Annotated in this window: 38 protein-coding genes, 1 tRNA gene and 1 pseudogene (1 of these 40 running past the window's edge); 26 read left to right on the top strand and 14 right to left on the bottom strand. The window is 74.4% G+C overall.

Features of this window, described 5'->3' with window-relative positions:
• Positions 1-43 carry the 5' end (the start) of a potassium/proton antiporter gene (locus AC3ET3_RS24030; RefSeq protein WP_432138471.1) on the bottom strand. Its footprint begins 1,484 nt before the window's first position, so 43 of the gene's 1,527 nt are visible here — the first part of the coding sequence; it begins with the start codon at positions 41-43; its stop codon lies off the left edge, out of view.
• A 244-nt stretch (positions 44-287) separates the two neighbouring features.
• Between AC3ET3_RS24030 and AC3ET3_RS24025 the strand changes: the two genes are divergently transcribed.
• A complete protein-coding gene (locus AC3ET3_RS24025) occupies positions 288-3,059 on the top strand; it encodes a penicillin acylase family protein (protein WP_435612853.1) in 2,772 nt (923 codons plus the stop codon).
• Positions 3,060-3,136: 77 nt separating this feature from the next.
• Here the strand turns inward: AC3ET3_RS24025 and AC3ET3_RS24020 are convergent, their stop codons facing one another.
• Entirely contained in the window at positions 3,137-3,718 is a 582-nt protein-coding gene (locus AC3ET3_RS24020) for a 5-formyltetrahydrofolate cyclo-ligase (protein ID WP_432156395.1), read from the bottom strand.
• A gap of 127 nt (positions 3,719-3,845) precedes the next feature.
• On the opposite strand from AC3ET3_RS24020, the gene galU reads away from it, so the two are divergent.
• The 10 genes and pseudogenes from galU to AC3ET3_RS23970 all read left to right on the top strand — a co-directional run bounded on the left by galU (position 3,846) and on the right by AC3ET3_RS23970 (position 14,292).
• Entirely contained in the window at positions 3,846-4,748 is a 903-nt protein-coding gene (gene galU / locus AC3ET3_RS24015; protein WP_432138469.1) for a UTP--glucose-1-phosphate uridylyltransferase GalU, read from the top strand.
• 5 nt (positions 4,749-4,753) lie between these two features.
• Positions 4,754-6,076 (top strand): molybdotransferase-like divisome protein Glp, encoded by a 1,323-nt coding sequence (gene glp / locus AC3ET3_RS24010; RefSeq protein WP_432138468.1) that lies wholly within the window; start codon positions 4,754-4,756, stop codon positions 6,074-6,076.
• 142 nt (positions 6,077-6,218) lie between these two features.
• Positions 6,219-6,698, top strand: coding sequence for a cyclic pyranopterin monophosphate synthase MoaC (gene moaC, locus AC3ET3_RS24005; RefSeq protein WP_432138467.1), 480 nt, complete (start codon positions 6,219-6,221; stop codon positions 6,696-6,698).
• A complete protein-coding gene (locus AC3ET3_RS24000) occupies positions 6,695-7,303 on the top strand; it encodes a MogA/MoaB family molybdenum cofactor biosynthesis protein (RefSeq protein WP_432138466.1) in 609 nt (202 codons plus the stop codon). The genes moaC and AC3ET3_RS24000 overlap by 4 nt, the downstream gene beginning before the upstream one ends.
• A 17-nt stretch (positions 7,304-7,320) precedes the next feature.
• Entirely contained in the window at positions 7,321-7,968 is a 648-nt protein-coding gene (locus tag AC3ET3_RS23995) for a GNAT family N-acetyltransferase (RefSeq protein WP_432138465.1), read from the top strand.
• A gap of 172 nt (positions 7,969-8,140) precedes the next feature.
• Entirely contained in the window at positions 8,141-9,508 is a 1,368-nt protein-coding gene (locus AC3ET3_RS23990; RefSeq protein ID WP_432138464.1) for a hypothetical protein, read from the top strand.
• 533 nt (positions 9,509-10,041) lie between these two features.
• A tRNA-Ala gene (locus AC3ET3_RS23985) sits at positions 10,042-10,115 on the top strand.
• A 420-nt stretch (positions 10,116-10,535) separates the two neighbouring features.
• Positions 10,536-11,264: pseudogene (locus tag AC3ET3_RS23980) on the top strand (AfsR/SARP family transcriptional regulator); the annotation flags it as partial.
• A 1,044-nt stretch (positions 11,265-12,308) separates the two neighbouring features.
• Positions 12,309-13,514, top strand: coding sequence for a tetratricopeptide repeat protein (locus AC3ET3_RS23975; RefSeq protein ID WP_435612872.1), 1,206 nt, complete (start codon positions 12,309-12,311; stop codon positions 13,512-13,514).
• Positions 13,515-14,067: 553 nt separating this feature from the next.
• On the top strand, positions 14,068-14,292 hold the full coding sequence (locus AC3ET3_RS23970; RefSeq protein WP_432138463.1) for a hypothetical protein: 225 nt from the start codon (positions 14,068-14,070) through the stop codon (positions 14,290-14,292).
• Positions 14,293-14,361: 69 nt separating this feature from the next.
• Here the strand turns inward: AC3ET3_RS23970 and AC3ET3_RS23965 are convergent, their stop codons facing one another.
• The 6 genes from AC3ET3_RS23965 to AC3ET3_RS23940 form a co-directional block, all read right to left on the bottom strand.
• The gene (locus AC3ET3_RS23965; RefSeq protein WP_432138462.1) at positions 14,362-15,093 is read right to left on the bottom strand and encodes a GNAT family N-acetyltransferase; all 732 of its coding nucleotides are present in this window, start codon (positions 15,091-15,093) and stop codon (positions 14,362-14,364) included.
• A gap of 837 nt (positions 15,094-15,930) precedes the next feature.
• Positions 15,931-16,758: an ABC transporter permease gene (locus AC3ET3_RS23960; protein ID WP_435612852.1), complete on the bottom strand. Its 828-nt coding sequence runs from the start codon at positions 16,756-16,758 to the stop codon at positions 15,931-15,933.
• Entirely contained in the window at positions 16,755-17,738 is a 984-nt protein-coding gene (locus AC3ET3_RS23955) for an ABC transporter ATP-binding protein (RefSeq protein WP_435612851.1), read from the bottom strand. The genes AC3ET3_RS23960 and AC3ET3_RS23955 overlap by 4 nt, the downstream gene beginning before the upstream one ends.
• A 1-nt stretch (position 17,739) precedes the next feature.
• Positions 17,740-18,543, bottom strand: coding sequence for a thioesterase II family protein (locus tag AC3ET3_RS23950; RefSeq protein ID WP_432138459.1), 804 nt, complete (start codon positions 18,541-18,543; stop codon positions 17,740-17,742).
• 5 nt (positions 18,544-18,548) lie between these two features.
• Positions 18,549-19,343 (bottom strand): ABC transporter permease, encoded by a 795-nt coding sequence (locus tag AC3ET3_RS23945; protein ID WP_435612850.1) that lies wholly within the window; start codon positions 19,341-19,343, stop codon positions 18,549-18,551.
• Complete coding sequence (locus AC3ET3_RS23940) at positions 19,340-20,344, bottom strand: ATP-binding cassette domain-containing protein (protein WP_432138457.1); 1,005 nt, start codon at positions 20,342-20,344, stop codon at positions 19,340-19,342. Before AC3ET3_RS23940 ends, AC3ET3_RS23945 begins: the two co-directional genes overlap by 4 nt.
• Before the next feature lie 182 nt (positions 20,345-20,526).
• Here AC3ET3_RS23940 and AC3ET3_RS23935 point away from each other — a divergent pair, with 182 nt between their 5' ends.
• The 13 genes from AC3ET3_RS23935 to AC3ET3_RS23875 all read left to right on the top strand — a co-directional run bounded on the left by AC3ET3_RS23935 (position 20,527) and on the right by AC3ET3_RS23875 (position 50,039).
• A complete protein-coding gene (locus AC3ET3_RS23935; protein WP_435612849.1) occupies positions 20,527-28,692 on the top strand; it encodes an amino acid adenylation domain-containing protein in 8,166 nt (2,721 codons plus the stop codon).
• Positions 28,689-33,275 (top strand): amino acid adenylation domain-containing protein, encoded by a 4,587-nt coding sequence (locus AC3ET3_RS23930; RefSeq protein ID WP_435612848.1) that lies wholly within the window; start codon positions 28,689-28,691, stop codon positions 33,273-33,275. Before AC3ET3_RS23935 ends, AC3ET3_RS23930 begins: the two co-directional genes overlap by 4 nt.
• The gene (locus AC3ET3_RS23925; protein ID WP_435612847.1) at positions 33,272-38,845 is read left to right on the top strand and encodes an amino acid adenylation domain-containing protein; all 5,574 of its coding nucleotides are present in this window, start codon (positions 33,272-33,274) and stop codon (positions 38,843-38,845) included. The genes AC3ET3_RS23930 and AC3ET3_RS23925 overlap by 4 nt, the downstream gene beginning before the upstream one ends.
• Positions 38,846-39,020: 175 nt before the next feature.
• The gene (locus AC3ET3_RS23920; RefSeq protein ID WP_435612846.1) at positions 39,021-41,504 is read left to right on the top strand and encodes a non-ribosomal peptide synthetase; all 2,484 of its coding nucleotides are present in this window, start codon (positions 39,021-39,023) and stop codon (positions 41,502-41,504) included.
• Positions 41,505-41,530: 26 nt separating this feature from the next.
• On the top strand, positions 41,531-42,520 hold the full coding sequence (locus AC3ET3_RS23915) for a TauD/TfdA family dioxygenase (RefSeq protein WP_435612845.1): 990 nt from the start codon (positions 41,531-41,533) through the stop codon (positions 42,518-42,520).
• Between the two features lie 663 nt (positions 42,521-43,183).
• The gene (sbnB, locus tag AC3ET3_RS23910) at positions 43,184-44,224 is read left to right on the top strand and encodes a 2,3-diaminopropionate biosynthesis protein SbnB (RefSeq protein ID WP_435612844.1); all 1,041 of its coding nucleotides are present in this window, start codon (positions 43,184-43,186) and stop codon (positions 44,222-44,224) included.
• 38 nt (positions 44,225-44,262) lie between these two features.
• Positions 44,263-45,246: a 2,3-diaminopropionate biosynthesis protein SbnA gene (gene sbnA, locus AC3ET3_RS23905; RefSeq protein ID WP_432139876.1), complete on the top strand. Its 984-nt coding sequence runs from the start codon at positions 44,263-44,265 to the stop codon at positions 45,244-45,246.
• Between the two features lie 13 nt (positions 45,247-45,259).
• Positions 45,260-45,484 (top strand): MbtH family protein, encoded by a 225-nt coding sequence (locus tag AC3ET3_RS23900; RefSeq protein WP_432156966.1) that lies wholly within the window; start codon positions 45,260-45,262, stop codon positions 45,482-45,484.
• Positions 45,474-46,004: a YbaK/EbsC family protein gene (locus tag AC3ET3_RS23895; protein ID WP_432156965.1), complete on the top strand. Its 531-nt coding sequence runs from the start codon at positions 45,474-45,476 to the stop codon at positions 46,002-46,004. The genes AC3ET3_RS23900 and AC3ET3_RS23895 overlap by 11 nt, the downstream gene beginning before the upstream one ends.
• Positions 46,001-46,990, top strand: a complete 990-nt coding sequence (locus AC3ET3_RS23890) for a TauD/TfdA family dioxygenase (RefSeq protein WP_435612843.1) — start codon at positions 46,001-46,003, stop codon at positions 46,988-46,990. Before AC3ET3_RS23895 ends, AC3ET3_RS23890 begins: the two co-directional genes overlap by 4 nt.
• Positions 46,991-47,029: 39 nt before the next feature.
• Positions 47,030-48,547, top strand: a complete 1,518-nt coding sequence (locus tag AC3ET3_RS23885; RefSeq protein WP_435612842.1) for an anthranilate synthase component I family protein — start codon at positions 47,030-47,032, stop codon at positions 48,545-48,547.
• Positions 48,544-49,134: an anthranilate synthase component II gene (locus tag AC3ET3_RS23880; RefSeq protein WP_432139881.1), complete on the top strand. Its 591-nt coding sequence runs from the start codon at positions 48,544-48,546 to the stop codon at positions 49,132-49,134. Before AC3ET3_RS23885 ends, AC3ET3_RS23880 begins: the two co-directional genes overlap by 4 nt.
• Positions 49,135-49,151: 17 nt before the next feature.
• The gene (locus AC3ET3_RS23875; RefSeq protein ID WP_435612841.1) at positions 49,152-50,039 is read left to right on the top strand and encodes a response regulator transcription factor; all 888 of its coding nucleotides are present in this window, start codon (positions 49,152-49,154) and stop codon (positions 50,037-50,039) included.
• 13 nt (positions 50,040-50,052) lie between these two features.
• On the opposite strand, the gene AC3ET3_RS23870 is transcribed toward AC3ET3_RS23875, so the two are convergent.
• From AC3ET3_RS23870 to AC3ET3_RS23845, 6 genes are all read right to left on the bottom strand, one after another.
• The gene (locus AC3ET3_RS23870) at positions 50,053-50,634 is read right to left on the bottom strand and encodes a hypothetical protein (RefSeq protein WP_432139883.1); all 582 of its coding nucleotides are present in this window, start codon (positions 50,632-50,634) and stop codon (positions 50,053-50,055) included.
• Positions 50,635-50,770: 136 nt separating this feature from the next.
• Positions 50,771-51,055, bottom strand: coding sequence for a chorismate mutase family protein (locus AC3ET3_RS23865; RefSeq protein ID WP_432139884.1), 285 nt, complete (start codon positions 51,053-51,055; stop codon positions 50,771-50,773).
• A 2-nt stretch (positions 51,056-51,057) separates the two neighbouring features.
• Positions 51,058-52,563 carry a cation:proton antiporter domain-containing protein gene (locus AC3ET3_RS23860; protein WP_435612840.1) on the bottom strand — a complete coding sequence of 502 codons (1,506 nt, stop codon included), beginning with the start codon at positions 52,561-52,563 and terminating at the stop codon, positions 51,058-51,060.
• Complete coding sequence (locus AC3ET3_RS23855) at positions 52,560-53,168, bottom strand: flavin reductase family protein (protein ID WP_435612839.1); 609 nt, start codon at positions 53,166-53,168, stop codon at positions 52,560-52,562. The genes AC3ET3_RS23860 and AC3ET3_RS23855 overlap by 4 nt, the downstream gene beginning before the upstream one ends.
• Before the next feature lie 260 nt (positions 53,169-53,428).
• Positions 53,429-54,973 (bottom strand): tryptophan halogenase family protein, encoded by a 1,545-nt coding sequence (locus tag AC3ET3_RS23850; protein ID WP_432139887.1) that lies wholly within the window; start codon positions 54,971-54,973, stop codon positions 53,429-53,431.
• 72 nt (positions 54,974-55,045) lie between these two features.
• Entirely contained in the window at positions 55,046-55,816 is a 771-nt protein-coding gene (locus AC3ET3_RS23845) for a 4'-phosphopantetheinyl transferase family protein (RefSeq protein WP_435612838.1), read from the bottom strand.
• A 302-nt stretch (positions 55,817-56,118) separates the two neighbouring features.
• On the opposite strand from AC3ET3_RS23845, the gene AC3ET3_RS23840 reads away from it, so the two are divergent.
• Positions 56,119-56,469, top strand: coding sequence for a hypothetical protein (locus tag AC3ET3_RS23840; RefSeq protein WP_435612837.1), 351 nt, complete (start codon positions 56,119-56,121; stop codon positions 56,467-56,469).
• A gap of 2 nt (positions 56,470-56,471) precedes the next feature.
• Positions 56,472-57,620 (top strand): anthranilate phosphoribosyltransferase, encoded by a 1,149-nt coding sequence (gene trpD, locus AC3ET3_RS23835; RefSeq protein ID WP_432156958.1) that lies wholly within the window; start codon positions 56,472-56,474, stop codon positions 57,618-57,620.
• The last annotated feature ends 51 nt before the right edge of the window (positions 57,621-57,671 follow it).

Raw genomic sequence — 57,671 nt, 5'->3', positions numbered from 1 at the left:
TGAGGTGGTGAACAGTCAGCGGCGGTTCCCTTCCCTGGCGCACGCGCCTTGCGCGAGGGCGCACACATACACCGGGCGCGACAGCCGTGCGCCCCGGATAACTACTTCGTTACCTTACCTAACTCTTGACGTTTTCTTGACGCTGGTCCGGGCAGGATCGAACGTCCTTGCGTGCTGGTTCCCCACTCCGAGTCAAGTGGCGCCGGGCCCTGCGCCTATGGTTGCTCCAGCGCTCATTCAAAAGGACAGCCCGCTTTGCCGCTCGCGTTAGGACAGCAAGGACAGCGATGCCCCCCAACACCACCGCCACAACGGGTGACAAGCCCGGCAAGTCAGGCAGGAAAAAGGGGCGCAAAGCCCGTCTTTTCGTGCTCGTACTGGTGCTGGCCCTCATCGGCGGTATCGCCTTCGGCGCCTACTGGTCCGTCAGCACCGTCCGCGCCTCCTTCCCGCAGACGACCGGGTCGATCACGCTGCAGGGCCTGTCCGGACCTGTCGACGTGAAGCGGGACGGCCACGGCATCCCGCAGATCTACGCCTCCTCGGACGAGGACCTGTTCATGGCGCAGGGCTACGTCCAGGCGCAGGACCGGTTCTACGAGATGGACGTGCGCCGGCACCTGACGTCCGGGCGCCTGTCGGAGATGTTCGGCAAGAGCCAGATCGACAACGACGAGTTCCTGCGCACCCTGGGCTGGGACCGGATCGCCAAGGAGGAGTACGACAAGGTCCTGTCGGCCTCCACCAAGAAATACCTCCAGGCGTACGCCAAGGGAGTCAACGCCTACCTCGACGGCAAGGACGGCGAGGAGATCTCGCTGGAGTACGCGGCGCTCGGCTTCAGCAACGACTACAAGCCGGCCCAGTGGACCCCCGTCGACTCGGTCTCGTGGCTCAAGGCGATGGCCTGGGACCTGCGCGGCAACATGCAGGACGAGATCGACCGCGCGCTGATGACCAGCCGTCTCGGCCCCCAGCAGATCGCCGACCTGTACCCGAAGTACCCGTACAGCCGTAACCAGGCGATCGTGCAGGAGGGCCAGTACGACGAGCTGACCGAGACCTACGAGCAGGGCAGCGGGGCGGGCGACTCCGAGGGCTCCGCCACGGGGTCCGGGACGAGCGGCACGGCTCTGTCCACGGAGACCGAGGGGTCGGCCCTCCAGAGCCAGCTCGGGGGCCTTTACGACGTCCTGGACGACCTGCCCACCGCCGTCGGCGTGAACGGTAACGGCATCGGCTCCAACTCATGGGTCGTCGGGGGGCAGCACACCATCACCGGGAAGCCGCTACTGGCCAACGACCCTCACCTGTCGCCCGCGCTGCCCTCCGTCTGGTACCAGATGGGCCTGCACTGCCGCAGCCTCACCGGCAAGTGCCAGTTCGACGTCGCCGGCTACACCTTCGCCGGCGTGCCCGGTGTGATCATCGGTCACAACCAGAAGATCTCCTGGGGCATGACCAACTCCGGTGTCGACGTCACCGACCTCTACCTGGAGAAGCTCACCGGCGACGGCTACCTGTACGACGGCAAGGTGCGGCCGTTCACCACCCGCGAGGAGACGATCCGGGTTGCCGGCGGGGCGTCGAAGAAGATCGTCGTCCGGCAGACCGAGGACGGGATGCCCCTGCTCTCCGACCGCAGCGACGAACTCGTGGACGTCGGCAAGCGGGCCGGCGTCGACACGGCCGCCCCCGACCGCGGCGACGGCTACGGTGTCGCCCTGCGCTGGACCGCCCTCCAGCCGGGCACCACCATGGACGCCGTCTTCGTGATGGACAAGGCGACCGACTGGGAGGACTTCCGCGGGGCGGCCAAGCTGTTCGACGTCCCCTCGCAGAACCTGGTCTACGCGGACACCGACAACCACATCGGCTACACCCTGCCGGGCAAGATCCCCACGCGCGCGAAGGGCCACGACGGCTCGATCCCGGCCCCGGGCTGGGACCGCAAGTACAAGTGGACCGGCTACATCAAGTTCGACGAGCTGCCCTACGAGTACGACCCGGAGCGCGGCTACATCGTGACCGCCAACCAGGCCGTCGTCGACAAGGACAAGTACCCCTACACCCTCACCACGGACTGGGGGTACGGCGCCCGCAGCCAGCGGATCACCGACCTCATCAAGCAGAAGATCAAGGGCGGCGGCAAGGTCTCGACCGACGACATGCGCCAGATGCAGCTGGACAACAGCAGCGAAATGGCCAAGCTGCTCGTGCCCAAGCTGCTGGACATCGACCTCGACGACCCGGACGTGCGCGACGCCCAGAAGCTGCTCCAGGGCTGGGACTACACGCAGGACGCCGACTCCGCGGCCGCCGCCTACTTCAACGCGGTCTGGCGCAACATCCTCAAGCTCGCTTTCGGCCACAAGCTGCCCAAGGAACTGCGCGTCGAGGGCCAGTGCCTGTGGGTCGACCCGGTCAACACCACCGGCCCGGTCGACGACACCCGCAAGGTGCGCGAGTGCGGCGAACGCGACGCGGACCAGGCCCAGCCGGACGGTGGCGACCGCTGGTTCGAGGTCGTCCGCACCCTCATGGAGAAGCCGGACAGCCCGTGGTGGACGACGCCCAAGTCGGGCACCCGTCCCGGCGCGACCAACCGTGACCAGCTGTTCGAGCGAGCCATGATCGACGCCCGGTGGGAGCTGACCGCCAAGCTCGGCAAGGACATCGACACCTGGAGCTGGGGACGCCTGCACCGCCTGTTCCTGAAGAACCAGACGCTCGGCACCAGCGGACCCGGCTTCCTGCAGTACATCCTCAACCGCGGGCCGTGGAAGCTCAGCGGTGGCGAGGCGGCGGTCGACGCCACCGGCTGGAACGCCGCCGGTGGCTACGAGGTCGTCTGGGTCCCCTCGATGCGGATGGTGATCAACCTCGACGACTTCGACAAGTCCAAGTGGATCAACCTCACCGGTGCCTCGGGGCATGCCTTCAGCGCCCACTACACCGACCAGACGGGCAAGTGGGCCAAGGGCGAACTCCTCGACTGGTCCTTCTCCCGGAAGGCCGTCGACGAGGACACCGGCGACAAGCTCGTCCTGAAGCCGTGAGCCGGCCGGACCACTAGCGCGAGGGGGCTTCCACGTGCCCGTGGAAGCCCCCTCGAGCCGTCCGGCTCGCTCGTCCGTCAGCCGCGCCCGAAGCGGCGCACCGCGGAGGGCGTCACCACGGCGTGCACCGGCCGGTCGTGCGCCTCGGCCGGAACACGATCCACGATTTCCGCGTCGTACAGGAGCACCACCAGGGCGGGGTGTGCTCCCGCGTGCTCAAGACGCGAGAGCACACGGTCGTACGAGCCGCCACCACGCCCCAGCCGCATACCGTGCGCGTCGACGGCGAGCCCCGGCAGCAGCACCACGTCGGCTTGCGTCACGGCGCCCGGTCCGAGCCGCGCGCCGGTCGGTTCGAAGAGCGCCATCCCGCCCCCGTGCTGCACCCGCGCGAGTGACCCCTCGCCGGCGTACGCCCCCCAGTCCAGGTCGTTGTCGGGCAGCAGCGCGGGCAGCAGGACGCGTACGCCCCGCGCGCGCAGCGCGTCGAGCAGTGTGAGGGTGCCGGGTTCGCTCCCCACGGAGACGTACGCCGCCACCGTGCGCGCCCGCGCCAGCTCGGGCAGCTCCAGGGCGCGCCGGGCAAGGGACGCGGCGGCTTCCCGTACGTCATCCGACGTCAATGTGTTCCTCACCGTGATGAGCTCTCGGCGCAACATACGCTTGTCAGACTCGGCGGTGCCTTTGGCGTGCATGACGCTCCCGTTCTGTTCGAATTCGTTCATATGAACACCTATTGACCGGGGCGGCAGATTCCTCTCAAAGGCAGCCGATATGGTGACGGGCATGACTCAGTCGCACCCCAGGATCACCAAGGCTGTCATCCCCGCAGCCGGGCTCGGCACCCGGTTCCTGCCGGCCACCAAGGCCACTCCCAAGGAGATGCTGCCGGTCGTGGACAAGCCGGCGATCCAGTACGTGGTCGAGGAGGCCGTCTCCGCAGGTCTCGATGACGTTCTCATGGTCACGGGCCGCAACAAGCGCCCCCTGGAGGACCATTTCGACCGCAATTACGAGCTTGAGTCGGCTCTGGAGAAGAAGGGCGACGCCAATCGGCTCGCGAAGGTCCAGGAGTCCAGCGACCTCGCGACCATGCACTACGTGCGGCAGGGCGACCCCCGGGGTCTCGGGCACGCCGTGCTCTGCGCCGCGCCGCACGTCGGGCAGGACCCGTTCGCCGTCCTGCTGGGTGACGACCTGATCGACCCGCGCGATCCGCTGCTCAAGCGGATGATCGAGGTGCAGGAACAGCGCGGCGGCAGTGTCGTCGCGTTGATGGAGGTGGCGCCCGAGCAGATTCACCTCTATGGGTGCGCGGCGGTGGAGGCCACCACCGACGGCGACGTCGTCAAGGTGACCGGGCTGGTGGAGAAGCCCGACCAGGCTGACGCCCCTTCCAGCTACGCCATCATCGGCCGGTACGTCCTCGACGCGAGCATCTTCGACGTCCTGCGCAAGACCGAGCCGGGACGCGGCGGCGAGATCCAGCTCACCGACGCCCTGCAGCAACTCGCCCAGGACGAGAAGGTCGGCGGCCCCGTCCACGGAGTCGTCTTCAAGGGCCGCCGCTATGACACCGGCGACCGCGGCGACTACCTGCGGGCCATTGTCAGACTCGCGTGCGAACGTGAAGATCTGGGTCCGGACTTCCGATCCTGGCTTCGCAGTTACGTCACCGAGGAGTTGTAACCACGTTGAGCACCGCCGCGCCCCGCTCCACCGGCCAGGACCACCTGTGGTCGGTCGACGAGCACCTGGACGACATCCTCGCCACCGTCCGCCCCCTGGAACCGATCGAGCTGCAACTGCTCGACGCCCAGGGCTGTGTTCTGGTCGAGGAGGTCACGGTGCCGGTCTCGCTGCCGCCGTTCGACAACAGCTCCATGGACGGGTACGCGGTGCGGGTCGCGGACGTGGCGGGTGCCGGTGAGGAGTTCCCCGCGGTCCTGGAGGTCGTCGGGGACGTCGCGGCCGGCCAGGCCGAACTGCTCCACGTGGGCCCCGGGCAGGCCGCCCGGATCATGACCGGCGCCCCGCTGCCGCCGGGAGCCGAGACCGTCGTCCCCGTGGAGTGGACCGACGGCGGGCTCGGCGAGGGCCCGGTCGGCGGTATGCGTGCGCGCAGCCTCGCCCCCGAGGGCGCCACCGGGCATGTACGCGTGTACCGGTCGGCCGAGGCACGCGCGCACGTGCGCGCGCAGGGCAGCGACGTGAAGGCCGGCGACCGGGCCCTGGAGGCCGGCACCGTTCTGGGCCCTCCGCAGATCGCTCTCCTGGCCGCGATCGGCCGGGGCACCGTCCGGGTGCGCCCGCGCCCGCGCGTGGTCATCGTGTCCACCGGCAGCGAACTCGTCCAGCCCGGCGAGGACCTCGGCAACGGTCAGATCTACGACTCCAACAGTTTCGCCCTCACTGCGGCGGCCCGTGACGCGGGCGCCATCGCCTACCGGGTGGGCGCGGTCACCGACGACGCGGAGACGCTCCGCTCGACCATCGAGGACCAGCTCGTCCGTGCCGACCTCTTGGTCACCACGGGCGGTGTCAGCGTCGGGGCGTACGACGTCGTCAAGGAAGCGCTGTCCCACGTCGGGGACGAGGACGAGGCGGGCAGCGGCATCGAGTTCCGCAAGCTCGCCATGCAGCCGGGCAAGCCGCAGGGGTTCGGGTCCATCGGTCCGGAGCACATCCCGCTGCTGGCTCTGCCCGGCAACCCGGTGTCGTCGTACGTGTCCTTCGAGTTGTTCGCCCGACCGGCCATCCGTGCCCTGATGGGCCTCGCTGATGTCCACCGGCCCACCACGCGTGCGAAGCTGGCCGCGGACCGGGCTCTTGCCTCCCCGAAGGGACGGCGGCAGTTCCTGCGCGGCACCTACGCCCACGGCACGGTCCGTCCGGTCGGCGGTGCCGGATCCCATCTGGTCGCCGCCCTCGCGCACGCCGACGCACTGATCGTCGTCCCCGAGGACGCCGAGACCGTCGAGCCGGGCGCCGAGGTCGAGGTCGTCCTGCTCGGCTGAACCGGCGCGCGAACCCGCCTCCGCGCCCGCCCGCACTCCGGTCCTGGACGTCTGAGCGCCCGGTCGTGGGGGTAGCGTGTCGCGCACAGCAGGCCCGCGCGCCGCACCGCGGACGGGCCCGGACCGGGAGCGCCGAACGAGCATGAGTACGCAGGACCGACTGACGCACATCGACGAGGCGGGGGCCGCCCGCATGGTCGACGTCTCCGGCAAGGACGTGACGGCGCGCACGGCGCGCGCCAGCGGGCGGGTTGTCGTCTCGCCCCGCGTGGTCGAGCTGCTGCGCGGAGAAGGCGTGCCCAAGGGTGACGCGCTGGCCACCGCGCGCATCGCGGGCATCATGGGTGCCAAGCGCACCCCGGACCTGATCCCGTTGTGTCATCCCCTGGCGCTCTCCGGTGTGAAACTGGACTTGTCGGTCGCGGACGACGCCGTGGAGATCGTCGCGACAGTGAGGACGACGGACCGTACCGGTGTCGAGATGGAAGCGCTCACCGCAGTCTCCGTCGCCGCACTCACCGTGATCGACATGGTCAAGGCGGTCGACAAGGGAGCGGTCATCACGGACGTGCGCGTGGAGGAGAAGACGGGCGGAAAGTCGGGCGACTGGAGCCGGTCGTGAGCGGCGCGCCGTCCGCCGGTGACGCGCGGCGCGCGCCGTATCGCGCGCTGGTGGTGACCGCCTCCAACCGCGCCGCCGCAGGCGTGTACGAGGACAAGGGCGGCCCCTTGGTCGCCGAGGGGCTCCAGCGTTTCGGCTTCACCGTCGACGGACCGCGGGTGGTCCCCGACGGGGCTCCGGTGGAAACCGCCCTGCGTGCCGGTGTGGCCGCCGGGTACGACGTGATCGTCACGACCGGTGGAACCGGTGTCTCGCCCACCGACCGTACTCCCGAGGCCACCCGCGCGGTGCTCGACCACGAGGTGCCGGGCATCCCGGAGGCCATCCGCGCGTTCGGCCGGGAGAAGGTGCCGACCGCGGCGCTCTCGCGGGGCCTGGCCGGAGTGGCGCAGCGGACACTGATCGTCAACCTGCCCGGCTCCTCGGGCGGGGTGAAGGACGGGCTGGCCGTCCTGGAACACCTGCTGGTCCACGCCGTCGAGCAGATCCGAGGGGGTGACCATCCCCGGCCCGACGCTCAGGCGGCGCCGACCGGTGACGACGGTTCCAGACGTTCCCCCAGCGCTGCTCAGGGCGGGGCGGGAACTCCGGGGGGTGCGCGCTGAACAGTCCATCCTGGCCCGTGCGACTGGTGGAGGGCGATGTCGTCCTGCGGCCGATAAAGCTGCGCGACCAGCGCGCGTGGCGTGAGGTGAACCGGCGCAACCGGGACTGGCTGCGCCCCTGGGAGGCGACCATCCCGCCGCCCGCTCCGAGCGGACCCATCGCGCACCGGCCGACCTACCGCCAGATGGTCCGGCACCTGAGGTCGGAGGCGGGCGCGGGCCGGATGCTGCCCTTCGTCATCGAGTACGAGGGGCGGCTCGTCGGGCAGCTGACGGTGGCCGGGATCACCTGGGGCTCGATGTGCTCCGGGCACATCGGCTACTGGGTCGACGAGGCGGTCGCCGGCCGCGGGGTGATGCCGACGGCCGTGGCGCTGGTGGTCGACCACTGTTTCCGCGGTGTCGGACTGCACCGCGTCGAGGTCTGCATTCGCCCCGAGAACGGGCCCAGCCGCCGCGTGGTGGAGAAACTTGGATTCCGGGACGAGGGGCTGCGGCCCCGTTATCTCCACATCGACGGAGCCTGGCGGGACCACCTCGTCTACGCACTCACCGCAGAGGAAGTGCCCGAGGGACTGCTGACCCGCTGGCGGCGCTCACGAGCCCAGCGCGCGCCCCGCGACCACGAGGACGCGCCGGGGAATCGGACCACCCCCGGAAATTGAATAAATGTTCGAAATTGATCGCCGCGTGACCAGCTGCGGGCATTGAATTCCCCTCCGTGGCGGCCTGGTGATCGCATCGATCACAAAAAAAGCTCGAAATATCAGCCAGATCGTGCGACACACCGGCCCAATTGGCGGATGGCCTCGCGCAAACCCCTCTACGGTGTGAGGCGTGAGCAGCAGCGGCCTCATCTACGCAGTCATTGTCGGGGCCTGGGCCGCCTACTTGGTGCCGATGTGGCTCCGTAGGCAGGACGAGCTGAACGAGGCCCGTCCGACGGAACGCTTCAGCACAGCCATCCGGTTGCTGTCCGGACGGGCGGGGATGGAGCGCCGGTACGCCAAGGACCTGCGGGCGCGCTCCGCCGACGAGGCGGAGCCGGATGTCGACCCGGACGCCGTCACCGACGCGGTGGACGTCCGGGCCTTCGCCATGCCTCCCACGCGCCCCCAGGTGTACGTGGCGCTCCACGAGCGGGAGCACGGCCAGGGCCTGGAACCGGGGCGTGAGTCCGCGCATGAGCCGCGTGGCCAGGCCGGTCACGCGGACCATCCCGCGCGTACGGCCGGTGGGGCGACCGCGCGGGAAGCCGGTCACGTGCCGGGCCGCGAGGGAAGTGCCGGCGTGTCGTCGCGGCGCGAGCCCGCGCGCGCCGCGGAGCCCGCATCGGCGCGTAAGCGGATGCCCGGAGCCCGGCGCACGGCCCGCCCTGCCGCGCCCACCGGGCCGGCCGCGCAGGCGGCTGCCGCGCGCGCACGGCGCATGAAGGTTCTCGCGCGCCGCCGGCGCACGACGGTGATGCTGTTCCTCGCATTCACGCTGGGTGCGATCGTCGCCGCCGTCGGGGGGCTCGCGTTCCTGTGGGCGCCCGGTGTGCCCGCCGTCCTGCTCAGCGCGTACATCGCGTATCTGCGCTCCCAGGAGCGTCGGCGCTTCGCGTTTCAGATGGACCGGCAGCGCGCCGAGGCGGCCGCACAACGACTGAAGGAGCGCGAGCGCCACCCGCGCCGGCGCGCGTCCGCGTCCGTGCCCCTCGACTCCGAGGCGGAACCCGGCGCAGAGGAGCCTGATCAGGCGCCCGAGCCGGAGACCGACCCTGGACTGCTCGCGCGCGCCGCCGACCGGCGTGCGCTGGTCGAGCAGACGGACCACGCCGAGTGGGTGGACCAGCAGCGTGAGCGGCGACGGCCGGGGCCGGGGGAGAGCTGGGAGCCCGTGCCGGTTCCGCTGCCGACGTACGTCACCGCGCCGGTCGCGCCGCGGGCCACGGCGGATGTGGATCTTGGGGCACCCGACACCTGGAGTTCGGCGCGTTCGAGCGCGGTCACGCCGGCGTACGAGGAGCACGAGGAGCGCGAGGAGCGCGAGACCGGCGCCGAGATGGGCGAGAGCGCCGCTCCCGCGGAGGAGGAGGCGGACGGAGGCGAGCGCAGTGACGCGCGACGGGCCGCGTCCGCTCGGCGGTCCCGGGAGCGGGTGCGTACGCCGCTGTTCGACCAGTACGAGGACGGTGACCGGCCCAAGGCCGCCAACGAGTGAAACGGGCCGGGGCGGGGGCGCGCGCCGGCCCGCGCCCGGCTCCTCGTGCGCGTCGGCGCGTGCCGGGCCCCCCACGCCCACGCCGTGCCCGCCCCCTGCAGCCTTGCCTGTGTCGCGGTCCTTCCGCCCGACGTGCACCCGCGCTTCCTCTCCCTGCACGCCCTGTCCGCGTCGGCTGCGCCCCTCTTCCACACACACCGCCCCCGCCCACTCCCTTGCACGCCCACTCCCTTGCACGCCCACTCCCTTGCGCGCCCACTCCCTTGCGCGCCTCCGCCACCTCCCTTGTGAGCCCCCGCCCCTCGCAATCCGTTCCCCGTTCCGCCAGCCCCGTCTAGGGCACCCCACTCCCACCTGCCCTAACCCCGCCTCACCCCGCCATGCGCCCCACCCCGGCCTCGCCCGCGCGCCCACGCCCTCACGCCCTTGAGGCTCACCGAGGCCCTCCGACGGCCTCCGACGCCCCCGCCTCCACCCCCCGGAACGGATTTTTGAGCAGGCCGATGGGGGTGCTAGAGTTTCACTCGTTGCAAGGGCCTGTGGCGCAGTCCGGTAGCGCACCTCGTTCGCATCGAGGGGGCCAGGGGTTCAAATCCCCTCAGGTCCACGCAATGACCGTTCCGGCTTCGGTCGGGAGTGGTTCGGGAGATCCCGTTCAGTTCATCGAACTGAACGGGATCTCGTCGTTTCGGAGGTCGCGCGGCTTCTGGTCGGCGCCCGGCAGCGGCAGTTGTCCGTGTTGGAGCCTGGAGCCTGGCGGCTGGGGGCTGGGGCTCACAGGTTGGCGCGGTAGTTTCGGCGCTGTTCCGGCCGGGTGAGGTCGAGGGCCGGGTGAGGGTGACGGCCGGGTCCCGCGGGCCAGTTGGCGCGGTGGGTGGCGGCCTGTGCGACCGCCGCTGTATGGGCGCAAATGGAAGGAAATATTTCGATTTTTCCTGACCGGGATTTGGCTTGCGATGCCTGGCGCTCGGCGGAAACATGCAGCATGATCCTTGTCGGATGATGATGACTGTGCTGGGGGGCGCACATGGGGGCAGATCTCCGATTCACCGTGCTCGGCCCCTTAGCGGTCGAGGCCGACGGGGTGCCGGTGTCGGTGGGCGGCGCGCGGCAGCGGGCCATTCTGGCGCTGCTCGTCATCAACCCGGGGCGCGTCGTGCCGGTGGACACTCTCATCGACGTCGTGTGGAACGGCAGGCCCCCTTCCACGGCCCGCACCCAGGTCGCGATCTGCGTGGCCGCGCTGCGCAAGGCGTTCAAGGGTGCCGGCGTGGCGGACGACGTGATCGTCACCCAGCATCCGGGCTATCTGCTGGACGCGTCGCGGCACGAGATCGACTGGCTGGTCTTCACCGGTCTGGTGAGCCGGGCCGAGCAGGCCGTGGCCGAGAACCGGCTGCCCGAGGCGGCGCAGCACTATGCGCAGGCCCTCGGATTGTGGCGCGGTCCCGCGCTCAGCGGGGTGATGGGGCGTCCGGTCGAGGACGAGGCGTCCCGGCTGGAGGAGCGCCGGCTCAATGCCTTCGACGATGCCAGCGCCGTGCACCTGGCGCTCGACCACCACCAGGAGATCATCCCGGAACTGTCCGCCGTCGTACGGGAACACCCGCTGCGGGAGCGGACGTTGGGGCATCTCATGCTGGCGCTGTACCGGGCCGGGCGGCGTGCGGAGGCGATGGACGCGTTCCGGGCGGCGCGCAAGCAGTTCGTCGAGGAGCTGGGGCTGGAGCCCGGCCCCGATGTGCAGAGCCTGCACGACGCGATCCTCAACGACGATCCCTCGCTCGCCGCGCCCGACAGCCCGGTCGGCCAGGCCGCCGGAGCCTCGGGCCGTCCCGGCCCGGTGCCCTCCGAACTTCCGCCCGGCATACCGGGCTTCATCGGCCGGGAGGCCGAACTCGCCGATCTGGACGCGCTGCTGACGGAGCCAGGGAACGCGCCGGGGCCCCGGGTGGGGCTGATCACCGGGGTGGCCGGAGTGGGGAAGACGGGGATCGCGGTCCACTGGGGCCACCGGGTCCACGAGCACTTCCCGGACGGCAGCCTGTACGCGGACATGCGCGGCTACGACGGCCTGCACACACCCACCGAGGCCGGGGACGTGCTCGGGCGCTTCCTGCGCTCGCTGGGCGTGGCCGCGGACCACGTGCCGACGGCGCACGAGGAGCGGATCGCGCTGTACCGGTCGCTGCTCGCCGGACGCCGCATGCTGGTCGTCCTGGACAACGTCCGTCACTACGCGCAGGTGCGCGACCTGCTGCCGGGTGTCGGCGAGTGCTGTGTGGTCGTCACGAGCAGGGAGACGCTGGAGGACCTGGTCACCTGGCCGCCGCAGGCGCGGATCCAGCTGCGGCTGCTGGCCGAGCGGGAGGCGGTCGGGCTGCTCGCCGCGATCGCCGGCGAGTCGCGGATCGCCGCCGGTCCGGCGGACGCGGCGGCCCTCGCCCACCTGTGCGACGGGCTGCCGCTGGCGCTGCGTATCGCGGCCGCCCGGCTGGCCTCCCGGCCGCACTGGACGGTACGGCACATGGTGACCCGGCTGCGGGACGAGCAACGGCGGCTGGACGAGCTGAGCCAGGGCGATTCGCAGGTGCGGGTCGGCCTGGAGCTGAGCTACCGCTACCTCTCCGGGGACGCGGCCTGCCTCTACCGCAGGCTCGGCCTGCTGACCTCGCCGGACTTCGCCGCCTGGACCGCCGCCGCGTTGCTGGACTGCCCGGTACCGGACGCCGAACTGCTGATCGAGCAGCTGGTCGACGCCCAGTTCCTGGAGCCCGTCGGGCTCGACGCCACGGGGCACATGCGCTACCGGCTGCAGAACCTGCTGCGGCTGTACGCCGCCGAGTGCGCCGCGCAGGAGGAGGACGAGGAGCAGCGCCGAACCGCCCGGGAGCGTGTGCTGCGGACGTACCTCACGCTGGCCGAGGAGGCTCACCGTCGGGAGTACGGCGGCGACTTCAGCGTGCTGCACGGCACCGCGCCGCGACGGCCGCTGGGCGACGAACTCACCGACGAACTGCTCGTGGCGCCGCTGGAGTGGTTCGAGGTGGAGCGGCTGTCGCTGCGGGCGCTCATCGACCAGGCGGCCGACCTGGGCCTGGCCGAGCCCGCCTGGGACCTGGTGACGTCCATGGTGGTGCTGTTCGAGACCCGCAACTACGTGGAGGACTGGCGGCACTGCGCCCAGCGGGCGCTGGAGGCCGCGCGGGCGGCCGGAGACCTGCGCGGGCAGGCCGTCATGCTGTCCGACCTCGGCGCCGCCGAACTTCGGCTGCGCGACCTCGAACGGACCGGTGCCCTGCTGGAGGAGGCGCTGGAACTGCACCGCCGGTGCGGAGAGCCGTACGGCGAGGCCCTGGTGCTGCGGAACCTGGCGATCCGGGACCGGATGCGGGGCGACCTGGACACGGCCATGCGCCGGCTGGAGGAGGCCCGGGAGATCTTCCGCTCGGTGGGCGACCGGTCCTCGCTGGCACACGTCGTGAACAACATGGCCCAGATCCAGCTCGACCTCGGCCGCGCGGACGTGGCGGTCGAGCTCGGCCAGGAGGCGGTCCGGCTGTCGCAGACGATCGACGGGGCGGGCGGCGGGCGCGGCCTGGCGCAGAGCATGCACCGGCTGGCGCGGGTGTATCTCGCGACCGACGAGGTCAAGCTCGCCGAGGAAGCGTTTCTCCGGGTGGTGCACATCGTCAAGGAGAAGTCCGACATGGTCGGGCTGGTCTACGCCCTGCACGGCCTCGGTGAGACCCGGCTCGCGTCGGGCGACGGACAGAAGGCGCTGGACACCCTCACCGACGCGCTGGACATCGCCGCCCGGGTGGACAGTCCGCTGGTGGAGGGGCAGATCAATCTGGCCATCGGGCGGGCCCTGCGCGCCCTGGACCGGCCCGGCGCCGAGACCTATCTGCGGGCGGCGCGGGAGATCTTCCAGCGGATCGGCGCCCGGCCCTGGCAGGAACGCACCGAGCGGGCGGGGGCCCCGCTGTCGCCGCACGAGTACTGACGGGTGGCGGGGCGCTGCCGCCGTCGCGTGGGTGCTGAGGGGTGGTGGCGGCGCTGCCTCCGTCGCGGGGGTACTGACGGGTGGCGGGGCGCTGCCACCCCGCGGGTACTGACACGAGGGGTGGGGCGGGGGTGCGTTGCTGCCGCCGTACGAGGGGTGACGGCCACGCGCCGAGCGGGTGGATGTGCCGCCGCCGTGGCCGCCCGGGGCCGACCAGGCGGGGCGAACCGTCAGGCCCGATGGTGCTGAGGCGCGCCGTGCGTCCGACGGGGCTGAGGCGAGACGCCCGGGCGACGGGGCTGAGGCGAGACGCCCGGGAGCGACGCCGTCGGGGCGTGGCGTCCGGGAGGTGGGCGTGCGGGCCGGAAGGGCGGATCGGCGTGCGTGGGCCTGCGGGCTTTCGGGTGGCTGGGCGAACGGACCCGGCCACCCTGGAAAGACTTCGGACATGCGGTGCGGGGCTATGGTTTTCCCACATGGTGACGGGACGGTCCGTGCCGTTAGCCTTCCTCTGAGTGACCACATCGCACGGGGGGACAGGGAGGGCTCTTCTATGGACGCCACGGCCGGGGCCGTCATCGCCGCCGCGATCATGCTCAGCTGCACCATGATCGTCGTGGCGGCCCTGTTCTGGTTCTCCACGGGCCACAACCGCAGGAGGTACGCGGCCGTGGAGCGGCTGGCGGCGGACCAGCAGAGCCTGCGCTCGGAGATGACCGAGGTCGCCGGGCGGGTGCGGGCCATCCAGCACCTGCTGGAGGACCCGGCCGAATCATGAGCCCGTGGAGGGACGACGGGGGCGGCACCATCGGTGGCCGCCCCCGCGCGCGTTCGTGTGCGGGCGGTGTCACCACACGTCGAGGGTGACGCTCGTGAACTGCTGCGCGGTGCCGTACCCGAGGCGTTCGTAGAGGCGGTGGGCGGCGCGGGCCGAGTCCAGGCGGGCCAGGCTGCAGCCGGGGGCGCGTTCCAGGGCCCGGCGGGTGAGCCAGGCCGTGACGGCGGCGGCGAGGCCCCGGCCGCGGTGAGCGGGGGCGGTGGCGATCGACGCGAGGTGCGGCGCGCCGGTGCCGGGGCGGGTCAGCAGCGCGCCCACGCACACCGGGGTGCCGTCCGGGCCGGGGACGCCGGCCCACACGGCGACCTGGGGATCGCCGGGGCGCACCAGATGACCGGGGCTCGCCTCCGCCAGCAGAGCGGCCACCTCGGGACCGGGCGGAACCGGGACGACCTTTTCCTCGCCGGGCTGCGCGGGCGGGGCGGCGGCCGTGGTCATCAGCGCCCACTCCTCTCGTTCGCCGTCGGGCAGTGAGCCGGTGCCGCGCGGCACGGTCAGGACGTACGGCGGTTCCGGCAGGGTGCTCAGCACCTGGGCGGTGAGTTCGGTGGCGGCCTCCGCGGTGCCGGTGACCGTGACGGTCGCGGTCGGCTCGTCCGGCGTTCCGAGGCCGTAGGCGACCGCGCCCTGGACGGCCCAGGCCGGGCCGGTCCACTCGGGCGTGATCCACTCTCGGGTCCACGGGTCGTCGGCCGCGGCCAGCAGGTCGGCGCCGCCGCGCGGGCGGGTGACGGTGAGCATGGGCGCTTCCTCTCGGTTGGCGGGGCGGGCCGCCGCCCGAGGGCGGGTACGGGCGGCCGGCCCGTCGGTGGGTGGGGGCTGCCGATCCGCCGTGGTGGGGTGGCCGGTAGCCGGGGCCGGTACCGGTACCGGCCAGCGGTGTCGCCGGCCCGTGACGGCAGGCGGCCGGGGGAGGAGGGGGGACGGCCTGCGAGTGTGGTGGTGCGGGTGCGGGTGCGGGTGCGGTGCGGTGCGAGGGGGAGGGCGAGGCGTCGGGCCGACGTGAGCCTTGGCCAAGGGTCTCCGGCCGGACGTCGCACCGGGGCGTACACCGACGGGTCGGACGGGTCGGGCCGGTCGGCCGGTCGGCGGACCTGGGTCACCGACTCGCACGGCCCTGCCGACGCGAACGCAGAAGAGCTGTGGTCGGTCGAGCGGGCGGTGAGGCCGACGGCCTGGGCGTGGCTCGGTTGCCGTCGGGAGACGAACCCTGAGACCGGTCGTGACGCGCCGTCGGGCGGACGGCCCGGGCCCTCGACGCCAACCGGGGCGGGTCGCCACCGAGGGGCGTGCGGGTTGTGGGATGAGCCGTGTCGAGGGACGTGCGGGTTGTGCGAGGAGCCATGTCGAGGGGCGTGCGAGCCGTGGGATGAGCCGTGTCGAGGGGCGTGCGGGTTGTGCGAGGAGCCATGTCGAGGGGCGTGCGAGCCGTGGAAGGAGCCGTGTCGAGGGGCGTGCGAGCCGTGGAAGGAGCCGTACGAGCGACGGGCCGATAGAGCCGTACGAGCGACGGACCGACAGAGGAGAGGACCCGCGCCGGTCGAGGGGGGATCGGGCCGGCGCGGGTGGACCGTGGGGTCAGACGTCGCGGCGCCGGAGGAGCAGCGCGGCCACGGTGATCAGGGCCGCGCCCCACAGGGCGCACACCCCGAGGCCCTGCCAGGGGGTGAGCACGCTGTCCGGGGCGGGGTGGGTGAAGACGATCTGCTGGCCGGCGTTGGCGGGGAGGAAGGCCGCGGCCTTCTCGCCGGCGGCGCCGGGCAGGCTGCCCGCCAGGGGCGCCAGGACCAGCAGGAAGCCGATCACCGCGGCGATGGCGCCCGCCGTGTGGCGGACCAGGGCGCCGACGCCGAGCGCGAACAGGCTCATCGCGGCGAGGAAGAGACCGCTGCCGACGACCACGCGCAGGACGCCCGGATCGCCGAGGGCGACGGGGGCGTGCTCGCGCAGCAGCGCCGCGCCGGCGAAGAACGAGGCGAAAGAGGTCAGTTCACCGGCCGCCAGCGTCACCAGGGCGAACACCGCGGCCTTCGCCGCCAGCAGCGGGCTGCGCCGCGGCACGGCCAGGATGCTGGCCCGGATGGTGCCACTGGAGTACTCGCCGGTCACCACCAGCACACCGAGCACGCACACGATCAGCTCGCCGACCCCGAACGCGCTGAAGATCACCGACAGGGGGTCGTCCACGACCTTCGCGCGGTCGGCGGCCGACGCCGAGTCCCACTGCGCGGCGGTGACCGCGGACGCCGCGACGGCCACGCCGACGGACGCCACCAGCATCATCAGCAGCACCCAGCCGGTCGACCGCACCGAGCTGATCTTCACCCACTCCGCCCGCAGCAGACCGGTGAAGCCGGGGGACTTCGCCGTCGGGTACCGGGCGGGGGCGAGGGCTTCCGCGGTCATGCCGCGCTCCTTTCGGTGAGGGAGGACACCGGCGCCGCCGGTTCCCCGGCGGTCCCCGCGGGGCCGCCGTACTCGACGCTCGTCTCCGTCATCCGCAGGAACGCCTCCTCCAGCGAGGCGCGCTGCCGGGTCAGTTCGTGCAGCACGATCCCCTCGGCGGCGGCCAGTTCGGCGATCCGTGCCGCCTCCAGACCGGTCACCGCGAGCTGATCCGGGCCCTCGGCGCGGACCGCGCCGCCCGCGGCGGCCAGCAGCGGGGTGAGCCGGGCGGCGGCGGGCGTGCGGACCAGGACGGCCTCGGAGCGGGAGTTGCGCTCGATGAACTCCTCGACGGGGCAGTCGGCGAGCAGCCGGCCCCGGCCGATGACGATCAGGTGGTCGGCGGTGACGGCCATCTCGTTCATCAGATGGCTGGAGACGAAGACCGAACGGCCTTCGCCGGCCAGGGACTTCATCAGGTTGCGGATCCACAGCACGCCTTCGGGGTCGAGCCCGTTGACGGGCTCGTCCAGCACCAGGACGCGCGGGTCGCCGATGAGCGCGGCCGCGATGCCCAGCCGCTGGGCCATGCCGAGGGAGAAGCCGCCGGCCCGGGCCTTGCGGACCTCGCTCAGCCCGACCCGCTCCAGCACCTCGTCGGCGCGGGTGGCGGGCAGCCCCTGGGTGTGGGCGAGGAAGCGCAGATGGGCGTAGGCGCTGCGGCCCTTGTGGAAGGCGCGGGCCTCCAGCAGTGCGCCGACGGTCCGCAGCGGGTCGCGCAGTTCGGCGTAGGGCCGGCCGCCGATGAGCGCGCTGCCGGCGGTGGGCCGGTCGAGGCCGAGCAGCAGCCGCATGGTGGTCGACTTGCCGGCGCCGTTGGGGCCGAGGAAGCCGGTGACCTTTCCGGGCTGGACGGTGAACGTGAGGTCGTCGACCGCGGTCCTGCGGCCGTACCGTTTGGTCAGCCGGCGGGCCACCACCTCTGGGGCCGAGATCTGCATGTCAGGCATTCCTTCGCGCAGGGGGGAGGGACAGGGGGACCAGGTGCGCGGTGAGGTCGCCGACCAGGTCGGCGGCGTGCGGCACGAGGTAGAAGTGGTCGCCCGGGAAGGCGCGGGCGGTGAACGTGCCGGGGGCGGCGACGTCGGCCCAGGCGACCACGTCGGCCGCGGGGACGTCGGTGTCGGCGTCGCCGTAGTAGGCGATGACGGGGATGTCCAGCCGTTCGGCGCGCGCCTCGGCCGTGTACCGCCGCAGCAGCCCGTAGTCGGCGCGCAGGGCGGGCAGGACGAGTTCGGTCAGGTCGGGGTCGTCCAGCGCGGGGGCCAGCGGGCCGCCGCGGCGGCGTACGTCGGCGAGCAGCGCGGCGTCGTCGTCGAAACCGAAGACCGGCAGCCGGTGCGGGGCGGCCCGGCCGGACACCGCGAGCAGCCGGGGCCCGGCCTGGGAGCCCTGGCGCAGTGCGGTCTCGTAGGCCACGGAGGCGCCCATGCTGTGGCCGAAGTACGCGGTGGGGAGCGCGGGCAGGGCGGCCAGGGCGTCGGCGACGGGGCCGGCCAGCTCGGCCATGGAGGTGACGGGCTCCTCCAGGATGCGGTCCTCGCGGCCGGGGTAGCGCACGGCGAGCACCTCGGTGTCCGCGGGCAGCAGGGCGGGCCAGCCGCGGAAGAAGCTGGCCGCGCCGCCCGCGTGCGGGAAGCAGACCAGGCGGGTCCCCGGTCGCGGCGGTGCGTGCAGGGTCCGCAGCCAGGAGGCGGCGGAACCGGCGGCGCGGGTGGGGTCGGGCGAGGTGGTGGGTGTGGGCACGGTGGTCAGCTCCGCTTGGCGAAACGGTGTGCGGCGAGGGGCGCGGTGACGGCGATCAGGGCGAGGCTCCAGGCCAGTGCCGCGATGACGTCGGTGGCGGTGGCGCCGCCGGTCAGCAGGGCGCGGGCGGCGTCGACCACCGAGCTCATCGGGTTGTGCTCGACCAGGACGCCCAGCCAGCCCGGCATGGTGTCGGGGGCGACGAAGATGGAACTGCCGAACTGCAGCGGCACCATGGCGAGCATGCCGACGCTCTGCACGGTCTCCGGGGAGCGCGCCGCCAGGCCGATCAGGGCGTGCAGCCAGGCCAGCGCGACCCCGTACAGCAGGATGACGCCGATCGCGGCGGCGGCCTGGAGCGGGCCGGTGTGCACCCGGAAGCCGATCAGCACGGCGAACGCGAACACCACCAGCAGGCTGACCAGCATCCGCGCGGTGTCGGCGACGATCCGCCCGGCGAGCACCGCCCACGCGGTCATCGGCAGGGTCCGGAACCGGTCCATCACACCGTTGTGGAAGTCCGCGTTGAGGCTGATGCCGGCGGTGCGGGAGGCGATGGTGGTGGTCAGCGCCATGATGCCGGGCATCACGTACTGCCGGTAGGCGGCGTTGCTGCCGGAGATGGCGCCGCCGAAGACGTAGACGAAGATCAGGGCGAAGACCAGCGGCATCAGGGTGGCGTCCAGGATCTGCCCCGGACTGCTGAGCACCTTGCGCAGGTTGCGGCGGGTGACGGCCAGGGTGTGGCCGACGGCCTGCCGGGTGCCGGGCAGGCCGCCGACGGCGGCGGTGACGCTCATGCGGCGCTCCTGGCGGTGTCGGCGCCGGGGAGCCCGGCGGTGGCGAGAGGGGTGACCGGCGCGTTGCCGGTGAGGGTGAGGAACACGTCGTCGAAGCTGGGTGTGAGGGTGTCGACGCGGGCCAGTTCGATGCCGGACGCGCCGAGGACGCGTACCGCCTCGGTGACGGTGCGGCCCGCCCGGTCCAGGGGCAGCCGCACCAGCCCGTCGGTGTCGTCCACGGCGAGCGGGCCGAGGCCCGCGCCCTCCAGGGCCCGCCGGACGGCGGGCAGGTCGGCGCGGTCGCGGGGCGTGAGGTGGAGCACCGGGCCGCCGATGCGCTCGCGCAGGTCGCCGACGGTGCCGGAGGCGATGACCTCGCCGCGGTCGATCACCACGACGGAGTCGGCGAGGGCCTCGGCCTCCTCCATGTACTGGGTGGTGAGCAGCACGCTGGTGCCCTGGCCGGCCAGGGAACGGACCTCGTCCCACAGCTCGTTGCGGCTGTGCGGGTCGAGTCCGGTGGTCGGTTCGTCGAGGAACAGCACCTTCGGCTCGCCCAGCAGACTCGCGGCGAGATCGAGCCGTCGGCGCATTCCGCCGGAGTACGTCTTCACCGGCCGGTTGCCGGCCTCGGTGAGCCGGAAGCGCTCCAGCATGGAGTCGGCTCCCGAACGGGCGGCGGATCGGCCCATGTTGAGGAGCCGGCCGATCAGGTACAGGTTCTCCCAGCCGGAGATGTCCTCGTCGACGGCCGCGTACTGGCCGGTCATGCCGATCAGGTTGCGGACCTCGCGGGACTGGCGTGCCACGTCGTAGCCGTGGATGAACGCCTGCCCGGAGTCCGGCCTGACCAGCGTGCACAGCATGCGCACGGTGGTGGTCTTGCCGGCGCCGTTGGGTCCCAGCAGGCCGAGGACCGTGCCCTCGGGCACCTCGAAGGACACGCCCCGCACCGCGCGGGTGTCACCGAACTGCTTGGCCAGGTCTGTTGCGCGTATCGCCGGGGTCGTGTGGGTCATGGGGTCCTCTCAAGGTCCGCGGAAACAGCGGCGAGCCGGACGCTACGGCGGCCCTGTATCGATGGCTTATCGAATTGCTTCGCGCCGGCTCCCGCCTGGCCGAAACGCGCGCGATAACGCGGCGAAAGAGCGGGTTCCTAGCCTCCACCGGCATGTGGACTGCGAACTGAGGAGTCGGATCCATGTCAGGTGAGGCGATACGGGACCCGGGACGGTCCGAGGCGGCCGGACCGGCCGGTCTGCTGGGGCGGCTCGCGGAGCACGCGGCCCGCACGCCCGACGCCCTCGCGGTGTCGGGGACGGGGGCGGGGACGGGAACGGGGGCGGGAACAGGGGCGCGGTGGAGCTACCGGTCCTTCGACGCGGCGACGGCACGGCTCGCCCGGCGGCTGTCCGCGGCCGGCGTCGGCGCCGGGGACACCGTCGCGATCCACGCGCTGCGCACCCCCGCCCTCGCGCTGGCCCTGGTGGCCGTGGCGCGCAGCGGCGCCGCCTTCCTGGTGTGCGACGCCGCGTACCCGGTGCGCGCGTCGCGGCGGCGTGCCGAGCGGTCCGCGGTGAAGGCATGGCTGACCTGCGACCCGGCGGGCCTCCCGGAGGGGCTCGCGGACGCGGGCGTGCCGGCGTTCATCGCGGGTGCCGATGCGGAGGGTGCCGATGGTGCCTATGCCGATGGTGCCGACGCGGCGGGTGCCGACGCGGCGGGTGCCTGTGCGGAGGGTGCCGACGCGGCCGGGGCTCACGTTCAGGGGGCCGTCGCGTACGTCGCCCACACCTCCGGTACCACCGGTGAGGCCCGGCGGATCCTCGGTGGGTGGGAGCCGGTGGAGCACTTCCTGCGCTGGTACACCGCCGCCGAGCGCATCGGGCCCGGAGTGCGCGGAGCCGTGCTGTCCGGGCTCGGCCACGACCCGCTGCTGCGGGACGTGTTCGTGCCGCTGTGGGCGGGCGGCACCGTCGTCTTCCCGGAGGCCGACGTGCGCGACGCCGCCGCGATCGCCCGCTGGCTGTCGGACGAGCGGATCGACCTGGTCCACCTGACGCCCGGCCTCGGTGACGCGCTCGCCGACAGCGCCCCCGGCGACGGCTGGCCCGGACTGCGGCTCGTCGGCTTCGGCGGGGAACCGCTGACCTGGCGCACGGTGGACGCCTGGACCGCGCTCGCCCCCGGGGCCCGCGTCCTGAACCTGTACGGCACCACGGAGACCCCGCAGGTCGTCTCCCGGTTCGTCGCCGCCGGCCCCGCACGCCCCCCGGCCGCCCGGCACGGCGCCCGGGTGCCGATCGGGCCGGGCGTGGAGGGCGTGCGGCTGACCGTCGAGGACGGCGAACTCGTCGTCGTCACCCCCCACCTGGCCCGGTACGCCGACGCGCCGGAGGGCTTCGGCGGCCGCTACCGCACCGGCGACCTGGTCCGCGAACTCGGTGACGGCTGCCACGAGTTCACCGGCCGCCGGGACGACCAGCTGAAGATCCGCGGCCACCGGGTCGAGCCCGCCGGGACCGAGGCCGTGCTGCTGACGGCGCCCGGCGTCGGCCGGGCCGCGGTCGTCGCCCACGGCGACACCCTCGTCGCGCACGTCGTGGCCGCGCCGGGACACCGCCCGGACCCGGACCGGGTCAAGGAGTTCGCCGCGGGGCTGCTGCCCGAGCACGCCGCACCGGCCGCCGTCGTCGTGCACGACGCGCTGCCGCTGACCGCCCACGGCAAGGTGGACCGGGCCGCGCTGGCCGAGCACCGTCCCGCCGCCGTCCGCCGGGCCGCGCGCGATCCCCGCGAGGAGATCCTGTGCGGGCTGTTCGCCGAGGTGCTGGGCACGCCGGGGTTCGGGCCCGACGACGACTTCTTCGCGCACGGTGGCCACTCCCTGCGCGCCAACCGCCTGGTCAACCGGGTGCGCCGGCTGCTCGGCGTGTCCGTACCGGTCAACGCCCTGTTCGACGCTCCCACCCCGGCCGCGTTCGCCCGCGCGCTGGACACCGCCGCCGGCGCGGACCGGCCCGAACTGGCTCCCGCCGGGCGGCCGGAGCGGCTGCCGCTGTCCAGCGCGCAGCGCCGCCTGTGGTTCGTGCGGCAGATGGACGCCGACGACACCTCGTACAACATGGCGCTCACGCTGCGGCTGACCGGACCGCTGGACCGGCGGGCGCTGGCCGACGCGCTCGGCGACCTCACCGACCGGCACGAGGTGCTGCGCACCGTCTACCGCGTCACGGACGGCGAACCCGCGCAGGTCGTCCTGGCCGAGGCCCGGCCCGCGCTGCACGTCGTGGACGTGGCCGAGGAGGACCTGCCCGGCGAGCTGACCCGGCAGGCCCGGCACCGCTTCGACCTCGCGGCGGCACCGCCGCTGCGCACGGTGCTGCTGCGCACCGGCCCCGACCGCCACACCTTGCTCGTCCTGCTGCACCACATCGCCGCCGACGGCGCCTCCACCGGCCCCCTGGCCCGGGACCTGTCCGCCGCCTACACCGCACGCCTCGCCGGGCACGCCCCGCGCTGGGACCGGCTGCCCGTGCAGTACGCCGACTACACGCTGTGGCAGCGCGCGGCCGAACGGCCCGAGGCGGACCTGGCGTACTGGGAGGAACGGCTCGCGGGTCTCCCCGACGTGCTGGAGCTGCCCACCGACCGGCCCCGGCCGGCCGTCGCCTCCGGGCGGGGCGGCCGGGTCCGGTTCACCGTGCCCGGCGAGCTGCACGGGCGGCTGGCCGCCCTGGCCCGGCGTACCGGCAGCACCGTCTTCATGACCGTGCAGGCCGGTCTCGCCGCGCTGCTCACCCGGCTCGGCGCCGGCCAGGACATCCCCGTCGGCACCGCCGTCGCGGGCCGCGCCGACGAACTCCTCGACCCGCTGGTCGGCTGCTTCGCCAACACGGTGTGCCTGCGCACGGACACCTCAGGCGACCCCGCCTTCACCGAGCTGCTCGGCCGGGTCCGCGACGGCGACCTCGCCGACTTCGCCCACCAGGACCTGCCGCTGGACCGGCTGGTGGAGCACCTCAACCCCACTCGGTCTCTGGCGCACCACCCTCTGTTCCAGACGATGCTGACCTTCCAGGGCACCGAGCACGTCCACTACGACCTGCCCGGCCTGCGGGTCGCCGTGGGCACCGCCGACCGCGCCGCCGCCAACGTCGACCTGTCGTTCCTGTTCGCGGAGGACGGCGAGGCGCTCGCGGGCACCCTGGAGTACGCCGTCGACCTGTTCGACCGGGAGAGCGCCGAACTGCTCGCCGCCCGGCTGGTCCGGGTGCTGGCCGCGGCCGCCGCCGCGCCCGACACCCGGATCGGCGACCTGGACCTCCTCGACGACGCCGAGCGGGAGCTGCTGCTCCACGGCTGGCAGGGCGCCCCGGCGCCGGCCGCCGGCCCCGCCACCCTGCCCGAGCTGTTCGAGGCGCAGGTCCGCCGCACCCCGGACGCGCCGGCCGTCGAGCACGCCGGCACCGTCCTGACGTACCGGGAGCTGAACGCGTACGCCAACCGGCTGGCACGCCGGCTGATCGCGCTCGGCGCCGGCCCCGAGACGCATGTCGCGGTCGCCCTGGACCGCTCCGTCGACCAGATCGCCGCGCTGCTCGGCATCGTCAAGACGGGCGCCGCCTACCTGCCGCTGGACCTGACGCACCCCGCCGACCGCATCGCCTTCGTCCTGGACGACGTACGACCGGTGGCGACCCTCACCACCTCCCGGGACGGCGCGAAGCTGCCGGACGGGCATCGGCTGGTGACGCTCGACCCGGACGCGGAACGACAGCTGCCGCTGGACACCGGCCCCACCGACTGCGCCGGTCTCGCCGGTCCGGCCGGATCCACCGACGTCACCAACGGCAGCGACGTCACCGACGCCGAGCGCACCGCCCCGCTCACCCCGGCCCACCCGGCGTACGTCATCTTCACCTCCGGCTCCACCGGCCGGCCCAAGGGCGTCGTCGTCGAGCACCGCTCGCTGGCCGCGTACCTCGCCTGGGCGCGGGAGGCGTACGACAGCGTGGGCGGCCGGGCGCTGGTGCACTCGCCGGTCGCCTTCGACCTGACCGTCACCGGTGTCTTCGCCCCGCTCACCGCGGGCGGCACGGTGGAACTCCTCGGTCTCGACGGCCGGGACGGCCGGCCGCCCGCCGCCCGCCCGGACTTCGTCAAGGCCACCCCCAGCCACCTGCCGCTGCTGCTGGAGAACGACGACCGTCTCTCCCCCGCCCGCCAGCTGGTGCTGGGCGGCGAGTCCCTGATGGGCGAGGTGCTGGAGCAGTGGCGGGCCCGCCACCCGGAGGCCACCGTCGTCAACGAGTACGGGCCCACCGAGACGACCGTCGGCTGCACCGAGTTCCGCATCGAGCCGGGCGAGCCGGTGCCCGCCGGCGTCGTCACCATCGGCCGGCCCGTGCACGGCACCCGGATGTACGTGCTCGACGGGCGGCTGCGCCCGGTGCCCGCCGGAGTGAGCGGCGAGCTGTACATCGCGGGCGACCTGGTCACCCGCGGCTACCACGGCCGTCGCGCGCTGACCGCCGCCCGGTTCGTCGCCGACCCGTTCGGCCCGCCCGGCGCGCGCATGTACCGCTCGGGCGACCTGGGCCGCTGGAACCGGCGCGGGCTGCTGGAGTTCGTCGGCCGCGTCGACCACCAGGTCAAGGTGCGCGGTTTCCGGATCGAGCTCGGCGAGATCGAGGGGGTGCTCGGCGCCCACCCGCAGGTGCGGCAGGCGGCCGCGGTGGTCCGCGAGGACCGGCCCGGCGACCGGCGCGTCGTCGCCTACGCGGTGCCCGCCGGGCCCGGCGCGGACGAGGCCGGGCTGCGGCGCTGGGCGGCCGAACGGCTGCCCGAGTACATGGTCCCCGCGGACGTCGTGCTGCTGGACGCGTTCCCCGCCACCGCCAACGGCAAGCTGGACCGGGCCGCGCTGCCCGCGCCCGAACGGCGGCCCGCCGCCGACCCGGCGGGCGCCGCGCCGCGCACCGCCCGTGAGGAGATCCTGCGCGGCCTGTTCGCCGAGGTCCTCGGGGTACCCGAGGTGCCGGTGGACACCGGCTTCTTCGACCTGGGCGGGCACTCCCTGCTCGCCACCCGGCTGGTCGGCCGGGTACGGACCGTGTTCGGCGCCGACCTCTCGCTGCGCACCCTCTTCGAGGCGCCCACCGTGCGCGACCTCGCCGCCCGCCTCGACGGCACCGGCGAGGCCCGCCCCCGGCCGGTCCGCCGGGAGCGCCCCGAGCGGCTGCCGCTGTCGCACGCCCAGCGCCGGCTGTGGTTCCTGAACCGGCTGGAGGGCCCGAGCCCCACCTACAACATCCCGCTCGCGCTGCGCCTGTCCGGCCCCCTGGACGTCCCGGCGCTGCGCGCCGCGCTCGGCGACGTGGCCGCCCGCCACGAGAGCCTGCGCACGGTGTTCACCGAGGAGGACGGCGTGCCCCGGCAGCACGTCCTGCCCGCGGACACCGTGCCCGCGCTCGACGTCCGTACCACGGCGCCCGGCGAGACGGCGGCGGCACTGGCCGAGGCGGCCCGGCACACCTTCGCCCTCGACTCCGAACCGCCCCTGCGGTTCACCCTGTTCGGGGACGGCGGTGAGCAGCACGTGCTGTTGCTGCTGATGCACCACATCGTGGCCGACGGCTGGTCGGCGGGCCCCCTGCTGCGCGACCTGTCCGCCGCCTACACCGCCCGCCTCGGCGGTGGCGCCCCCGGCTGGGAGCCGCTGCCGGTGCAGTACGCCGACTACGCGCTGTGGCAGCAGGACGTCCTCGGTGACGAGAGCGACGCCGGCAGCCCGCTGAGCCGTCAGCTCGCCTACTGGCGGCAGCAGTTGTCCGGCGCCCCCGAGCTGCTGGAGCTGCCGCTGGACCACCCGCGTCCGGCGGTCGCCGCCCACCGCGGCGGCCTGGTGCCCTTCCGGCTCGGCCCCGACAGCCACCGGGCGCTCAAGGAACTGGCCCGGTCGACGGGTGCCACCGTGTTCATGGTGCTGCACGCGGCGCTCGCCGCCCTGCTGTCGCGGCTCGGCGCGGGCGCCGACGTCCCCGTGGGGACGGTGGTCGCCGGCCGTTCCGACGAGGCGCTGGACGACCTGGTCGGGTTCTTCGTCAACACGCTGGTGCTGCGCACGGACACCTCGGGCGACCCCGCCTTCCGCGAGCTGCTGGAGCGGGTCCGGGAGACCGACCTGTCGGCGTTCGCGCACCAGGACGTGCCCTTCGAGCGGGTCGTGGAGGCGGTCAACCCGGCCCGGTCCCTGGCCCACCACCCCCTCTTCCAGGTCATGCTCGTCCTGCAGAACACCACGGACGGCCGGGCCGAACTCCCCGGCCTCGACGTGGACGTGGAGGACCTGAGCGCGGGCGCGGCCAAGTTCGACCTGATCCTCAACGTGCGCGAGGACCGGGACGGCGTCACCGGCACGCTCGGCTACGCCACGGACCTGTTCGAACGGGACACCGCGGCCGCCCTCGCCGACCGGCTGGCGCGCTTCCTCGACGCCGCCGCCGCCGACCCCGGGCTGCCGATCGGCGCCCTCCCGGTGATCACCGACGCCGAGCGCCGCACGGTGCTGGACACCTGGAACGACACCGGCCGGGAGGTCCCCGAGGGCTCCCTGCCCGCGCTGTTCGCCGCCCAGGCCGCCCGCACCCCCGACGCCGTCGCCCTGCGCCGCGGCGACGACACGCTCACCTACGCCGAACTCGACCGCCGGGCCAACCGGTTCGCGCACCGGCTGATCGCCGAGGGCGTCCGGGCCGAGACCCCGGTCGCGCTCCACCTGGACCGTTCCTTCGAGGCCGTCGTGGCGATCCTCGGCGTCCTCAAGGCCGGCGGCACGTACGTCCCGCTGGACGTGCGCTCGCCCGCCGCCCGGCTGCGGCTCGTCCTCGACCAGGCCGGCGCACCCCTCCTCGTCACCGACCGCGACGACCTCGTCCCGCCGCCCGGGGTGCGGGTCCTCCGCCCCGGCGCCCCGGACCACCCCGGGCACGACCCGGCGGTGCCGGTCCCGCCGGGGCAGCTCGCCTACGCCATGTTCACCTCCGGCTCGACGGGCACCCCCAAGGGCGTCGTCGTCACCCACCGGAACATCGCCGCGCTGGCCGCCGACCACCGCTTCGCCGGTGACGCCCACCGGCGGGTCCTGCTGCACTCCCCGCTGGCCTTCGACGCCTCCACCTACGAACTGTGGGTACCGCTGCTGTCCGGCGGCGAGGTCGTCGTGGCACCCCCGGGCGAGACCGACCTGGCGTTCCTGCGCACCCAGCTCACCGGGGGCGGGGTGACCGCCGTGTTCCTCACCACCGCCCTGTTCAACCTGCTCGCCGAGGAGCCCGGCGATCCGCTGTCCGGGGTGCGCGAGGTGTGGACCGGCGGCGAGGCGGGATCGGCGGCCGCGATGCGCGGCGTCGCACAACGCTGCCCCGGCACCCGGGTGGTGCACGTGTACGGCCCCACGGAGACCACCACGTTCGCCACCTGCCACCCGGTCCGCCGCCCCTACGACTACCCCGGCACCCCGCCGATCGGCGGCCCCATGGACAACACCACGGCGTACGTCCTGGACGCCCGGCTGCGGCCGGTCCCGGCCGGCGTCCCCGGCGAGCTGTACCTCGGCGGCGCCGGACTCGCCCGCGGCTACCTCCACCGCCCCGCCCTCACCGCCGCCCGCTTCGTCGCCGACCCGTTCGGCACGCCCGGAGCCCGGCTGTACCGGACGGGGGATGTGGTGCGGTGGTGGGCCGACGGGCAACTGGAGTTCGTCGGGCGCGTCGACCACCAGGTGAAGATCCGCGGTTTCCGGATCGAGCCGGGCGAGATCGAGGGCGTGCTCGGCGCCGACCCGCGGGTGCGCCAGGTGACGGTCGTGGTCCGCGAGGACCGCCCCGGCGACAAGCGCGTCGTCGCCTACGCCGTCACCACCGCGCCGGTCGAGGAGCTGAGGACCCTGGCCGCCGAAAAGCTGCCGGAGTACATGGTGCCGTCCGCGATCGTGCCGCTGGAGGCACTGCCCCTGAACGCGAACGGCAAGGTCGACCAGAAGGCCCTGCCGGTGCCGTCGTACGGCGGCCAGGGCACCGGACGTGCCGCCCGTACCGCCCAGGAGGAGATCCTGTGCGGCCTGTTCGCCGAGGTGCTCGGCCTGGACGCCGTCGACCCGGCGGCCAACTTCTTCGAGCTGGGCGGCCACTCGCTGCTCGCCACCCGGCTCATCAGCCGTATCCGCTCGGTCTTCGAGGCCGAGACCAGTCTGCGCACCCTGTTCGAGAACCCCACGGCGGAGACCCTCGTCACCCGCCTGGCGCGTGCCGAGAAGGCCCGGCCCAAGCTGCGGCCGATGAAGAGGTCCGAGGAGATGTCATGATTCCGCTCTCTCACGCCCAGCAGAGGCTGTGGTTCCTGTACCACCTGGAGGGCCCGAGCCCCACCTACAACGTGCCGCTCGCCCTGCGCGTCGACGGCCCGCTGGACCCGGACGCCCTGCGCGACGCCGTACGGGACGTCGTCGCCCGGCACGAGAGCCTGCGCACCGTGTTCCCGGCCGTGGACGGCGTGCCCCGGCAGCGCATCCTGCCGGCCGAGGACACCGACGTCTTCCGCATCGAGCGGGTGACGTCCGACGAGCTGGAGCCCGCCCTGGCCGCCGAGTCCCGGCACGTGTTCGTGCTGGAGGGTGAGGTGCCGTTCCGGGTGACGTTGTTCGCGGTGGGTGAGGGTGGGTTCGTGGTGTTGTTGTTGATGCATCACATCGTGGCGGACGGGTGGTCGGCGGGTCCGTTGGTGCGGGATCTGTCGGTGGCGTACGCGGCTCGGGTGAGTGGGGATGTGCCTGGTTGGGAGCCGTTGCCGGTGCAGTACGCGGATTTCGCGTTGTGGCAGCGGGAGGTGCTGGGGGAGGAGTCGGATCCGGGGAGTGTGCTGGCGCGGCAGTTGGGGTTTTGGCGCAAGGAGCTGGCGGGGCTTCCGGAGTTGGTCGGGTTGCCGTTGGATCGTGCGCGGCCTGTGGTTGCGGGGCATGCGGGTGCGTTGGTGGATGTGCGGGTGCCGGCGGGGGCGCATCGGGCGTTGAAGGAGCTGGCCCGGTCGACGGGTGCGACCGTGTTCATGGTGGTGCATGCGGCGCTTGCCGCGTTGCTGTCGCGGCTCGGGGCGGGTTCGGACGTTCCTGTGGGGACGGTGGTGGCCGGTCGTTCGGACGAGGCGTTGGACGATCTGGTCGGGTTCTTCGTGAACACGTTGGTGCTGCGGGCGGATGTGTCGGGTGATCCGACGTTCCGTGAGCTGGTGGAGCGGGTGCGGGAGACGGATCTGTCGGCGTTCGCGCACCAGGACGTGCCGTTCGAGCGGGTCGTGGAGGCGGTCAACCCGGTCCGGTCACTGGCCCACCACCCCCTCTTCCAGGTCATGCTCGTCCTGCAGAACAACGCGGAGGGACAGGTCCGTTTCCCGGGGGCCACCGCACGCCTCGACGACCTGTCCGTCGGGACCGCCAAGTTCGACCTCGCGCTCACCCTGCACGAGCGGCACACCGCCGACGGCGCCCCCGACGGCCTGGCCGGTGCCGTCACCTTCGCGACGGAGGTGTTCGACCGGGGGTCGGTCGAGGCGCTGGTGGGGCGGTTGGTGCGGCTGCTGGAGTGGGCGGGGGAGTGCCCGGACCGGGCGCTCGGCGAGTGGGACGTCCTGGCGCCGGAGGAGCGTCGGCGGATTGTGGGTGAGTGGAACGAGTCGGGTGAGCCGGTCGGGGCGGCCACGTTCGTCGAGTTGTTCGAGGAGCGGGTGCGGCGGGACCCGGACGCGGTCGCCGTCGAGTTCGGCTCCGAGGCCCTGGGCTACGGGGAGTTGAACCGTCGTGCCAATCGGCTGGCGCACTGGCTGATCGGTCGTGGGGTGGGGCCGGAGAAGCGGGTCGCGGTGGCGTTGCCGCGGTCGGTGGAGTGGCTGGTGGCCGTCCTCGGGGTGATGAAGGCGGGCGGCGCGTACGTGCCCGTCGACCCGGAGTACCCGGCCGACCGCATCGCCTACATGCTGGACGACTCCCGGCCCGTCTGTGTCCTCACCGACGCGGGTACGGCTCCGAGGCTTCCCGAGGGGGTCGAGCCGGTGCTGGTGGAGCAGGTGCCGTTCGGTGCCTGCGACCCGGCCGACGTCACCGACGCGGACCGTACGGCCGCGCTGACCCTGGGCTCACCCGCGTACGTCATCTACACGTCGGGGTCGACCGGCCGCCCCAAGGGGGTGGTCGTCACCCACTCCGGGATCGCCGGCCTGTCGTACTCCCAGACCCGTGCCTTCGACGTCACTCCGGACAGCAGGGTGCTGCAGTTCGCCTCGCCCAGCTTCGACGCGGCGGCGTGGGAGGTCTGCATGGCGCTGCTGGCGGGAGCGCGGCTGGTGATGGCCCCGGCGGCGGAACTGCTGCCGGGCGAGCCCCTGGCCGGGGTGCTGGCCCGCCACGGGGTCACGCACGCCACCCTGCCGCCCGCCGCTCTGCCGGTGATGCCGGAGGGTGGTCTGCCGGACGGGATGACGCTCGTGGTCGCCGGTGAGGCGTGCCCGCCCGCTCTGGTCGGGGTGTGGTCCGAGGGCCGGCGGATGATCAACGCGTACGGGCCCACCGAGACGACCGTGTGCGCCACGATGAGCCGCCCGCTCTCCGGCGCCGTCACCCCGCCCATCGGCTCCCCGCTCAACGGCTTCGACGTGTACGTCCTGGACGCGCGGCTGCGGCCGGTGCCGGTGGGGGTGCCGGGTGAGTTGTATGTGTCGGGGTCCGGTCTGGCGCGTGGTTATCTGGGGCGTCCGGCGTTGACGTCGGGGCGTTTCGTGGCCGATCCGTTCGGGGCTCCTGGGAGCCGGCTGTACCGGACGGGGGATGTGGTGCGGTGGCGCGCCGACGGGCAGCTGGAGTTCGTCGGGCGCGTCGACCACCAGGTGAAGATCCGCGGTTTCCGGATCGAGCTCGGCGAGATCGAGGGCGTCCTCGGCACCCACCCGGGTGTGCGGCAGGCGGCCGTGGTGGTCCGCGAGGACCGGCCCGGCGACAAGCGCGTGGTGGCGTACACCGTGGGCGACGCGACCCGCGACGAGGTGCGGGCCCTCGCGGCCGAGCACCTGCCCGAGTACATGGTCCCTGCGGCGATCGTGCCGCTGGACGCCCTGCCGCTCACCCCGAACGGCAAGCTCGACCACAAGGCCCTGCCGGTGCCGTCGTACGGCGGTCAGGGCACCGGACGTGCCGCCCGTACCGCCCAGGAGGAGATCCTGTGCGGCCTGTTCGCCGAGGTGCTCGGCCTGGACGCCGTCGACCCGGAAGCCGGGTTCTTCGAGCTGGGCGGGGACAGCATCCTCGCCATCCAGCTGGTCGGCCGGGCCCGCCGGGCCGGGCTGGAGTTCACCGCCCGGGACGTCTTCGCGCACCGCTCGGCCGCACGGCTCGCGGTCGTGGCCCGGGCCGTGACCGACGAGGCGCCCACCGCGGCGGACGACGGCGCCGGCACCGTCCTCGCCACGCCGATCATGCACTGGCTGCGCGAACTCGGCGGCTCCTGGACCGGCTTCAACCAGTCGATGACCGTGCGGGTGCCGGCCGGGGCCGACCCCGAGCGGCTCACCGAGGCACTGCAGGCGCTCCTGGACCGGCACGAGGTCCTGCGGCTGCGGGCCGAACCCGACCCCGGCGCCGGCTGGCGGCTGGACGTGCCGGAGGCCGGCCGGGTGCGCGCCGCCGACCTGCTGCACCACGTCGACGCGCGCGGGCTGGACGGGCCGCGGCTGGCCGCCGTACTGGCGGCGGAGGGCGAGGCGGCCCGGCAGCGGCTCGCGCCGCGCGACGGGTCGGTCGTCCGCTTCGTCCGGTACGACCGCGGCCCGGACCGGCCCGGACTGCTGCTCCTGCTCGCCCACCACCTGGTGGTCGACGGGGTGTCCTGGCGGATCCTGCTCGCCGACCTGGCGGCGGCCTGGCGCGGCGAGGAACTCGCGCCGGTGCCCACCTCCTTCCGCCGCTGGGCCCGCACCCTCGCCGAGAGCGCACCGGACCGGCGCGGCGAACTCGCCCTGTGGCAGGACATCGCCGCCACTCCCGACCCGCCGCTCGGCACCCGGGCCCTCGACCCCGCGCGGGACACGGCGCTCACCGCACGGCAGATCACCCTGACGCTGCCCGCCGAGGACACCGAGCCGCTGCTGACGAGCGTCCCGGCGGCCGTGCACGGAGGAGTCAACGACGTGCTGCTGACGGCCCTCGCCCTCGCGGTCCGCGCACACCGGCGCGGACGCGGCCAGGACACCCCCGCCCTCCTGGTCGACCTGGAGGGGCACGGCCGCGAGGAGATCACCGAGGGCATCGACCTGTCCCGGACCGTGGGCTGGTTCACCGTGCTGCACCCGGTGCGGATCGAACCCGGCGACGACCCCGGGCCGGACGCCCTGAAACGGGTCAAGGAGCAGCTGCGCGCCCTGCCCGACCACGGACTCGGACACGGCGTCCTGCGCCACCTCGACCCGCGGTCCGCGGCGGCGCTGGCCGGCCGGCCGGCCCCGCAGATCGGCTTCAACTACCTGGGCCGGATGCCCGCGGGCGAGGCGTCCGCCGCTCCCGGCGCGTACTCCGCACCGGCGGACTGGGCGGCCGTGTCCGGCGCGCCCGCCCCGGCACCCCGCGACCCCGACATGCCCGTCGGCCACGCCCTGGAGATCAACTCCGTGACGCTGGACCGGCCGGGCGGACCCGAGCTGGCGGCCACCTGGACCTGGCCCGGCGAACTGTTCGAGGAGGCGGAGGTGCGCACCCTCGCGGCCGGCTGGTTCGACGCGCTGCGCGCCCTCACCCACGGGGTGCGGGCGCCCGAGGCCGGCGGGTTCACCCCGTCCGACCTGGACCTGGTCTCCCTGAGTCAGGGCGAGATCGACGACCTGGAAGCAGAATTGAGGGACCTCGCATGAAGACATCCGGGCTCGAGGACGTCCTGCCGCTCTCGCCGCTGCAGGAGGGACTGCTCTTCCACGCCCTGGAAGGCGCCGCGCAGGACACCGGCGGGGACGTGTACACCACCCAGCTGGTGCTGGACCTGACCGGACCGCTGGACGCCCCCCGGCTGCGCACCGCCGCCGAGGCGCTGCTGCGCCGCCACGCCAACCTGCGGGCCGGGTTCCGGCAGCGCGCCAACGGCCAGGCCATCCAGGTCGTGCACCGGCAGGTGGAGCTGCCCTGGCAGGAGACCGACCTGACCGGCATACCCGCCGACGGCCGCGAGGCCGCCCTCGCGCGGATCCTGGACGAGGAGCGCGCCCGCCCCTTCGACCTGGCCGCGCCGCCCGCGCTGCGGTTCCGCCTGGTGCGCCGCGACAGCCGGCGGCACGCCCTGGTGCTGACCAACCACCACATCCTGTGGGACGGCTGGTCCGCGCCGGTCCTCCAGCGGGAACTGCTCACCCTGTACGCCGGGCACGGCGACGCCGCCGCCCTGCCGCCCGTCACGCCGTACCGCGACTACCTCGCCTGGCTGGCCGCGCAGGACCGGCCGGCCGCCGAGGAGGCGTGGCGGCGGGCGCTGGCCGGCCTGGCCGGGCCCACCCTGGTCGCGCCCGGCCGGGACCTGCCCCCCGTCCCGCCCCGCCTGCACACCGTGGAGCTGTCCGAGTACGCCACGGCCGCGCTGCTCGGCGCCGCCCGCGCCGCCGGGCTGACCCTCAACACCGTGCTGCAGGGCGCCTGGGCGCTGACCCTGCGCGAGCTGACCGGACGCGACGACGTGGTCTTCGGCTCGGTGGTCTCGGGCCGGCCGCCGCAGCTGCCCGGCGTGGAGACCATGGTCGGCCTGTTCATCAACACCGTGCCGGTCCGGGTCCGGCTCGACGCGCGGCGACCGCTCACCGAGGCGCTGGGACGGCTGCAGGAGGAACAGGCGCTGCTCCTGGACCACCAGCAACTGCGGCTCGGCGACGTCCAGCGGCTCGCCGGGCACGGGGACCTGTTCGACACCGTGCTGACGGTCGAGAACTACCCCGGCGGCGGCGGGCCCCGGCAGGACTACGACGGGCTGCGGGTCGGCCGGGTCACCGGCCAGGACGCCGCGCACTACCCGCTGCGGCTCGTCGCCGGCCTCGCCGGGCAGCGCCTGGTCGTCCGCCTGGAGTACCGGCCCGACCTGTACGACGAGGACACCTCCGGGACGGTGCTGCGGCACGTGGTGCGCCTGCTGGAAGCCGCCGCCGGCGCCCCGGCCACCCCGGTCGGCGCCCTGCCGGGCCTGCTGCCCGAGGAGCGCGCCCAGCTGCCCGCGCCGCCCGGACCCGCCCGGGACGCGAACGGCGCGCCCGCCGAGGCGGCCGCGGCCCGCGAAGGGGATGCGGAGCGGCCCGGGCCCGGCGCGGCGGCCGGCCCCGAGGAGGAGATCCTGTGCGGCCTGTTCGCCGAGGTCCTCGGGCACCCCCGGATCGGACCCCGGGAGAGCTTCTTCGCCCGGGGCGGGCACTCCCTGTCGGCGCTGAAGCTCCTGGGCCGCGTCCGCGCCGTCCTCGGGGTGTCCCTGCCCGTGCGCGAGCTGTTCGCCGCCCCCACCCCGGCCCGGTTCGCCGAACGGATCCGGCAGGCCGCCGGCCGGCCCGCGCCGCCCGAGCCGGCCGCCCGGCCGCGCCCCGCCCGCGTCCCCCTGTCCTTCGCCCAGGCCCGCCTGTGGTTCCTGTACCGGGCGGAAGGGCCGAGCCCCGCCTACAACGTGCCGATGCCGCTGCGCCTGACCGGCGACCTGGACCTGCCGGCGCTCACCGCCGCGCTCGGCGACCTGACCCGGCGCCACGAGAGCCTGCGCACCGTGTTCCCCGCCGAGCGGGGCGTGCCCCACCAGCGCGTGCTGGCGGACGCGGAGCCGCCCGTCGACGTGGTCGACGCCGCGCCGGGCGACGCCGCCCGGCTGCTCGCCGAGGCCGCCCGCCACCCGTTCGACCTGGCCGGCGAGATCCCGCTGCGGGCCACCGTGCTGCGGCTCGGCCCCCGGGAGCACGTCCTGCTGCTGCTGGTCCACCACATCGCCGCCGACGGCGGCTCCGTCGCCCCGCTCCTCGGCGACCTCGCCGAGGCGTACACCGCGCGCTGCCGCGGCACCGCCCCCGGCTGGGAACCGCTGCCGCTGCAGTACGCCGACTACGCGCTGTGGCAGCGCGAACTGCTCGGCGCCGACGACGACCCGGACAGCCTGCTCGCCCGGCAGCTGGCGTTCTGGCGCACCGCCCTGGACGGCGCCCCCGGCAGCCTGGACCTGCCCGCCGACCGGCCCCGTCCCGCGGTGGCCGACCACCGCGGCGGCACCGTCGCGTTCGAGGTGGGCGAGGAGACCCACCGGCGCCTCACCGCCCTCGCCCGCAGCGCCGGCGCCACCGCGTTCATGGTGGTGCAGACCGCCGTCGCCGCGCTGCTCAGCCGGATGGGCGCCGGTGACGACATCCCGCTCGGCACCGCCGTCGGCGGCCGCGGCGCGCCCGCCCTGGAACGGCTGGCCGGGTTCTTCGTCAACACGCTGGTGCTGCGCACCGACACCTCGGGCGACCCGTCCTTCCGGGAACTGCTGGAACGGGTCCGCGAGGCCGACCTCGCCGCCTACGCCCACCAGGAGCTGCCGTTCGAGCGGCTGGTGGAGGCGCTCAACCCGGTGCGGTCGGCCGCCGCGCACCCGCTGTTCCAGGTGATGCTCGCCTTCCAGAACAACGCCGAGCCCGTCATGCGGATGCCCGGCCTCACCGTCGGCTTCGAAGGCCTGGCCACCGGAACCGCGCGCTGCGACCTGTCGTTCAGCGTCGCCGAGACCCGGGACGGCGGCCTGCGCGGCATGCTGGAGTACGCCACCGCGCTGTTCGACCCGGAGACCGCGCGGGACCTCGCCGACCGGCTGGTCCGCCTCCTCGACCGGGCCGCCGAGGACCCGGCGCGCGCACTGAGCGCCCTCGACCTGCTCTCCGCCGAGGAGCGCCGGCTGCTGGCCGCCGATACCGAACGGGCCGCGCCCGCCGTGGCGCCCGACACCCTGCCCGCGCTGTTCGCCCGGCAGGCCGCCCGCACCCCCGACGCGCCCGCCGTCCGCCACGGCACCACCACCCTCACCTACGCCGAACTCGACGCCCGCGCCAACCGGCTGGCCCACCGCCTGGCCGAACTCGGCGCCGGCCCCGAGAAGTTCGTCGCCGTCGCCCTGCCCGCCTCGGCCGACCTGGTCGTCGCCGCCCTCGCCGTCACCAAGGCTGGCGCCGCCTACGTGCCGCTCGACCCCGACTACCCCGACAGCCGCCTGGAGCTGATGCTCGCCGAGACCGCCCCGCTCGCCGTGTTCGCCACCGAGCGCACCGCCGCCCGGCTGCGCACCGACGCACCCGTACTGACCGGCTGCGACGCCCCCGGCCGGCCCGACGGCCCACCGCGCCCGGCCCTGCTCCCCGAGCACCCGGCGTACGTCATCTACACCTCCGGCTCCACCGGCACACCCAAGGGCGTCGTCGTCACCCACGCCGGGCTCGCCGGGCTCGGCCACGGCAGCCGGCACGACCACGGCGCCGGCCCCGGCAGCCGCGTCCTGCAGTTCGTCTCGCCGAGCTTCGACGTGTCGGTGGCCGAACTGTGCATGGCGCTGCTCACCGGCGCCTGCCTGGTCGTCCCGGAGCGGCGGCCGGTCGGCGCGGAACTGGCCGCGTTCCTGGCCGAGGAGCGCATCAGCCACGCCCACCTGCCGCCCGCCGTCCTCGCCGGGCTGCCGCCCGCCGACCTGCCCGACCTCGCCACCCTGATGACCGGCGGCGAGGCCTGCACCCCGCAGCTGGTCGCCCGGTGGGCGCCCGGCCGGCGCATGGTCAACGCGTACGGTCCCACGGAGGCCACCTGCGAGGTCACCTACGCCCTCCAGGACCCGGCCGCGCCCGGGCCGCGCTCCATCGGCCGGGCCGTGCCCGGGGTCCGCGTCCACGTCCTCGACGCCGCGCTGCGCCCCACCCCGCCCGGCGCGCCCGGCGAGCTGTACATCTCCGGCCCGGGGGTGGCCCGCGGCTACCTCGGCCGGCCGGCGCAGACCGCGGGCCGGTTCGTCGCCGACCCGTACGGGGCGCCCGGCGCCCGCATGTACCGCACCGGCGACCTGGTGCGCCGCCGCCGTGACGGGCGCCTGGAGTTCGTCGGCCGGGCGGACGGCCAGGTCAAGCTGCGCGGGTTCCGCATCGAGACCGGCGAGATCGAGGCGGCCCTGCTCGACGTGCCCGGCGTCGCCCGGGCGGCGGTCGTCGTCCGCGAGGACCGCCCGGGCGACCCCCGCCTCGTCGCCTACGCGGTGCCCGCCGGCCCCGGCCCGGACACCGCCGGGGCACTCGCCGCGCTGCGCGAGAAGCTGCCCGACTACATGGTGCCCGGCGCGCTCGTCGTCCTCGACGAACTGCCCATGACCCCCAACGGCAAGCTCGACACCCGCGCCCTGCCCGCCCCGCCCGAGCGCACCGGCACCGGCCGGCCCCCGCGCACCCCGCGCGAGGAACTGATGTGCCGGCTGTTCGCCGAGGTGCTGGGCGTCGCCGAGGTCGGCAGGGACGACAGCTTCTTCGCCCGCGGCGGCCACTCGCTGCTCGCCTCCCGCCTCGCCGGCCTCGTCGGCCGCACCCTCGGCAGGGAGCCGAGCGTGCGCGAGGTGTTCGCCGCGCCCACCCCGGCGGACCTGCTGCGGCTCGTCGACGGCGACGACCGGGACGCCTCGGGCGGCTTCGGACCCCTGCTGCCGCTGCGCCCGGCGGGCCGCGGGACACCGCTGTTCTGCGTGCACCCCGTCGGCGGCCTGAGCTGGTGCTACTCCGGCCTGCTGCGCACCCTCGACCCCGAACGGCCCGTGTACGGGCTGCAGTCGGCGGGGCTCGACGACTCCGCGCCGCCCGCCGCGACCCTGGCCGAGATGCTGGACGGCTACGTCGAGCAGCTGCGCTCCGTGCGCCCGCACGGCCCGTACCGGCTGCTGGGCTGGTCCCTCGGCGGTACCCTCGCGCATCTGCTCGCCGCCGAACTCCAGCGGCGCGGCGAGGAGGTGGAGCAGCTGGTGCTGCTGGACGCCTACCCCGTGGAGGAGCACCGGCGCGAGGAGCTCTCCGCCGAGCGGGTGCTGCGCGACCTGTGCGCCGCGCACGCCCGCCGGCACGGCGACGACCCGGACGACCTGCCCGACGGGGCGGTCGCGCTCAGCGAACGCGTCGTGGACTACCTGGGCCGCGGCGACTCCGAACTCGGCGGCCTCGACCCGGCCCAGCGGCACGCCGTGCTCGGCGCCCTGGTCAACAACGTGCGCCTCGTCTCGCCCGCCCGGCCGCCCGTGTTCAAGGGCGACATCCTGCTGATCGCCGCCACCGAGAACGTCCGCGCGTGGGCGGACCCCGACGCCTGGACCCCGTACCTGTCCGGAGGCGTGGAACGCCTGGAGGTGGCCGCCACCCACGAGGGCATGGCCGCCCCCGGACCGGCCGCCGAGATCGGCCGGCTGCTCAACGCCCGCGACTGACGCCACGCGGGCCACCGGGGTGGTACGAGACCTCTCGTACCGCCCCTCTCGCATGCCGTCCCCGCCCCGCGGTGGCCGGAACTGTTCCGATACCCCGCCGATAAGGCCCCTCCCTACCGTCGGATCCGCTGGGGGAGAGGCCGGAATCGGCCCCCGGGGACGAGCTGATATTCCGATGGAGGCGACACTCGTGGTGGACGGGGCGGACGAGATCGGCGGCGGGGCCGGCCGGGAGTACTGGAGCGCTGTCGTACGCGCGGGGGGCTTCACCCCGCTGCCGGGCTGGGCCGCCGCACCGGGCCACCCGGGCACGGCCGAGGCACGGGTGGCGCTCACCGGCGTCGACGGCACCGCGGTCGACGGCACCGCGGTCGACGCGGCCCTGCTGCTCGCCGCGCACGCCAAGGTGGTCGCGGCGCTCACCGGCGACCGCGACACCGTCAGCGGGTTCCAGCCGGCGTCCGGGCCCGCGCTGCCCGCCCGGATCAGCGTCGAGGACGGCAGCTGGGCGGAGCTGACCGCGACCGCCGAGGGCACCCTGCGCACCCTGCTCGCCTTCGCCGCCGACGCCCCCGTCACCGAGCCGCCGATGTTCGACACCCTCGTCGCGCCCCGCGCGGCGGACCTGCCGGACGAACTGCCGCGCGGCGTCGTCCTCGGCGTCGCCGTGGACGGCGAACACCTGCTGGTGCGGCACCGCGCCGACGTGTTCGACACCGCGGCGGCCCACCGCGTCGGCGGCTACTACGTCACCGCCCTCGGCCGCGCCCGCACCGCGCCCGACGCCGGCCACCACGAGCGGCACCTGCTCGGCGACGACGAACTGCGCTTCCAGCGCGACGAGCTGAGCGGGCCGCGGCAGGCGCTGCCCGACCGGCGGTTCCACGAACTGTTCGAGGAGCGGGCCCGGCTGCGGCCCGACGCGGTCGCCGTGGAACTCGGCGAGCGGTCCCTGACGTACGGCGAACTCGACGCCCGCGCCAACCGGATCGCCCGGTGGCTGCGGCGCGAGGGGCTGGGGGACGAGGACGTGGTCGCCGTCGTCACCGAACGCGACCTCGACTGGGCGGCGGCCGTCGTCGGCACCTTCAAGGCGGGCGGCGCCTACCTGCCCGTCGAACCGCACTTCCCGGCCTCCCGCATCGAGGCCATGCTGCGCCGCAGCGGCTGCCGCCTGGTGCTCACCACGGGCGAGGGCTCCGCATCGCTGCGGCAGGCCGTCGCCGGGCTCGGCGACCGCGCCCCCGCCGTGCTCCGCGTGGACCGGATCCCCGACGATCTGCCCGGGCACTCCCCGGGCCTGCCCGTCGCCGCCGACGCGCTCGCCTACATCTACTTCACCTCCGGCTCCACGGGCGAACCCAAGGGCGCCATGTGCGAGCACGCGGGCTTCGTCAACCACCTCCTCGCCAAGATCGAGGACCTGGGCGTCAGCGAGGACACCACCGTCGCCCAGACCGCCCCGCAGTGCTTCGACATCTCCCTGTGGCAGCTGGTGGCCGCGCTCGTCGTCGGCGGGCGCACCCGGATCGTGGAGCAGGAGGCCATCCTCGACATCGGCCGGTTCGTCGACGTCCTGGAGACCGGCCGGGTGCAGGTGGCCCAGCTCGTGCCCTCCTACCTGGAGGTGCTGCTGACCTGGCTGGACGGGCGGGTGGGACGGCTGCCCGAGCTGCGGATCGTCTCCGCCACCGGGGAGGCGCTGAAGAAGGAGCTCGCGCAGCGCTGGTTCCAGACCTTCCCCGGGGTGCCGCTGGTCAACGCCTACGGCCTCACCGAGACCAGCGACGACACCAACCACGAGGTGATGCGGACCCCGCCGGCCGGCGCGTCCGTGCCGCTCGGCCGGCCGGTGCGCAACGTGCGGATCCGGGTCGTGGACGAGCGGCTGGCCCCGGTACCGCTCGGCGCGCCCGGCGAGATCGTCTTCGCGGGCGTCTGCGTGGGCCGCGGCTACGTCAACGACGAGGAGCGCACCGCCGCCGCCTTCCTGCCCGACCCGGACGTCCCGGGCGGCCGGCTGTACCGCTCCGGGGACTTCGGACGCTGGGCGCCCGACGGCCGGCTGGAGTTCCACGGCCGGCGCGACGCCCAGCTGAAGATCCGCGGCTTCCGCATCGAGATCGGCGAGATCGAGAACCACATGACCCGGGCGGACGGCGTCCGCGACGCCGCGGTGGTCGTGACGGGCAGCGGCGAGGACCGCGTCCTGGTGGGCTACTGCACCCGCTCCGGCGACCGGGACCCCGACGGCCTGCGCGAGCGGCTGGCCGCCGCCCTGCCGTCGTACATGGTGCCCGCCCGGCTCGTCGTCCTGGACGCCATGCCGCTCACCCCCAACGGCAAGATCGACAAGAAGCGGCTGACCCGGTGGGCGGGACAGAGCGCCCCCGAACCGGGCGACACCGCCCGGGACGCGCCGCGCACCCCCACCGAGCGGCGGCTCGCCGAACTGTGGAGCCAGGCGCTGAAGGTGCCCGTGCACCGCGTCCGGCGCGACGCCCACTTCTTCGTGCTCGGCGGCACCTCCCTGAGCGCCGTGCGCCTCGCCATCCGGCTCGACCGGCAGGTCACCGTCGCCGAACTGGCCGCCCACCCCGTGCTGTCCGACCTCGCCGCCCTGCTCGACGAGCGCGCCGCGCTGCGTGCGGCGGTCTGACCTTATGCCCCAGAAGGGACCCCGAGATGACGTCCGTCCTTGACCTCACGGCGCCCGTGCCGGGTACCGCGCCCGGCAGGCCGCCGGTCCTCGACGCCGAGGGCGCCGGTGCCGACGCCGCCGGACGGGCGGCGGCCCTGCGTGACCGGGTGCGCGCGGCCGTCGCCGAGCACGGCGCGGTCCGGGTGCGCGGACTCGGCCCGCGCACCCCCGAGGAGGTGGGCGCGGTCGCCGCCGCGCTGGGCATCGAGGCGATGCCCGAGCGGGAGGGCTTCGCGCCGCGCCGACGGCTCGCCCCCGGTGTGCTGTCCTCCTCCGAGTGGCCGCCCGACGAGCCGATGTGCATGCACCACGAGCTGAGCTACGCCGCCGAGGTGCCCGCCACCCTGCTGTTCGCGTGCCTGCGCGCACCGGACGGCGGCGGCGCCACCGGCGTCGCCGACTCGCAGGCGGTGCTGGCGGCCCTGCCGGCGGACCTGGTCGAGCCGTTCGCCCGGGACGGCTGGCAGCTCACCCGCAGCTACCGCGAGGTCGGCGTCGCCTGGACCGAGGCGTTCGGCACCGAGGACCCCGCCGAGGTCGCCGCGTACTGCGACCGGGAGACGGTCGAGGCGACCTGGCTGCCCGACGGCGCGCTGCGCACCCGGCAGCGCAGGGCCGCCGTGATCGAGCATCCCGGCAACGGGCTGCCCGTCTGGTTCAACCAGATCTCCTTCCTCAACGAACGCACCCTCGACCCCATGGTCCGCGACTACCTCACCGACGTGTACGGGCCGGACGCGCTGCCCTTCAACACCGCCTACGGCGACGGGCGGCCGATCCCCGAGGAGGTCGTCGAGACCATCGACCGCGCCTACCGGGCGGCCACCGTGTCCGAGCCCTGGACCAACGGGGACGTCCTCGTCGTCGACAACCTGCGCATGGCCCACAGCCGCGAGCCCTACGACGGCGACCGGCACGTCGCCGTCGTCCTGGGCGACCCGGTCCGCCTGCCGGACCACGTCCGCCCCGACTGACCACCACCCGGGCCGCGCCGGCCCGGGCTCCACCACCCGCCGACGGCGGTCGCCGGACCCGACGGCCCCGCCAACCCGCGGCCCGGCGCCCGTACGGGCTCGGGTGCGTGGTTGAGGGCCGGTCCGGTGGTTGTGCCGGTTCGCCGGTGCCGGTGCCGGTGCCGGTGCCGGTGCCGGTGGCCGGGCCGGGCCGGATCGGGTGCGGGCGCCGGGTCCGGTGGTGGAGACCGGGTTCGGAGGTCGCAGCGGTCCGGCGTCCGGCCTCCGGCTCGACACCCCCGTCGGCCCCGGCCGGCGCCCGGTCCGGTGGCGGACCGGCTCGTCGGCCGGTCCGGTGCCCGTGCCGGCCCGGGCGCGGTCGGTCCTGGCCCCGGGCGTGGTGGGTTCCGGCTCGGCACCCGACCGGTTCGGGCGGGGCCGATCCCGGTCCGGTGCCCGTGCAGGCCCGCCGGCCGGTGGCCGTACCGGCTCGGTGGCCGTACCGACGGCTGCGGCGCCGGTCCCGGTGCCGCGGCCGGCTCCGCGGCCGTGGCCGTAGGGCCGGGCCCTGTCCGGGGCCGCGCCCGGCCGCCGCGTCCTCCCCGCCCCACCCCCCGCCCCACCCCCGTCCCACTCCCGCCTCACCTCTCGTCCCACCCCCGTCACACCACGGAAAGAGCACCCATGTCATCGAACAGCCCGGCGCCGCCACCCGCGTTCGCGGTGATATCCGGCGCCCAGGTCGACGAGGTCATCGGCGGCCGCTACGAGGAGGTCGTCCGCATCGTCGAGGCGGCCTACCGCACCCACGGCGCCGGCGACACCGTCAACCCGCCCTCCTACTTCCTGCGCTTCCCCGACCGGCCGGACTCCCGGATCATCGCGCTGCCCGCCTCCCTGGGCGGCGAGCACCCCGTCGACGGGCTGAAGTGGATCTCCAGCTTCCCCCGCAACGTCGACGCGCAGCTGCCCCGCGCCTCCGCGGTGCTGATCCTCAACGACCCGGCCACCGGCTACCCGACGGCCTGCCTGGAGAGCTCCATCATCAGCGCCGCCCGCACCGCGGCGTCGGCCGCGCTCGCCGCCCGCGAGCTGTCCGCGCATCGCGAGCGCCCGCGCCGTGTCGGCTTCGTCGGCACCGGACTCATCGCCCGGTTCGTCCACGCCTACCTGGTCGGCACGGGCTGGGAGTTCGACGAGACCGGCGTGTACGACCTGGACCGCGCGCACGCCGAGGGCTTCACCGGCTACCTCGACCGCGAGGGCACGCCCGGCGCGATCACCGTCCACGACAGCGCCGAGAAACTGATCCGCTCCAGCGACCTCGTCGTCTTCGCCACCGTCTCCGCCGAGCCGCACGTCACCGACCCCGGCTGGTTCACCCACAACCCGCTGGTGCTGCACGTGTCGCTGCGCGACCTGGCACCCGAGGTGGTGCTGGACGCCTTCAACATCGTCGACGACGTCGACCACTGCCTGAAGGCCGGCACCTCCCTGCACCTGGCCGAACAGCGCACCGGCGGAAGGGACTTCGTGCACGGGACGCTGTACGACGTGCTGACCGGCGCGGTGCGCCCGCCCGCCGACCGGCCGGTGGTCTTCTCGCCGTTCGGACTCGGGGTCCTCGACCTCGCGCTCGGCCGGCACGTCCACGACACCGTGCGGGCGGCCGGCGACCTGGCCGTCGTGGACGGCTTCTTCCACGAAATGCGCCGCCACGGCTGACCGCCCGCGCGCATCCCGTCCCCAGAGCGGGAGGTTCCATGCCGATCATCTCGGCTCCGCAGGAATTCAACGAGGACGACCTCTACGTCGACCTCTGGCCGGTTCTCGGCTCGTCGGTCTACCTCAAGTGCGAGGGGTTCAACTTCAGCGGCTCCATCAAACAGAAGGCCGCCCTGTCCATGATCGAGGCGGCCGAGCGCGGCGGCGTGCTGCGCGAGGACTCCGTGCTCGTCGAGTCGTCGTCCGGCAACCTCGGTGTGGCCCTCAGCGTGATCGCGGCCAGTCGGGGCTACCGCTTCGTGTGCGTCACCGACTCGCGCTGCAACCTCGCCACCCGGCGCGCGATGGAGGCCTTCGGCGCCGAGGTGCGCATCGTCACCGAACCCGACCCCGAGGGCGGCTTCCTCGGGGCGCGCCTGAACCTCGTACGGAGCCTGTGCGAGTCCGACAGCCGCTACGTGTGGCTCAACCAGTACCGCAACCCGGACAACTGGCGCGCCCACTACCGCTGGACCGCTCCGCCGATCGCGGACCGCTTCCCCGGCCTGGACGTGCTCTTCGTCGGCGCCGGCACCACGGGCACCCTCATGGGCTGCGCCCGCTGGTTCAAGGAGCACCGGCCCGGCGTGCGCGTCGTCGCCGTGGACAGCGCCGGCTCGGTCACCTTCGGCGGGCCGCCGGCCACCCGGATGATCCCGGGCCTGGGCGCCGGGGTGCGGCCCGCGCTGCTCGACGAGTCCCTCGTCGACGACGTGGTGATCGTCCCCGAGCCGGAGACGGTCCGCATGTGCCACCGGCTCGCCGCCCGCGGCTTCCTGTTCGGCGGCTCCACCGGCACCGTCGTCGCCGGCGCCACCGAATGGCTCGGCCGCCCCGGCGAGGACCGCTCCGGCCTCGTCACCGCCGCCATCTCCCCGGACCTCGGGGAGCGCTATCTCGACACCGTCTACCAGACCAACTGGGTGCAGGGCCTGTACGGCGACGAGCTCGCCGAACCGCGGCTGCCCGTGTACCGAACCTGAGGGGAGACCCACCGTGACCACCACCAGCAACCCCTTCGACGACACCGAGGGCCGCTTCCACGTCCTCGTCAACGACGAGGGCCAGTACTCCCTGTGGCCGGCCTTCGCCGAGGTGCCGGCCGGCTGGCACGCCGTCCTGGAGGACGCCGGCCTGACGGAGAGCCAGACCTACGTCGAGGAGCACTGGACGGACATGCGTCCGCGCTCGGTCGCCGAAGCGATGACCCATGCCGGCTGACACCCTCACCGACCGGTCCGCCCACCGGCGGCTGATGGAACTGCTCGACGAGCACGATGCCGGCCACCGCCTGCTCCACCACCCGCCCGAGGGGCGCACCGCGCAGGCGTCCGCGCTGCGCGGGCACCCGCTGCGCCAGGCCGCCAAGTGCCTGGTCCTGCGGGTGGCCGGCGGCCCCGGCGGCCGGCACCACGTCCTCGCGGTGGTGCCCGGGGACCGCCGGGTCGACACCGACGCGGTGCGCGCCCTGACCGGCGGCTCCCGCGCCGGCTTCGCCGACCGCGCCAGCGCCGAGCGCCTGACCGGCTGCGTCAGCGGGTCGATCATCCCGTTCACGTTCGACCCGCGGCTGCGGCTCGTCGTCGAACGGGACCTGCTCGACGAGGACGAGATCTACTTCAACGCCGCCCGCCTCGACCGGTCCGTCGCCCTGAGCACCCGGGCCTACCGGCGGATCGCCGCGCCCCTGGTGGCGGCGATCGCCGGCCGCGGCCCCGTCCAGAAAGTGATGACCCCATGACCCTGGCCCTCGACACCGCCACCGTCTCCGCCCCGGGCGCGACCGTCACCGTCGGGAGCGGCGACGCGGAGCGGATCACCGCCCTCGCCCGGCGCATCGCCCCCGTCGCGGACGGCCGGGTGGACGACCGGGCGTACGTGGCCGCCGCCCGCGACGCCTGGTGCGACCTGCCCGCCGGACTGCGCCGCGCCCTGCGCGACTTCCGCCGCGACTCCGGGCCCGCCGGCACCCTGCTGGTGCGCGGGCTGCCCGTCGGCGAGCCGGACCTGCCCCCCACGCCCAGTGCGGGCGGCTCGGTGCAGCGCACCGCCACCGTGCCCGCCGCCGTGCTGCTGATGGTGGCCGCCGGGCTCGGCGACCCGGCAGCCTTCCGGCCGGAGAAGACCGGCGCCCTCGTCCATGACGTCGTCCCGGTCCCCGGCAAGGAGGACTTCCAGGGAAACGCCGGCTCGGTGCTGCTGTCCTTCCACACCGAGAACGCCTTCCACCCGCACCGGCCCGACTTCGTGATGCTGCTGTGCCTGCGCGCCGACCACGAGAGGGTCGCCGGTCTGCGCACCGGCTGCGTGCGCCGGACGCTGCCGCTGCTGTCGGAGCGGAGCCGGGCGGCCCTGTGGAGCGAGGAGTTCGTGACGGCCGCGCCGCCCTCGTTCGGCCACTCGGCGACCGCCGTGCCGCACGCCGTGCTCACCGGCGCCGTCGAGGACCCCGACGTACGGGTGGACTTCGCGGCCACCCGGCCGATGACCGACCGGGCCCGCACCGCCCTGACCGAGCTGGCCGAACTGTTCGACCTGACCGCGCAGACGGTCCGGCTCGCCCCCGGCGACCTGGCCGTCGTGGACAACCGGGTCACCGTGCACGGCCGCACCCCCTTCCGCCCCCGCTACGACGGCCGGGACCGCTGGCTGCAGCGCAGCTTCGTCCTCACCGACCTGCGCCGCTCCCGCGGGCTGAGGGCGCGCGACGGCTACGTACTCGACTGACGACCGCGGCCCACGACCGCACCGAGGAATGAGACGCCCGTGACCACACTTCTCGAACCGACCGTCCCCGTCGCCCAGCCGACCGCGCCGTACGTCGACGTCCACGTGGCGGAGACCCGGTTGCCGCCGCACGAGCCGCTCGCCCTGTACACGGCCCTGGCCGAGCGGTTCGGCACGGAGGACCTCTTCCTCCTGGAAAGCCCCGAGGGCCCGCTCCAGGACCGCGGCCGGGCCGTGGTCGGCCTCGGCAGGCTCGCGGAGATCGAGGTGCACGCCGGCCACGTCCGGGTGCACGGCCGCGAGGCCGTCACCGGCGCCCTGCTCGCCGTCGCGGACCGTCTGGGCCTGCCCCGGCTCGGCCCGGACACCCGCGCCCTCGACGGGCCGGACCGGCTGTGGGAGTTTCTCGGTGCGGCCCAGCGGCTGTTCCGGACGCACACCGACGTGCCCCCGGACGCCTTCGCGTTCGGCTTCGTCACCACCGTCGGCTACGAGGCCGCCTGGCACATGGAGGACCTGCCGGCCCGCGCGCACCGGGACCCCGGCCCGGACTGCACCCTGACCCTGTTCCGCGACACCGTCCACTACGACCTCGCCACCGGCGCCGTACGGCTGCTGCGGGCGCACGCCGACGTGTTCGGGCCGGCGCCCGCCCCCGACCCGGTCGCCGAGGCGCTGCGCGCGCTGCCCGACGACGACGGCGTCCCCGCGGCGCCCGCCCCCCGCTCGGTGCGCGACAGCACCGACGAGGAGACGTTCCGGGCGCGCGCCGAGCGCTGTCTGCGGCACATCGGCGTCGGGGACGTCTACCAGATCCAGATCGGGCACAGCGTGGAGGTCGACACCGACCTCACCCCGCTCCAGGTCTACCGGCGGCTGCGCGCCCGCAACCCCTCCCCGTACATGTACCTGGTGCGGCGGGCCGGGACCACCCTGATCGGCGCCAGCCCCGAGATGCTGGTCGGGGCCGAGGGCGACCGGCTGGTGATGCGGCCCATCGCCGGGACCGTCCCGCGCAGCGGCGACCCGGACACCGACGCCCGGCGGGTGGCCGCGCTGCGGGCCGACGAGAAGGAACGCGCCGAGCACGTCATGCTCGTCGACCTGTGCCGCAACGACATCGGGCGGGTGTGCCTGCCGGAGACCCTGCGCACCGAGCAGCTGATGACCGTGGAGCGCTACTCGCACGTCTTCCACCTGGTGTCCACGGTCTCCGGGCGCCTGGACCCGGCGCACGACACCTGGTCGGTGCTGCGCGCGACGTTCCCCGCGGGCACCGTCACCGGGGCGCCGAAGATCCGCGCCATGGAACTCATCCAGGAGCTGGAGGACGGCTCGCGCGGCATGTACGCGGGCGCGGTCGGCCTGGTCGACGTGCGCGGCTGGAGCCTGCTCGCCCTGTGCATCCGCACGGTCGTGCACGACGGCGCGCGCTACCGCACCCAGAGCTGCGCCGGCATCGTCGCCGACTCCGTGCCCGAGCGGGAGTGGCAGGAGACCCTGCACAAGATGGCCGCCGCCTACTGGGCGCTGACCGGGAAGGAGCTGCGGCCGTGAGGATCCTGTTGGTCGACGCCTACGACAGCTTCACGTACATCATCGACCAGTATCTGCGCGGGCTCGGCGCCGACACCGAGGTGGTGCGCAGCCGCACCCGCTCACCCGGGGAACTCACGGCGTCCGCCCCGGACGCGGTGGTGCTGGGGCCCGGCCCCGGGCACCCCGCGGACAGCGGGCACGTCGAGCTGGTGCACGCCTTCGCGGGCCGCGTCCCGCTGCTCGGCATCTGCCTGGGCCACCAGGCGATCGGCCTCGCCTTCGGCGGCCGGGTGGTGACCGCGCGGCGGGTACGGCACGGCAAGACCAGCGTCGTCACGCACGACGGCACCGGCCTGTACGAGGGGCTGGGCACCCGCACCGAGGTCGCCCGCTACCACTCGCTGGTGGTGGCGGAGCCGCTGCCCGCCGCACTGGAGGTGACCGGCCGGGCCGCCGACGACGGCTGTGTGATGTCCCTGCGCCACCGCGAACTACCGGTGTGGGGCGTGCAGTTCCACCCGGAGAGCGTGGCGACGACCGACGGGGCCCGGCTGCTGGGCAACGTCCTGGCCGCAGCGCGGGCGCAGGCCCCCGCGGGCGTGTGAGGCGCGACGTGGAACCCATGCGCATCGTCATCGTCGACGGCTCGTCCGTGCTGCGGGCGGGACTCGCGCAGACCCTGCGGGACGGCGGTCACGAGGTGGCCGCCGTCCTCGCCGACGCCGCCGCGCTGCCCGCGGCCGCCGCCCGGTGCCGCCCCGACGCGGTGCTGGCGGGGGCGCGGCAGCCCGGCGGCGACGCCGTCGTGGACGCGGTGCTGGCGGCCGGGCGGGAGCTGCCCGGCCTCGCGGCCCTGCTGTACTGCGCCGCGCCCGCGCCCGCCCTGGCGGCCCGCCTGTTCGGGGCGCGCCGCCCCGGGACCGCGCTGCTGCTGCTGGACCAGGCCGTCGAGGCGGAGGTGCTGCTGCCGGCCCTGGAGCGCGTCGCGGCCGGCGGCACGGTGGCCGACCCGGGGGCCGTCGGCGTGCTCGGCGCCGCCTTCGGCCCGCGGGCCTCCGGCACCGGCGAGGCGGAGCGGTCGGACCCGGCCCTCGGTTCGCTCAGCCCGCGCGAGCGGGACGTCCTGCGGCTGATGGCGCTGGGCCGGACCAACAGCGCCATCGCCGACGACCTGTGCGTGTCGCCGGGCACCGTGGAGAAGCGGGTGGCGGCGATCTTCGCCAAGCTGGGCCTGAACGGCGGCGACGGGGAGAACCGCCGTGTCCTCGCCGTCCTGCGCCTGCTCTCCGCCCGGCCCCCCCGCCCGGCCGCTGCCGACCGCCCCGCCACCCGCGCGGTTCCCGGCCCGCCCACCCGCCACGGCCCCGCTCTCGTACCGCCGGCCACCGGCCGGCACCGCTCCCCGGATCCGGGTGGCGTGACACGGGCCGCCCGCCCGGCCGCCGCGCGGTGGCCGGGCGGGTACGGCCGTGCCCCCGGCGGGATCCCTCCGCCGGGGGCACGGCCGTGACGTACGCGGGGTGTCAGCCGGCGGCGAACCGGCGTACGGCGACGCGCTGCCACTCGGTGACGCGCACGACCACCCACGGCAGGACGAAGAACGCCACGACACCGGAGAAGAAGTGCAGCGCGACCGCGCCGACCGGGCTCGGCCCGCCCCACGCGTCCGTCGGGTAGGGCTCCCAGCCCCAGATCGGATACGTCAGGTTGCGTGCGCAGACGATGACCCAGCCGACGGTCGCCGCGAACGACAGTGTGGTCAGGACCATGTTGACGAAGAAGAAGCGGACGCCGCCCGACAGCCGGCCGGCGCGCCTCGGGGCCAGCCGTTCGCCGAAGAAGACGCGCAGCCGCATGCGTTCGAAGGCCGGCCCGGCCACCGCGGCGACCAGCAGCCCCAGCAGCAGCGCCAGCGGTCCGACCGCCTGGTGTCCGCTGTCCTGCGAGGACTTCATCACGGGCTGTAACACCAGGATCAGGCCGGCGACGAGCGGGACGAACAGCGCGTACAGCAGATGCCGCCACGTGTCGCGGCGGAACGGCACGGCCAGCAGGGACCGCAGACCGGGACGGGTCACGGTTCGGGTGTGGGTGGTTGGGGTCACGGTGGGTTTCTTTCCTCTCCTCGGGGCGGTGGGAAACGGGGCGGTCGGAACCTGGGGCGGTCGGAAGAGGGGGAGGTCGGGAACGGGGAACGGCGAGAGCGGGGCCGGTCGTCGGACCGGCCCCGCCGACCGCGGGTCAGGCGGCGCTCGACGCGGCGTGCTCGCCGGCGGCCTCGGAGCGGGCCAGCGAGAGCAGTTGCAGCGCGATGCTGGTGCCGGTGCGGCCCAGCGCCTCGTGGTAGTGGCTCAGCACCTCGTTCTCCAGGGCCAGCTGGTACTCGCGCAGCCCCGCCATGCGGCGCAGGGTCCTCAACTGCCAGACGGTGTCCTGGCGCTGTCGGATCAGATCGATGATGTCCTGGTCTATGGCGTGCAGTTGCTGCTTGCGCTCGGTGATCCGGGCGGAATCGATCGGAGACATGGTCAGACCTCCACGGGGGTGCCGCCGGCGGCACGTTCGGACGTCGGCCGGTACGCGGACGACGAGGGGAGCGGAGAGGACGGGGCGGGGACGGCTACGGGGAGCGGGGGGAGCGAAGACGACGGGTCGGGGACGGCCGCGGGGAGAGGGGAGGGCGGCGGGAGCGGGGTCAGGGCCGCGACCAAGGGCTTCGGGAGGTCCCGAGAGGTCGGGGACGGCGAGGTCGGCGAGGACAGTGGGGACGGCGAGGAGGGCGGGGACGGTGCGGGCGATCGCATCGCCACGCCGGTCAGCCGCAGCAGCGGCCCGGTCATCGCGGTCGTCGCCAGGGCCATCACCACCAGCACGGTCAGCCCGGCGTCGCTGATCAGCCCGGCCTGCCGGCCGATGCCCGCGACGACCAGCTCGGTGACGCCCCGGCAGTTCATCAGGGCACCGAACCGCAGCGCCTCCGTGCGGTCCATGCCGATCAGCCGGACCGCGCCGCCCGCCCCGGCCAACTTGCCGGCCGCCGCGGCCACGACGACGCCGAGCAGCACCAGCCAGGGCCGGCCACCGGTGCCCAGCGTGCCGAGGGAGACGGTGAGGCCGACGCCGGCGAAGAACAGCGGCAGCAGCACCGCCTGCGTGAAACCCTGCAACTGCTGGTGCAGCCGCGCCACGAGGACCGAGCCGCGCGGCACCGCCGTACCGAACAGGAACGCGCCGATGACCGGGTGCAGCCCGATCACGTCGGTCAGGCCGCCGTAGCCGAACGCCCCCGCCAGCAGCACCGGCATGACCAGCCGCTCGCCGCGGCCACCGGCCTCGACGCGCCGCAGGAGCGCCGCCAGCGCCGGACGCACCAGCAGGTACGTCACCGCCACCAGCAGGGCGACCAGCGTCAGCGTCAGCCCGACCGGGCCGGTACCTTCGGCGCCGCCGACCGCGAGGACCGCGGTGAGCAGCAGCCAGGCGATGCCGTCGCCGACCGCCGCCGACAGCAGGGCGAACGCCCCGGTGCGGGTGGTGTCCAGACCCATGTCGACCAGCACCCGGGCCAGCACGGGCAGGGCGGTGACGGACAGGGCGAGACCGAAGAACAACGGGTAGGCGGTGTCCGTGGCGTGCTCGCCGCGCAGCGTGCCGGGCGCCGCCCAGGCGAGACCGGCACCCAGCAGGAACGGCAGCCCCATGCCGCCGGCGGCGACCGCTGTGACGGCGGTGCCGCCCGCCCGGCCGCCGTCCAGGCGCAGTTCGCAGCCGAGCAGGAACACGAAGGTGACCAGGCCCAGCTGGGCCGTGGTCGTCAGGGCGGAGGTGACCTCCTCGGGGAGCAGCCAGGCGTGGGCCCGCGGCCACAGCCCGCCGAGCGCGGAGGGGCCGAGGACCAGACCGCCGAGGATCTCCCCGATCACCGGGGGGTGCCCGAGCCGGCCCACGAGGCCGCCGAGCAGATGGCTGAGCAGGACGACGAGGGCGGCGGCGAGCAGGAAGCGGGCGAGCGGATCGGCGTGCAGGCCGCTCACGACGCCACCCCCTCGGGAGCCGGCAGCGGCCCCGGAACCGTGCCGCCCGGCCAGGCGGCGAACCCCCGCGCCCCGTAGAGCAGGGGGACCCCCGACTCCTGGGCGACACCGGTCACTTCACCGATGACCACAGTATGATCGGCGATTTCCGAAAGACCCGAAACCGTGCACTCCGCCAGCGCGAACGCGTCCTCGACGAGCCACGGCAGCCCGGCACCGGGCGAGGCCCGCCAGGCGACCTGCCCGAACCGGTTGTCGGCGGGCCGAGCGAACACCTGCGCCGCCCGCTGCCCGCCGTGGTGCAGCAGGTTCACCGCGAAGGAGCCGTGCGCCCGCAGCGCCCGCAGCGTCTCGCCGCGGGTGGTCAGGCACACCGACAGGGTCGGCGGCTCGGCGGCCACGCTGGACAGGGACGAGCAGGTCAGGCCGCGCGGCCGGCCGTCGTCGCCGTACGTCGTCACGACGGCGACCCCGGTCGGGAACGCGCTCATCAGGGTGCGGAACGCGGTGGCGGACGCGGGGGGCCCGGACCGCGGGGAGGGGCGCGGCGCCGGGTGCCCGCGGAGCTCGGCCGGCCGTCGCGAGGGCGGCAATACGCTGGTCATGGATGCGTCCTTCGGAAGGTCTCGGAAGGTCGGAACAGCTCGGAGAGCCGTGGCGGATCCCGGACGGGAGGGGTCGGGCGGGTGAGGTCTCCGGCGGTCGGGGAACCGGTCTTCGAGGTGTGCTCCGGGCGGCGGGCAGCCGGGCCGCCCCGGGCCCGTCGGGGGGAGGGGGCACGGGCACGGGGCGGGGCCTGAGGGCGGTCTCGGCGGACCGCTCGGCGGTGGCGTGACCGCTCGGCGGTGGCGTGCGGCCGGGGGCGTCAGCCGTGGAGGACGGACAGGTACTCGTGGCAGCCGGGCAGTGCACGCACCAGCTGCTCGGCGTCGGCGCGCACCTTGGCCAGTTCCGCGCGGGCCGCCGCGGGATCGATGTGGGCGAGCGAGGGCCGGGGAGCGGCCGGCTCGTGGCCGAGGCCGAGCAGCATCGTGATCCACGAGTACTGCTCGAAGCCGTGGTAGTGCGGGTAGACGGCGCGCTCGTCGAGCAGGTGCGAGGACGCCAGCGCCAGCTTCTCGGCGAGCCCGTCCGGCAGCGGCCGGATCTTCGCCTCCTTCCAGTACGGGGTGTCGTCGCGCCCGGCGGCCGCGTAGTGCAGCACCAGGAACTCCTTGACACCGTCGAGCACCTGCGCGACCCGGTTGTTGTAGTCGTCGGCGAGGCTCGGGTCCCAGCGCTCGTCCGGGAAGTGCTTGACCAGCTGCTCTATGCCGTGCTGGATGAAGAAGATCCCGGTCGACTCCAGCGGCTCCACGAACGCGCTCGACAGCCCGATGGCCACGCAGTTGTTCACCCACGAGCGCTGGTTGCGGCCGATGCGCATCCGGATGTGGTTGGCCTCCAGGTCGTCCTGCCCGGGCGCCGCGAACTGGCGCAGCGTGCGCTCGGCCTCCTCCGGGCTGCAGAACTCGTCGGAGTAGACGTAGCCGGTGCCGGTCCGGCCGAACAGCGGGATCGTCCAGATCCAGCCGGCGTCCATGGCGGTCGCCGTGGTGTACGGCCGCATGCCGCGCTCGGCCTGGTCCGGCGCGGGGACGCGCAGGGCGACCGCCCGGTTGTTGGGGAGCACGTCCTCGAAGGAGAGGAACTCCTCCTCCAGGGTCTGGTTGATGAGCAGGCCGCGGAAGCCGGTGCAGTCGATGAACAGGTCGCCGGCGAGCGCGCCGCTGTTCTTGGTCTGCACCTCGGTGAGCCAGCCGCGCTCGTCCGTGCGGACCTCCACCACGTCGTCCACGACGTGGCGCACGCCGCGGTCGGTGCCGTACTTGGTGAGGAACCGGGCGAGCAGCCCCGCGTCGAAGTGGTACGCGTACGGGAACTGCGCGCGCTGCTCGTCGAGGGTGGAGCGGCCCAGCGAACCGTCGAGGCCCTGGGCGAACAGCGAGCCGTCCATCATGCGCGGCGAGCGCTGCGCCTCGCACAGCGCCGGGGTGACGAAGCAGGCCTGGTCGAAGGGGAGGCTGCGGTCGCCCTCCTTCAGCCACCAGTCGGCGAGGGTGAACCCGTCCGACATCCGCAGCCGCTCGAACGGGTGGTAGAAGTGGTCGCCCACGTTCCGCCAGTTCTCGAACCGGATGGCCAGCTTGTAGGAGCCGGCGCAGTGCGGCATCCAATCCCGCTCTTCGAGGCCCAGATAGTCGAAGAAATGCCGGACCGTGCTGAAAGTGGCCTCGCCGACGCCGATCGTCGACACACGGTCGGATTCGACCAGGGTGACATCGATCCGGTCACCGAACGCCGCCTTGAGATACGTGGCGCTCATCCAACCGGAGGTCCCGCCCCCCACAATGACGACTGACTTGATCACGCTGCATCTCCTGTTCGGGGTGTTGGTGCCCGTAACCGTGCAGCGAAGCTATCGAGGGCGGATTTCCTTTCGTTATCGCATTCTTTCGGCCAGCACCTCGGCCCCCGAACGGATACGCGGGGCGATCGCGGCCGCGTCCAGCACGGCCAGGGCGCCCAGGCAGCCGTCCACCCGCGGCAGGTCGGCCAGGGCGATCCGGGGCCGCGGCCGGGGCCGGTCGTCACGCCAGGCCGTCACGGCCGGCGGCCGGGCGGCCGGGGTCACGGTGAAGGAGTCCATCGGGGTGTTCAGGCCCTCGCCGGTCGCCTTGAGGACGGCCTCCTTGCGGGTCCACAGCGCCAGACAGGCGGCGCCCTGACGTTCCGCAGGCAGGGCCGCCACACCGGCGCGTTCGGCGGGGGTGAGGATCAGCTCGTACTCCATGGGGATGCCGGGTTCGTCGGAGGCCACGAGGCGTTCCACGTCGACGCCGACCGGGTGGCCCCGGGTCACCGCCACCGCGACCAGGTCACCGGAGTGCGAGATCGACAGCTCCCAGCCGGCCGCCGCCCCCACCGGGCGGGGCTTGCCGTGGGGGCCTCCGCAGCCGGGGCAGCGGGTCCGCAGGGCGACCTCGCTCGCCGGGATCCCGGCGAGCGAGCCCAGCGCGGCCCGGGCGAGCACCCGGCCGGTGACGAACAGGGCGAAGTCCTGTTCGACCAGGAACTCCGCGGCACGCCCGCGCTCCTCTGCGTCGAGCAGCCCGAAATGCTGCTCGGGGCCGGGCAGGCGGCGCGACAGCCAGACATGGCAGGTGACCGTGCGCGCGCCGGACACGGGCGGCGCGGCCCCGTTGCTGGTCAAGGAAATCATCGGCGTCCCCGTCCGCGTGCTCCGCTCTCGGCCGTGGCGGAAAACGCCACAGCGGCGATTCTTTCATTTTCCCCAGCCCGGCCGGAAGTCGGAAGAACCTCCGGAGTCATGGAGGAAAACCCCCCTGGACAGAGCTTTATCACCTGTGCTCTACGGGCCGAAGGGGCGACGATAACGAGCCGAAGTCGCGGCTTCCTAGTGTCCTTTCCGCAGCGGGCGCCGCGGTCGCACAGGGCGGCGGCACCCCAGGACAGTTGAATTTTCCACAAGGGGGATACGGAATCGTGAAGTCCATGCGTGGTAAGGGCAGCAGGACCGTACGTGTGATCGCCGGCGGCGTGCTCGCTCTGGCCGTTCTGCAGGCCGGGGGCGCAGGGGTCGCCCTGGCCGGGGACGCGTCCGCGACCGCCACCGTCGCCCTGCCGGAGAAGGCCCCGGGCAACGAGGACTGGGGCTTCGCGCCCGCCGTGGTGGCCAATGAGGACCGGGGTGTCGCGCCCGCCGTAGTGGCCAACGAGGACTGGGGCGTCGCGCCTGCTGTGGTGGCCAACGAGGACTGGGGCGTCGCCGCCCCTGCCGCTCCCGGGAACGAGGACTGGGGCAGCACCGGCCCGGTCACCCCCGAGAACGAGGACTGGGGCTGACGATGACCACACCACCGAGTGCGGCCCGGCCCGACGGGCCTCCCGCGCCCCCCGTGCCCCCCGCGCCTCCCGGTCCCGAGGCCGGCCGGACCTGGGCCGGTCTGCTCGACGCCGTGCTGCGCGGCCGGGACCTGACCGCCGACGAGACGGCGTGGCTGATGGACTCCCTGCTGGGCGGCCGGTCGACCCCCGCCCAGCTCGCCGGACTGCTGGTCGCCCTGCGCGCCAAGGGCGAGACGGTCGGCGAACTGGCCGGGCTCGCCGACGGCATGCTGGCGCACGCGGTCCCGCTCACCGTGCCCGGCGACTGCGTCGACATCGTCGGCACCGGCGGCGACGGCGCCTGCACGGTCAACATCTCCACGATGGCCGCGATCGTCGCCGCCGGCGCCGGCGCCCGGGTGGTCAAGCACGGCAACCGGGCGGCCAGTTCCCGCTCCGGCTCCGCCGACGTCCTGGAGGAGCTGGGGGTGACGCTGCGCCAGTCTCCCGAGCGACTCGCGCGGCTGGCCCGCTCCGTGGGGATCGCCTTCTGCTTCGCCCCGGACTTCCACCCGGCGATGCGGCACGCCGCCGGTGTCCGCCGGGAACTGGGCATCCCCACCGTGTTCAACGCCCTCGGCCCGCTCACCAACCCCGGACGCCCCCGGGCGCTGGCCGTCGGCGTGGCGGACGCCCGGCTGGCGCCGCTCGTCGCGGGCGTCCTGGCCCGGCGCGGCACCACCGCGCTGGTCTTCCGCGGCGACGACGGACTGGACGAGCTCACCGTGACGACCACCTCACGGGTGTGGACCGTCGCCGGCGCGCAGGTGCGCGAGGAGCGGTTCAGCCCGGAGGACGTCGGTGTTCCGCTCGCACCCCCCGGGGCGCTGCGCGGCGGGGACGCGGCCCACAACGCCGAGGTGGCCCGGCGGGTGCTCGCGGGGGAGCGCGGCCCCGTCCGCGACGCCGTACTGCTGTCCGCAGCGGCGGCACTGGCGGTGGCGGCCCCCTCCGGTGCCCCCCTCGACGCCCCGCTGGCCGACCGGCTCCGGCCGGCCCTCGCCCGAGCCGCGGCGGCCGTCGACTCCGGCGCCGCCGCCAGGGTGTTGCGACGGTGGACGGCAGCCGGCCGTCACCTGCGGCCGGAGGAACACCGCGCGGCGGCGTGAGACCCGGGGGGGGGGGGGGGGGGGGGGGGGGGGGGGGGGGGGGGGGGGGGA

It is taken from the genome of Streptomyces sp. bgisy159 (assembly GCF_057707805.1).
The sequence above is the reverse complement of the archived record's forward strand: the minus strand, read 5'-3'. Positions and strand labels throughout refer to the sequence as shown.

What these genes read in the sequence shown, in the direction of transcription:
- AC3ET3_RS24025 (WP_435612853.1), top strand. Translation starts at nt 288, where the DNA reads ATGCCCCCCAACACCACCGCCACAACGGGTGACAAGCCCGGCAAGTCA.
- AC3ET3_RS24020 (WP_432156395.1), bottom strand. Translation starts at nt 3,718, where the DNA reads ATGTTGCGCCGAGAGCTCATCACGGTGAGGAACACATTGACGTCGGAT.
- galU (WP_432138469.1), top strand. Translation starts at nt 3,846, where the DNA reads ATGACTCAGTCGCACCCCAGGATCACCAAGGCTGTCATCCCCGCAGCC.
- moaC (WP_432138467.1), top strand. Translation starts at nt 6,219, where the DNA reads ATGAGTACGCAGGACCGACTGACGCACATCGACGAGGCGGGGGCCGCC.
- AC3ET3_RS23975 (WP_435612872.1), top strand. Translation starts at nt 12,309, where the DNA reads ATGCGCTACCGGCTGCAGAACCTGCTGCGGCTGTACGCCGCCGAGTGC.
- AC3ET3_RS23970 (WP_432138463.1), top strand. Translation starts at nt 14,068, where the DNA reads ATGGACGCCACGGCCGGGGCCGTCATCGCCGCCGCGATCATGCTCAGC.
- AC3ET3_RS23965 (WP_432138462.1), bottom strand. Translation starts at nt 15,093, where the DNA reads ATGCTCACCGTCACCCGCCCGCGCGGCGGCGCCGACCTGCTGGCCGCG.
- AC3ET3_RS23960 (WP_435612852.1), bottom strand. Translation starts at nt 16,758, where the DNA reads ATGACCGCGGAAGCCCTCGCCCCCGCCCGGTACCCGACGGCGAAGTCC.
- AC3ET3_RS23955 (WP_435612851.1), bottom strand. Translation starts at nt 17,738, where the DNA reads ATGCAGATCTCGGCCCCAGAGGTGGTGGCCCGCCGGCTGACCAAACGG.
- AC3ET3_RS23945 (WP_435612850.1), bottom strand. Translation starts at nt 19,343, where the DNA reads ATGAGCGTCACCGCCGCCGTCGGCGGCCTGCCCGGCACCCGGCAGGCC.
- AC3ET3_RS23940 (WP_432138457.1), bottom strand. Translation starts at nt 20,344, where the DNA reads ATGACCCACACGACCCCGGCGATACGCGCAACAGACCTGGCCAAGCAG.
- AC3ET3_RS23935 (WP_435612849.1), top strand. Translation starts at nt 20,527, where the DNA reads ATGTCAGGTGAGGCGATACGGGACCCGGGACGGTCCGAGGCGGCCGGA.
- AC3ET3_RS23930 (WP_435612848.1), top strand. Translation starts at nt 28,689, where the DNA reads ATGATTCCGCTCTCTCACGCCCAGCAGAGGCTGTGGTTCCTGTACCAC.
- AC3ET3_RS23925 (WP_435612847.1), top strand. Translation starts at nt 33,272, where the DNA reads ATGAAGACATCCGGGCTCGAGGACGTCCTGCCGCTCTCGCCGCTGCAG.
- AC3ET3_RS23920 (WP_435612846.1), top strand. Translation starts at nt 39,021, where the DNA reads ATGGAGGCGACACTCGTGGTGGACGGGGCGGACGAGATCGGCGGCGGG.
- AC3ET3_RS23915 (WP_435612845.1), top strand. Translation starts at nt 41,531, where the DNA reads ATGACGTCCGTCCTTGACCTCACGGCGCCCGTGCCGGGTACCGCGCCC.
- sbnB (WP_435612844.1), top strand. Translation starts at nt 43,184, where the DNA reads ATGTCATCGAACAGCCCGGCGCCGCCACCCGCGTTCGCGGTGATATCC.
- sbnA (WP_432139876.1), top strand. Translation starts at nt 44,263, where the DNA reads ATGCCGATCATCTCGGCTCCGCAGGAATTCAACGAGGACGACCTCTAC.
- AC3ET3_RS23895 (WP_432156965.1), top strand. Translation starts at nt 45,474, where the DNA reads ATGCCGGCTGACACCCTCACCGACCGGTCCGCCCACCGGCGGCTGATG.
- AC3ET3_RS23890 (WP_435612843.1), top strand. Translation starts at nt 46,001, where the DNA reads ATGACCCTGGCCCTCGACACCGCCACCGTCTCCGCCCCGGGCGCGACC.
- AC3ET3_RS23875 (WP_435612841.1), top strand. Translation starts at nt 49,152, where the DNA reads ATGCGCATCGTCATCGTCGACGGCTCGTCCGTGCTGCGGGCGGGACTC.
- AC3ET3_RS23865 (WP_432139884.1), bottom strand. Translation starts at nt 51,055, where the DNA reads ATGTCTCCGATCGATTCCGCCCGGATCACCGAGCGCAAGCAGCAACTG.
- AC3ET3_RS23855 (WP_435612839.1), bottom strand. Translation starts at nt 53,168, where the DNA reads ATGACCAGCGTATTGCCGCCCTCGCGACGGCCGGCCGAGCTCCGCGGG.
- AC3ET3_RS23840 (WP_435612837.1), top strand. Translation starts at nt 56,119, where the DNA reads ATGCGTGGTAAGGGCAGCAGGACCGTACGTGTGATCGCCGGCGGCGTG.
- trpD (WP_432156958.1), top strand. Translation starts at nt 56,472, where the DNA reads ATGACCACACCACCGAGTGCGGCCCGGCCCGACGGGCCTCCCGCGCCC.